Annotated in this window: 53 protein-coding genes and 1 tRNA gene (2 of these 54 only partly in view); 34 read left to right on the forward strand and 20 right to left on the reverse strand. The window is 64.8% G+C overall.

The window, feature by feature from the left end; genetic code table 11:
• Positions 1–546 carry the 5' portion of a DUF169 domain-containing protein gene (locus BR24_RS12580; protein ID WP_496541831.1) on the reverse strand. The gene continues 288 nt to the left of window position 1, outside the view, so 546 of the gene's 834 nt are visible here — the first part of the coding sequence; it begins with the start codon at positions 544–546; its stop codon lies off the left edge, out of view.
• A gap of 75 nt (positions 547–621) precedes the next feature.
• Positions 622–1545, reverse strand: coding sequence for a LysR family transcriptional regulator (locus BR24_RS12585; protein ID WP_496541832.1), 924 nt, complete (start codon positions 1543–1545; stop codon positions 622–624).
• A gap of 85 nt (positions 1546–1630) precedes the next feature.
• On the opposite strand from BR24_RS12585, the gene BR24_RS12590 reads away from it, so the two are divergent.
• Positions 1631–2059, forward strand: coding sequence for a PACE efflux transporter (locus BR24_RS12590; RefSeq protein WP_496541833.1), 429 nt, complete (start codon positions 1631–1633; stop codon positions 2057–2059).
• Here the strand turns inward: BR24_RS12590 and BR24_RS12595 are convergent.
• Positions 2056–2850, reverse strand: a complete 795-nt coding sequence (locus tag BR24_RS12595; protein WP_496541834.1) for a ZIP family metal transporter — start codon at positions 2848–2850, stop codon at positions 2056–2058. The genes BR24_RS12590 and BR24_RS12595 overlap by 4 nt on opposite strands.
• 157 nt (positions 2851–3007) lie before the next feature.
• Here BR24_RS12595 and BR24_RS12600 point away from each other — a divergent pair, with 157 nt between their 5' ends.
• Complete coding sequence (locus tag BR24_RS12600) at positions 3008–4645, forward strand: SpoIIE family protein phosphatase (protein WP_496541835.1); 1638 nt, start codon at positions 3008–3010, stop codon at positions 4643–4645.
• On the opposite strand, the gene BR24_RS12605 is transcribed toward BR24_RS12600, so the two are convergent.
• Positions 4591–5352: a ParA family protein gene (locus BR24_RS12605; protein ID WP_496541836.1), complete on the reverse strand. Its 762-nt coding sequence runs from the start codon at positions 5350–5352 to the stop codon at positions 4591–4593. The two genes, BR24_RS12600 and BR24_RS12605, sit on opposite strands and share 55 nt — an antisense overlap.
• 282 nt (positions 5353–5634) lie before the next feature.
• Between BR24_RS12605 and BR24_RS12610 the strand changes: the two genes are divergently transcribed.
• The 3 genes from BR24_RS12610 (at position 5635) to BR24_RS12620 (ending at position 8413) form a co-directional block, all read left to right on the forward strand.
• Positions 5635–5925, forward strand: a complete 291-nt coding sequence (locus tag BR24_RS12610) for a hypothetical protein (RefSeq protein WP_496541837.1) — start codon at positions 5635–5637, stop codon at positions 5923–5925.
• A gap of 4 nt (positions 5926–5929) precedes the next feature.
• Entirely contained in the window at positions 5930–6583 is a 654-nt protein-coding gene (locus BR24_RS12615; protein ID WP_496541838.1) for a 16S rRNA (guanine(527)-N(7))-methyltransferase RsmG, read from the forward strand.
• Between the two features lie 474 nt (positions 6584–7057).
• Entirely contained in the window at positions 7058–8413 is a 1356-nt protein-coding gene (locus tag BR24_RS12620; RefSeq protein ID WP_496542008.1) for an alanine/glycine:cation symporter family protein, read from the forward strand.
• A gap of 336 nt (positions 8414–8749) precedes the next feature.
• Here BR24_RS12620 and BR24_RS12625 read toward each other — a convergent pair whose 3' ends face one another.
• Complete coding sequence (locus BR24_RS12625) at positions 8750–10249, reverse strand: diguanylate cyclase (protein ID WP_496541839.1); 1500 nt, start codon at positions 10247–10249, stop codon at positions 8750–8752.
• Between the two features lie 222 nt (positions 10250–10471).
• Between BR24_RS12625 and BR24_RS12630 the strand changes: the two genes are divergently transcribed.
• Genes BR24_RS12630 through BR24_RS12645 form a run of 4 tightly spaced genes read left to right on the forward strand, consistent with a single transcriptional unit; the run spans position 10472 to position 14941 of the window.
• Complete coding sequence (locus BR24_RS12630; RefSeq protein WP_496541840.1) at positions 10472–12088, forward strand: glycosyltransferase family 4 protein; 1617 nt, start codon at positions 10472–10474, stop codon at positions 12086–12088.
• Positions 12088–13194, forward strand: a complete 1107-nt coding sequence (locus BR24_RS12635; RefSeq protein ID WP_496541841.1) for a glycosyltransferase family 4 protein — start codon at positions 12088–12090, stop codon at positions 13192–13194. Before BR24_RS12630 ends, BR24_RS12635 begins: the two co-directional genes overlap by 1 nt.
• Complete coding sequence (locus BR24_RS12640; RefSeq protein ID WP_496541842.1) at positions 13191–13784, forward strand: histidine phosphatase family protein; 594 nt, start codon at positions 13191–13193, stop codon at positions 13782–13784. Before BR24_RS12635 ends, BR24_RS12640 begins: the two co-directional genes overlap by 4 nt.
• Positions 13784–14941: a glycosyltransferase family protein gene (locus BR24_RS12645; RefSeq protein ID WP_496541843.1), complete on the forward strand. Its 1158-nt coding sequence runs from the start codon at positions 13784–13786 to the stop codon at positions 14939–14941. Before BR24_RS12640 ends, BR24_RS12645 begins: the two co-directional genes overlap by 1 nt.
• A 66-nt stretch (positions 14942–15007) precedes the next feature.
• On the opposite strand, the gene BR24_RS12650 is transcribed toward BR24_RS12645, so the two are convergent.
• On the reverse strand, positions 15008–17122 hold the full coding sequence (locus tag BR24_RS12650) for a methyl-accepting chemotaxis protein (RefSeq protein ID WP_496541844.1): 2115 nt from the start codon (positions 17120–17122) through the stop codon (positions 15008–15010).
• Between the two features lie 204 nt (positions 17123–17326).
• Here BR24_RS12650 and BR24_RS12655 point away from each other — a divergent pair, with 204 nt between their 5' ends.
• From BR24_RS12655 to BR24_RS12675, 5 genes are all read left to right on the forward strand, one after another.
• The gene (locus tag BR24_RS12655) at positions 17327–17746 is read left to right on the forward strand and encodes a 4Fe-4S binding protein (protein ID WP_496541845.1); all 420 of its coding nucleotides are present in this window, start codon (positions 17327–17329) and stop codon (positions 17744–17746) included.
• Positions 17743–19497 (forward strand): aldehyde ferredoxin oxidoreductase N-terminal domain-containing protein, encoded by a 1755-nt coding sequence (locus tag BR24_RS12660; RefSeq protein ID WP_496541846.1) that lies wholly within the window; start codon positions 17743–17745, stop codon positions 19495–19497. Before BR24_RS12655 ends, BR24_RS12660 begins: the two co-directional genes overlap by 4 nt.
• Positions 19498–19593: 96 nt before the next feature.
• Positions 19594–19669, forward strand: a tRNA-Phe gene (locus BR24_RS12665).
• A 143-nt stretch (positions 19670–19812) separates the two neighbouring features.
• Positions 19813–20211 (forward strand): hypothetical protein, encoded by a 399-nt coding sequence (locus BR24_RS12670; protein WP_496541847.1) that lies wholly within the window; start codon positions 19813–19815, stop codon positions 20209–20211.
• Positions 20212–20335: 124 nt separating this feature from the next.
• The gene (locus tag BR24_RS12675; RefSeq protein ID WP_496541848.1) at positions 20336–21463 is read left to right on the forward strand and encodes a glycosyltransferase family 2 protein; all 1128 of its coding nucleotides are present in this window, start codon (positions 20336–20338) and stop codon (positions 21461–21463) included.
• 64 nt (positions 21464–21527) lie between these two features.
• Here BR24_RS12675 and era read toward each other — a convergent pair whose 3' ends face one another.
• Positions 21528–22445, reverse strand: a complete 918-nt coding sequence (gene era, locus BR24_RS12680; RefSeq protein ID WP_496541849.1) for a GTPase Era — start codon at positions 22443–22445, stop codon at positions 21528–21530.
• A gap of 115 nt (positions 22446–22560) precedes the next feature.
• On the opposite strand from era, the gene BR24_RS12685 reads away from it, so the two are divergent.
• On the forward strand, positions 22561–23505 hold the full coding sequence (locus BR24_RS12685; RefSeq protein WP_496541850.1) for a phosphotransferase: 945 nt from the start codon (positions 22561–22563) through the stop codon (positions 23503–23505).
• 50 nt (positions 23506–23555) lie between these two features.
• On the opposite strand, the gene BR24_RS12690 is transcribed toward BR24_RS12685, so the two are convergent.
• Positions 23556–23708 (reverse strand): transport-associated protein, encoded by a 153-nt coding sequence (locus tag BR24_RS12690; RefSeq protein WP_496541851.1) that lies wholly within the window; start codon positions 23706–23708, stop codon positions 23556–23558.
• A complete protein-coding gene (locus BR24_RS12695) occupies positions 23709–24545 on the reverse strand; it encodes a substrate-binding periplasmic protein (protein ID WP_496541852.1) in 837 nt (278 codons plus the stop codon).
• 164 nt (positions 24546–24709) lie between these two features.
• On the opposite strand from BR24_RS12695, the gene BR24_RS12700 reads away from it, so the two are divergent.
• The 5 genes from BR24_RS12700 to BR24_RS12720 are packed head-to-tail and all read left to right on the forward strand — an operon-like array spanning position 24710 to position 29098.
• Positions 24710–25417 (forward strand): Hpt domain-containing response regulator, encoded by a 708-nt coding sequence (locus BR24_RS12700; protein ID WP_496541853.1) that lies wholly within the window; start codon positions 24710–24712, stop codon positions 25415–25417.
• A 42-nt stretch (positions 25418–25459) separates the two neighbouring features.
• Positions 25460–25993, forward strand: a complete 534-nt coding sequence (locus BR24_RS12705; RefSeq protein WP_496541854.1) for an aminodeoxychorismate/anthranilate synthase component II — start codon at positions 25460–25462, stop codon at positions 25991–25993.
• Positions 25965–27239 (forward strand): anthranilate synthase component I family protein, encoded by a 1275-nt coding sequence (locus BR24_RS12710; RefSeq protein ID WP_496541855.1) that lies wholly within the window; start codon positions 25965–25967, stop codon positions 27237–27239. Before BR24_RS12705 ends, BR24_RS12710 begins: the two co-directional genes overlap by 29 nt.
• Positions 27236–27994, forward strand: a complete 759-nt coding sequence (locus tag BR24_RS12715; protein WP_496541856.1) for an aminotransferase class IV — start codon at positions 27236–27238, stop codon at positions 27992–27994. The genes BR24_RS12710 and BR24_RS12715 overlap by 4 nt, the downstream gene beginning before the upstream one ends.
• 48 nt (positions 27995–28042) lie before the next feature.
• Positions 28043–29098 carry a glycosyltransferase family 9 protein gene (locus tag BR24_RS12720; RefSeq protein ID WP_496541857.1) on the forward strand — a complete coding sequence of 352 codons (1056 nt, stop codon included), beginning with the start codon at positions 28043–28045 and terminating at the stop codon, positions 29096–29098.
• 4 nt (positions 29099–29102) lie between these two features.
• Here the strand turns inward: BR24_RS12720 and BR24_RS12725 are convergent, their stop codons facing one another.
• On the reverse strand, positions 29103–31778 hold the full coding sequence (locus tag BR24_RS12725; protein ID WP_496541858.1) for a cobyric acid synthase: 2676 nt from the start codon (positions 31776–31778) through the stop codon (positions 29103–29105).
• A gap of 157 nt (positions 31779–31935) precedes the next feature.
• On the opposite strand from BR24_RS12725, the gene BR24_RS12730 reads away from it, so the two are divergent.
• Complete coding sequence (locus tag BR24_RS12730; protein ID WP_496541859.1) at positions 31936–33492, forward strand: DUF3369 domain-containing protein; 1557 nt, start codon at positions 31936–31938, stop codon at positions 33490–33492.
• On the opposite strand, the gene BR24_RS12735 is transcribed toward BR24_RS12730, so the two are convergent.
• Both BR24_RS12735 and BR24_RS12740 read right to left on the reverse strand, forming a co-directional pair.
• On the reverse strand, positions 33489–34844 hold the full coding sequence (locus tag BR24_RS12735) for a protein kinase domain-containing protein (RefSeq protein ID WP_496541860.1): 1356 nt from the start codon (positions 34842–34844) through the stop codon (positions 33489–33491). The two genes, BR24_RS12730 and BR24_RS12735, sit on opposite strands and share 4 nt — an antisense overlap.
• Positions 34845–34971: 127 nt before the next feature.
• The gene (locus BR24_RS12740) at positions 34972–35397 is read right to left on the reverse strand and encodes a DnaJ family domain-containing protein (RefSeq protein WP_496541861.1); all 426 of its coding nucleotides are present in this window, start codon (positions 35395–35397) and stop codon (positions 34972–34974) included.
• A gap of 37 nt (positions 35398–35434) precedes the next feature.
• Here BR24_RS12740 and BR24_RS12745 point away from each other — a divergent pair, with 37 nt between their 5' ends.
• The 3 genes from BR24_RS12745 (at position 35435) to BR24_RS12755 (ending at position 37934) form a co-directional block, all read left to right on the forward strand.
• A complete protein-coding gene (locus tag BR24_RS12745; protein WP_496541862.1) occupies positions 35435–36787 on the forward strand; it encodes an NlpC/P60 family N-terminal domain-containing protein in 1353 nt (450 codons plus the stop codon).
• On the forward strand, positions 36784–37080 hold the full coding sequence (locus BR24_RS12750; RefSeq protein ID WP_496541863.1) for a hypothetical protein: 297 nt from the start codon (positions 36784–36786) through the stop codon (positions 37078–37080). The genes BR24_RS12745 and BR24_RS12750 overlap by 4 nt, the downstream gene beginning before the upstream one ends.
• 128 nt (positions 37081–37208) lie before the next feature.
• A complete protein-coding gene (locus BR24_RS12755; RefSeq protein WP_496541864.1) occupies positions 37209–37934 on the forward strand; it encodes a hypothetical protein in 726 nt (241 codons plus the stop codon).
• Here the strand turns inward: BR24_RS12755 and BR24_RS12760 are convergent.
• Positions 37913–38140 (reverse strand): DNA-binding protein, encoded by a 228-nt coding sequence (locus BR24_RS12760; RefSeq protein ID WP_496541865.1) that lies wholly within the window; start codon positions 38138–38140, stop codon positions 37913–37915. The two genes, BR24_RS12755 and BR24_RS12760, sit on opposite strands and share 22 nt — an antisense overlap.
• Entirely contained in the window at positions 38137–38559 is a 423-nt protein-coding gene (locus BR24_RS12765) for a DUF5675 family protein (RefSeq protein WP_496541866.1), read from the reverse strand. Before BR24_RS12765 ends, BR24_RS12760 begins: the two co-directional genes overlap by 4 nt.
• Before the next feature lie 137 nt (positions 38560–38696).
• Between BR24_RS12765 and BR24_RS12770 the strand changes: the two genes are divergently transcribed.
• The 5 genes from BR24_RS12770 to BR24_RS12790 all read left to right on the forward strand — a co-directional run bounded on the left by BR24_RS12770 (position 38697) and on the right by BR24_RS12790 (position 42315).
• A complete protein-coding gene (locus tag BR24_RS12770; RefSeq protein WP_496541867.1) occupies positions 38697–39413 on the forward strand; it encodes a S24 family peptidase in 717 nt (238 codons plus the stop codon).
• A gap of 15 nt (positions 39414–39428) precedes the next feature.
• Positions 39429–39815, forward strand: a complete 387-nt coding sequence (locus tag BR24_RS12775) for a hypothetical protein (protein ID WP_496541868.1) — start codon at positions 39429–39431, stop codon at positions 39813–39815.
• A 294-nt stretch (positions 39816–40109) separates the two neighbouring features.
• Positions 40110–40292 carry a hypothetical protein gene (locus BR24_RS12780; RefSeq protein WP_496541869.1) on the forward strand — a complete coding sequence of 61 codons (183 nt, stop codon included), beginning with the start codon at positions 40110–40112 and terminating at the stop codon, positions 40290–40292.
• 165 nt (positions 40293–40457) lie between these two features.
• Positions 40458–41717 (forward strand): EAL and HDOD domain-containing protein, encoded by a 1260-nt coding sequence (locus tag BR24_RS12785; protein WP_496541870.1) that lies wholly within the window; start codon positions 40458–40460, stop codon positions 41715–41717.
• A gap of 7 nt (positions 41718–41724) precedes the next feature.
• A complete protein-coding gene (locus tag BR24_RS12790; RefSeq protein WP_496541871.1) occupies positions 41725–42315 on the forward strand; it encodes a hypothetical protein in 591 nt (196 codons plus the stop codon).
• On the opposite strand, the gene BR24_RS12795 is transcribed toward BR24_RS12790, so the two are convergent.
• Positions 42312–43181 carry a radical SAM protein gene (locus BR24_RS12795; protein ID WP_496541872.1) on the reverse strand — a complete coding sequence of 290 codons (870 nt, stop codon included), beginning with the start codon at positions 43179–43181 and terminating at the stop codon, positions 42312–42314. The two genes, BR24_RS12790 and BR24_RS12795, sit on opposite strands and share 4 nt — an antisense overlap.
• A 118-nt stretch (positions 43182–43299) precedes the next feature.
• Between BR24_RS12795 and BR24_RS12800 the strand changes: the two genes are divergently transcribed.
• Together BR24_RS12800 and BR24_RS12805 are read left to right on the forward strand one after the other, a co-directional pair.
• Positions 43300–45726, forward strand: coding sequence for a PAS domain-containing hybrid sensor histidine kinase/response regulator (locus BR24_RS12800; protein WP_496541873.1), 2427 nt, complete (start codon positions 43300–43302; stop codon positions 45724–45726).
• Positions 45723–46100, forward strand: coding sequence for a response regulator (locus BR24_RS12805; RefSeq protein ID WP_496541874.1), 378 nt, complete (start codon positions 45723–45725; stop codon positions 46098–46100). Before BR24_RS12800 ends, BR24_RS12805 begins: the two co-directional genes overlap by 4 nt.
• 1 nt (position 46101) lies before the next feature.
• Here BR24_RS12805 and BR24_RS12810 read toward each other — a convergent pair whose 3' ends face one another.
• Positions 46102–46779 (reverse strand): CBS and ACT domain-containing protein, encoded by a 678-nt coding sequence (locus BR24_RS12810; RefSeq protein WP_496541875.1) that lies wholly within the window; start codon positions 46777–46779, stop codon positions 46102–46104.
• A gap of 89 nt (positions 46780–46868) precedes the next feature.
• Positions 46869–50159 carry an ATP-binding protein gene (locus BR24_RS12815; RefSeq protein ID WP_496541876.1) on the reverse strand — a complete coding sequence of 1097 codons (3291 nt, stop codon included), beginning with the start codon at positions 50157–50159 and terminating at the stop codon, positions 46869–46871.
• 148 nt (positions 50160–50307) lie between these two features.
• Between BR24_RS12815 and BR24_RS12820 the strand changes: the two genes are divergently transcribed.
• The 3 genes from BR24_RS12820 (at position 50308) to BR24_RS12830 (ending at position 55690) form a co-directional block, all read left to right on the forward strand.
• Complete coding sequence (locus BR24_RS12820; RefSeq protein WP_496541877.1) at positions 50308–51798, forward strand: hypothetical protein; 1491 nt, start codon at positions 50308–50310, stop codon at positions 51796–51798.
• A 69-nt stretch (positions 51799–51867) separates the two neighbouring features.
• Positions 51868–55023 (forward strand): PAS domain S-box protein, encoded by a 3156-nt coding sequence (locus BR24_RS12825; RefSeq protein WP_496541878.1) that lies wholly within the window; start codon positions 51868–51870, stop codon positions 55021–55023.
• 4 nt (positions 55024–55027) lie between these two features.
• Entirely contained in the window at positions 55028–55690 is a 663-nt protein-coding gene (locus tag BR24_RS12830; RefSeq protein ID WP_496541879.1) for a response regulator, read from the forward strand.
• A 14-nt stretch (positions 55691–55704) separates the two neighbouring features.
• Here BR24_RS12830 and BR24_RS12835 read toward each other — a convergent pair whose 3' ends face one another.
• From BR24_RS12835 to BR24_RS12845, 3 genes are all read right to left on the reverse strand, one after another.
• Complete coding sequence (locus BR24_RS12835) at positions 55705–56139, reverse strand: arsenate reductase ArsC (RefSeq protein ID WP_496541880.1); 435 nt, start codon at positions 56137–56139, stop codon at positions 55705–55707.
• Positions 56140–56263: 124 nt separating this feature from the next.
• On the reverse strand, positions 56264–56629 hold the full coding sequence (locus BR24_RS12840) for an Hsp20/alpha crystallin family protein (protein WP_496541881.1): 366 nt from the start codon (positions 56627–56629) through the stop codon (positions 56264–56266).
• 11 nt (positions 56630–56640) lie between these two features.
• Positions 56641–56791, reverse strand: the 3' end of a protein-coding gene (locus BR24_RS12845) for an Hsp20/alpha crystallin family protein (protein ID WP_496541882.1). Its footprint extends 260 nt past the window's final position; 151 of the gene's 411 nt are visible here — the last part of the coding sequence; the start codon falls outside the window, past its right edge; the stop codon is at positions 56641–56643.

Raw genomic sequence — 56791 nt, forward strand, 5'->3', positions numbered from 1 at the left:
GTAGGCGGCCAACTGATGCAGACCGGAGAGCGGCTCCGGGCGGGTGAAAAACGCCACCACGAGCGGCGTCTCGTCTTCCCCGAACTGCGAAAGCGGCTTGTAGACCAGATACGGCTCCGGCGCGGAGACCGGGTCCAGCTCGTCGAAGATGCGCCGCGTGGTCTCGGGTGAGGCGCAGTAATGCTCGCCCTCCATGTGGCCGGGGATGCCGGTTGAGACGTACCGGACGATCATGTCCAGCTGCGGCTTGTTGAATCCCTGCCAGAAGGCCGAACCGGGGCAGCCGAAGCGCCGGGCGCTGAACCACGCCGCCGTGTTTTTCCTTCTTGCCCGCCAGATGTTGCCCACGGCGCAGGAGAAGTTTCCGAAGACCTCGCCCCAGTCCACTTCCCCGCGCTGCTCCATTTCGAGCGTGGGCATATCCATGGGCTTGGGCGAGAACCCCTCCTCCGGCCTGCGGTCGGTGAAGAAGATGCCCATGGGCTCTTCCTCGAGCTCCAGAACGTCCATGAACTCCGGCAGTCGATCCAGCACTTCCTGTTTCATTTCCTTCCCTCGGTTTTTCGGTTGCAGCTGCAACCCGGCTACCATGCCGGGAGCTCTGCGGCAAGAACTCCACAACTATTCCGGCATCATGAACATTGGCGGGAACGGGATGCGGCGCAGGTCCTCCAGCCGCACGGACGCCAGATTACGTACCAGCCAGTCCGCGGCCGGGCCAAAGGTCGGTTCCGCGCGGGTCGCCAGATGAAGAGGCATCCGGCGCGTGCCGCCCGGGACCTCGAGCAGTCGCAGCCGGCCCGCCGCAAGGTCCTGTTCCACCATGAAGCGGGGCAGCACCGCCCAGCCGTGTCCCTCGCAGGCGTATTGGTGGACCACATAATAGGAATTGCTGGCCCAGCGCAGGATGCCGTGCGCGTCCGAGGGAATCCGCCCGGACCCGGAACTGCCCGAGAGCACAAGCTGGCGGTGCGACTCCAGATCCGCGCGGCTCACATCTCCGCGGGCCGCCAAGGGATGCTCCGGGGAGCAGCAGTGCACGAACTCCATGTCCATGATGCGCGTCAGGCTCAGGCCTTCCGGCTCACCGTCCAGAAACACGGTGGCCCCTATGTCCGCGCGGCCGGAGCGGATCATGCGCTCCGCCTCCTGCGGCGAGGCGAACAGGATGTCCAGCTCCACGTCCGGAAACCGGCGCTCGAAATCCTTGAGCAGCGCGAACACGAACGGCAGCGGCACCAGTTCGTCCTCCACGAAGGTCAGGCGTGCTTCCGTCTCACCGGCATGGGCCGCGGCGCGGCGGTCCAGCTCCTCGCTGCGACGCAAGAGCAGGCGCGCCTCCTTGAGCAGCCCTTCCCCCTGCGGCGTAAGCACCGGGAAGCGTCCCTCGCGGTCGAACAGGTCCACGCCCCAGTCTATTTCCAGATTCATGACAGACTGGCTCACCGAGGATTGGGCGCGCCCCAATCGCCGCGCCGCACCCGAGAAGGAGCCCTCCTCGGCAGCCGCCACGAACGCCCGAAGTTGGTCGATGGTATGTCGCATGGCTGTACAGTATCGTCAAAAACGATGGATGTTAACTTGAATCTGGCGATTTCATGGATATGTTGCCGCGCAGGAGATTCACGAGATGAGAAACACCTTCGACCGCATCCGCCACACGCTCGGTTTTGAGATCACGGGCATGATCATGTCCGTGCCCCTTTTCGCACACCTCATGGACCGCAGCCTCGACAAGACCGGCGTCCTTGCCGTGGGCATGTCCCTGACGGCCATGATCTGGAACTACGGCTACAATCTTGCTTTCGACCATCTGATGGTGCGGATGGGACGACGCGTGGACGATCGGCCCCCGAAGCTGCGCATGATGCACGCCCTCGGCTTCGAGACGAGCTTCCTGTGCGTGACGGTGCCCGCCGTGGCGTGGTGGCTGGAGATGAGTTTCCTGCAGGCCCTGATAATGGATATCGGCATGGCCGGCTTCTACACGGTGCACGCCTACATCTACAACTGGGCCTACGACCGCGTCTTCCCCATGCCCGTCACCGAGCACGACTAGCCGCCCGGGTGGTGCGCCTCGCCCATGGCCACACGCACCAGCGCGGTGATGAAAAAACCGAAAAGCATGGCCACGAACGCCGGGTGGCCGCGGCACTCGCGCACCAGCGGGTTGCGCGTCAGGCCGTGCATGGTGCTCATGTAGAGAAACACCCCGGCGGCCGCCGAGAACACTGCCGCGCGGATCGCCAGCGCTTCCGGCCCGCTCAGGTCCGGCGCGATTGCGCTGCCCACGACGATTCCCGCCGGCGTCGCCAGCGCGAACACCGCATACAGCGCCTTGGCGCTGCCCCGCGAGAGCGAACTGCGCAGCATCCGCACGGCGAGGGCGAACCCGGCCGACCCCTTGTGCGCCAGTATGGCTATCAGGATAACCACGGCGCGGTAAGTGCCGCTCATGCCCAGCGCGGTCCCCAGCAGAAACGCCGGGACCGCGATCATGGCCGTCATGATCAGCGGTATAGCCGGCCCCGTGCGGCTGCCGTCGCCTCCGGCGCGGCGGTCCAGTTCCTCTTCCCTGTGCTCCATGAACAACAGGGCCAGAAAGACGCATCCGGCCAGAAACGGTCCGGCGGGCATGGGTGCGTGCGGCGCGACCCTGCCCCAGAGGTGCACCGCGCTCGGCAGCATCATGAGCAGCGACAGGGCCAGAAACACCCCGGCGGCAAAAGACTGCCCGAGGGGAAACGCCCCTTTGGTCCCGGCCTTGCCGGGCCGTGAGAACGGCGGCCAGCCTCCGGCCACGGTGACCAGCAGAATCGCGGCTATGGAAAACAGGTCGAATCCCGTCATGAGGAACCTCCGCGTTCCCCATACCGCAACTGCACGGAAAATGAAACATTTCCCCGGAAACGCCCTGTTCGTGAAGCCGCGGCCCCTGTCCGCGCCCCTGCTCAAACCGCTTGTTCCCCAGCCATGATTGCCGCTATGGTGCCGTCAAGGAGTACCCATGAGCGAGACCAAAGACCGGATCGCGGCGCTGGAACGGGAAAACGATATCCTCCGCCGCCGCCTGAACGAGGGCGAGAACGCGTGCATCCGCCTCGTGGAGGAGCGCAAGGCCGCGGAGGAACGCCTCGGGCTGGCCCGCGCCATTGTGGAAAACAGTCCGGTGATGCTCTTTCGCCGCCGTGCCGGAGACGACCCGGCTCTCGAATACGTCTCCGACAACGTGCGGGCGCTGGGCTACGAGCCCGATGAGCTGCTCTCCGGGAAGGTGACCTTCGAGGATATCGTCCACCCGGACGACGCGGAGCGGGTCGGGGAGGAAATCCGCAGACACACGGACGACGGCAGCGACGTCTACACGCAGGAATACCGGGTGCTGACACGCTCCGGTCAGGAGCGGTGGATCACCGACCGCACCGTGGTGGTGCGCGACGAGGACGGCCGCGCGCTCTACCATCAGGGAATCCTCAGCGACATCACGCGCCGCAGGCAGGCGGAGGAGGAGCTGCGGCGCAATGAGGAGAAGCTCCAGCGAATCCTGAACACCGCGGCGGAAGGGTTCCTGCTCATGGACCTCGACATGCGCATCATCGACGCCAACAGCGCCCTGCTTTCCATGTTGGGCCATTCCCTCGACCAGGTCCGGGGCAAAACGCCCCTGCAGTTCGCCAGCCCGCACTTCAAGCGGTTTCTGCTCGCCAACTGGGAGGAGCTGACCGCCATGGAGCACCGCCGCTTCGAGGGCAGCTGCCTGCACCGCGACGGGCATCACGTCCCCGTGCTCGTGCAGGGCAACATCCTGCGCGACGAGAACGGAGAACCCGAAGGTCACGTGGCGTTCGTGGCGAATATTTCCGAACAGAAGAAGGCCCTGCGGCTGGCGGAAGAAGTCCAGAAATCACTGATGCCCGACAGCCCGCCCCGCGTTCCGGGGCTCGACGTGGCCGGACGCACGCTTTCCAGTGCGGAGGTCGGCGGCGATTACTACGACTTCATCCCCGCGGAGGACGGGCTGAACGTGGTGGTGGGGGACATCTCGGGGCACGGGGTGGACGCGGCGTTGCTCATGACCTCGGCCCGCGCCCTGCTGCGGATGCGGGCGTCTTCACCGGGATCGCCGAAGCGGCTGGTGACGGAAATGAACCGCCAGCTGTCGGCCGACCTCGACGGCACCGGCAGGTTTCTGACCCTGTTTCTCGTGCGGTTCTCTCCGGAAGGGGACCGGGCCGAATGGGTCCGGGCAGGACATGACCCCGCCCTCGTCTACTGCCCGCGCTGCGAGGCGTTCACCGAGCTCGGCGGCTCCGGCCTGCCGCTGGGCATCGACGGCGACACCCGCTTCGAGCAGAACGACACCGAACTGCTCCGCGGCCAGATTATCGCCATCGGCACCGACGGGATATGGGAAACCACCTCCTCCTCCGGCGAAATGTTCGGCAAGGCCCGCTTTCGCGACGTCATCCGCGACCACGCCGAACTCGGCGCGCGGGAGATCGTGGACGCCGTGTTCAAGGCCGTGCTTCACTTCACCGGAGGCACGCGGCTGCGCGACGACGTGACGCTGGTGGTCGTCAAGAACGGCGATCAGGACGAAGACAGCCCCAGCTTGCCCCTGAGCTCCCTCCAGAGCACGCCGTAGGCGAAGGCGGAGTCGGATTTCGGCGCGTAGTCCGTCACCGGACGCTGCTCCAGCGGCATGCGCTCGATGTCCGAGCGCGCCGGAATCGAGGACTCGCAGAAGAGCTCCGGCTGCGCAGCCACGCCCTTGAGCACTGTGGTGCGGTGCAGGCTCTTGCGCCGGTCCACGAGATTGTAGAAGGCCACGACCCGCGAGGTGGCGTACTTGCTCTCCTGCATGTGGCTCACCACCTGCTCGAAGGCCCGGCGGGAGTATTCCGTGGGCAGAAGCGGCATGACCGTGTAGTCGGCCACGCTGAAGATGCTCTCCGACAGCACGGAGATGCTCGGCGGGCAGTCGAGAAAGATGTGATCGTAGTCCGCGCCGATGTGTTCCAGCACCTTGCGCAGCCGCTTGGACGCCTTCTTGCCGTCGCCGAGCATCACGTCCATGTGGCGGAAACCGAACATGGCGGGCAGCACATCGAGGTTCGGCCAATCGGTATGCAGAATCTGTCCTTCCAGCTCCTCGGAGTGTTTGAGCAGCTTTTTCGCCTTGTGCGGGGTTTCGGTCTCGCAGACGCCGAGGCCGCACCCGGCGGCTCCCTGCGGATCGAGATCCCACACGAGGATGCGGTATCCGTCCCGGGCCGCGAGGTGCGCGAGGTTGACGCAGGAGGAGGTCTTGCCGACCCCTCCCTTGAGGTTGAAGAATGCCAGTACAGCCATGGATCGCTCCGTGTTTTGCGGTTGTCCAAAGGGCCTGCGCTCTCCCTGTCCCCGTCCGTGGCCCCCTGCATCCGCCCCAACAGTTTCGCGGCGCGCATGCGGACCATTATGCTCCGGCTTGTCGAACGGTTACGAGTCCACCCCTTACACCATCGCGCCGCATCATGCATCATGAAACAGCCTTGCGGCCCTCGGCAAGGTTGCCCTTTGGCCCTCAGGCATGTAATGAGGCGGCTGTTCGCCCTGGGCGAACCAATTTCGGACCATTCAAGGAGTGATACCGTGGCGAGCACCGTAGAGGACATCACCATCAACTATACCGAGGACGATCTGCAGGTCGTCAAGGAACTGGACAAGGAAATCCTTTCCAAGGGCGCATGGACCACCATCCTGTTCCGTTATCAGGAATGGAACCGCGCCAAGGGCGAATACGGACCGGAGAAGTACTCCATCCGCCGCTACCAGAAGGTGGACGGCACCTACCGCCCCAAATCCAAGTTCAACATCTCCTCCGTGGCGCAGGCGAAGAAGATCATCGCCGCCCTGTCCACCTGGGTGGAGAACGCCGAGTAGCACCATGGCGGCCCCCGAAGCGCGCGACGTGGCGCGACAGGCCCGCGAGCTCGGGTTCGACCTCGACCCCGCAGCCGCCGAGCCGCTGGCAGCCTACCTCGGCCTGCTTGAACGCTGGAACCGGCGCACCAACCTTGTCGGAAAACATGGCTGGCGCAGCGTCCTGACGCACCTTGCGGTCGACAGCCTGCACCTCGGGCCGTTTCTGGACACGCTTGCCCTGCCCGACGCCCCGCTGACCCTCGATCTGGGAGCGGGAGCCGGGCTTCCGGGCCTGCCCCTGCGCTGCGTCTGGCGCAAGGGGGACTACCATCTCGTGGAACCGCGCGAAAAACGCGCCGGGTTCATGCGTTCCGCGCTGGCGCGCATGAAGCTCCCCCGCACCTCGGTCTTTCAGGGCCGGGCCGAGGACGTCTTCGAGGCCCTGCTCCCCGAACGAAAGGCCGACCTGATTCTCAGCCGCGCCTTCATGCCGTGGCGCGAGCTTCTGGACTTCGCCGCGCCCATGCTCTCCCCGCAGGGCGTCATCGTCATCCTCGCCAACGAGCCCCCTTCATCCCCCCCTCCCGCCAAATGGCGGCCATGCGCGGAGCTGGCCTACCCGGTTCAGGGCACCCAGCGACTTTTCCTTGCCTACACCCGCGCAGTCCACGCGTGACATTCCTTTCGTGATTCCAGCGGAACGCTTCGTTTTCCATACCTGCGAAACGGGAAATCCAAAGCATCGGAAAACGGCGCTCCCTCAAAACTTTTCATACGGAAAAGAAACTTTTTAAATCCACCTGCAACACGCAATTTCTGTGTGTTTAATTGAAAAATGCGCCATTCCTGGCGCATTTTTTATGTGGAATTTTTGCCAAACCCGATATACCACACTCGACGATGGTTGCGGTCGAAGTCGCGCGTCAAAAATGTGACTGCGCCGACTTCAAACAAATTTATTCAGTCATTCAAGACCTGTATAACGCACAGGCCGACTGTTCGGAGGAATCGAATCCAAGGGGGGTGCGTGGTTCAAAAAAGGGGATGGGGAATTTCGAAATAAGCAATTTATCGTTGGAAAAATGTGAATTGCGAAACGCTCGACAGAATCGTTGCCGAGCAAACAACAATGGGATTTACTGTGCAACAGATCGAAAGCTTCATCAGTTTCATCAGCGGCTACGTGTGGGGCTGGCCCATGCTCCTGCTTCTCGTGGGCACCGGCGTCTGGCTGACCATTCTTCTTCGCGGCCTTCAGTTTCGCGAACTGTGGTATTCCCTGTACCTCGCGCTGGTAAAGCGTGAGGAAAAAAGCGCCACCAAAGGCGACATTTCCAACTTTCAGGCACTCATGACCGCGCTGTCCGCCACCGTGGGGACCGGCAACATCGCGGGCGTGGCCACCGCCATCGCCATCGGCGGCCCGGGAGCCCTCTTCTGGATGTGGGTGACCGGCCTCGTGGGCATGGCCACCAAGTACGGCGAGGCCGTGCTGGCGGTCAAATACCGCACCACCGACGCCAACGGCGAAATGGCCGGCGGCCCCATGTACTACATCGAGCGCGGGCTCGGCATGAAGTGGCTCGGCGTGGCGTTCGCCGTGTTCGCCTCCGTGGCCGCCTTCGGCATCGGCAACATGGTTCAGTCCAACTCCGTGGCGGACGCCGTGCACGCGACCTTCAACATCCCGCACATCTGGGTGGGCGTGACGCTCGCCGTGCTGACCGCGCTGGTCATTCTCGGCGGCATCAAGAGCATCGGCCGCGTCACCGGCGTGCTCATCCCGTTCATGATTCTGTTCTACCTCGGCGGCGCGCTCGTCATCGTGGCACTGAATCTCGACAAGGTCCCGGGCGCCTTCGCGCTGATCTTTAACCACGCCTTCAATCCCACCGCCGCAGGCGGCGGATTCGCGGGCGCCACCATCATGATGACCATGCGCTTCGGCATCGCGCGCGGGGTGTTCTCCAACGAATCCGGTCTGGGCTCCGCGCCCATCGCCGCTGCCGCGGCCAAGACCAAGCACCCGGTCGATCAGGCTCTGGTCTCCATGACCCAGACCTTCATCGACACCATCGTGGTCTGCACGCTCACCGGCCTGATTCTGGTGATGTTCAACTGGAACTCCGGCCTCAACGGCGCCGAGATGACCGCCGCGGCCTTTGAGATGGGCTTTGCGGGCGGCCAGTACATCGTCACCCTCGGTCTGATCCTCTTCGCCTACTCCACCATCCTCGGCTGGAGCTACTACGGCGAAAAGTCCATCGAGTACCTGTTCGGCACCTCGGTCATCATGCCGTACCGCATGCTGTTCATCGCGGCGGTGCTGCTCGGCTCCACCCTGAAGGTCTCCTTCGTGTGGACGCTGGCCGACTGCTTCAACGGCCTCATGGCCGTGCCCAACCTCATCGGCCTGCTGTGCCTCTCGCCGGTCATCGCCCGCGAGACCAAGGAGTACCTCTCCAACCGTCAGGCCGCCCGCGAGGGCTGCAAGGCCTGCCGCTAGCCGGCACCGCCTTCTTCGACAGCAAAAGGGCCGCTCCTCACGGGGCGGCCCTTCTTTCTGTCCACATCATGGATAACCAGTCCACCGACGCGCGTCGAGCCCCGTCGGGAGCATACAATGCGCCACGCCACCGGATCACGCGGCGCACAGCCCCGCGCCCGCGCCATCCCCGTCCGACATCCGGCGAACACACCCCCTGCGTGCAATACGCTTCGCAACGAGCGCTCATCCCCCTGCCCGCATCCTGTCGCCCCGGCACGGCATATTCCGTTTGATCCAAACAAAAAAGGAGCCGCACGAATGCGGCTCCCTTGATTCTCATTGTATGGCGCCCGGCTACTGGGTGGGGCAGGACTGCACCATGGGCTCGGGACGGGAGATCACGGTCATGTTGCGACCGTTGCGCTTGGCCTCGTACAGGGCCTGGTCCGCCTTGAGCACGAGGTCTCCGTCGCGGTCCAGCGACCCGGCCTCAACCGAAGCCACGCCGATGCTCGCGGTGACGCGGAACTTCTCGCCGTCCTGCATGAAGACTTCGCTTTCGATGCGGGAGCGGATGCGCTCCGCCAGCTGGCAGGCGTCCTTTTCGGAGGTGTGCGGCAGCAGCACGGAGAACTCCTCCCCGCCGTATCTGGCGGCAAGGTCGGTGGAGCGCAGTGACTCCTGAAGGATTCGCCCCACGCGCCTGAGCACTTCGTCGCCGGCCTGATGGCCGTAGCTGTCGTTGATGCTCTTGAAATGATCGAGGTCCACCATGAGCAGGGCCAGATTGTGCCCGTAACGCTGGCGGCGCTTCAGCTCGTGTACCAGCCGCTCGTCGAAGGTGCGGCGGTTGTAGATGTGCGTCAGGCCGTCGCGGTCCGCGCGCAGCTTCACTTCCTTGAAGAGCAGGGCGTTGCGCAGCGCCAGCCCGAGGTGGTTCACCGCGGACTTGAAGGTCTCTATCTGGTCCTTGCCGAGCGAGACGCGGTCTTCGCACAGCAGCACCAGCGCGCCGAAATGATCCTGACCGGCCTTGAGCGGCATCACGTGCACATTGCCGTCCGCGGGCGAACGGTCGGAGCCGGGACGCGGGGTCCCGTTCACCCGGGAGATCTCGTAGCCGGTGACGGCTCCGCCGCCCATGGTGGTGGCGGTCTCCAGCAGGTTGTCCACCCACGCGTTTTCATTGTCCGGAGACATGCGGTTGCCGAGGAACAGCTGGACATCACTGTTTTCGGTCCCCTCGGGGTGCTGCCAGAACACGGCGTGCAGCTGACGCACCGGCAGGAGCATATTCAGGTAATCCCATGCGTTGTGCAGAATGACATTGGGGTCGAGCGATTCCGAGGCGCTTGCCAGCACCCGGTTGAGGAACATGAGCTGATCGGTCTTGCGGGCCAGCAGCTCGCGCTCGAGCATGATTTCTTCGGACATGCGGTAGATGTCCGAGTACATGCTGGAGACTTCCTTGGCGCGGAAGACCGCGTCCTGCACCTTTGCGCGGGTCAGCGGGGTCCGGACGACGGTGAGGAATCCCTGCTCCAGCACCTCTTCCATTTCGAGGCCCTCGTCGGCCTCCTCCTGAATGAGGATGCGCTGGGATTCGAGGGAGCGATAGTCATCGCGCCTGTCCTCGGGGATGTCTTCCCACACGCGGCGCGGTATCCATGCTGCGGACGGCTTTTCGTTCATGGTCATCTCCTGCCCTTCGGGAATGTCTCCGTCCGGAAAGTTGCGGATATGAAATCCGGGGCCGACCGCCTTGGAAATCTGGCGGTGCTCGTCCTCGGACAGGCCGAAGCCCCACATAAGTTCGGGCCTCTTGCCCCGCTTCAATGTCCTTTTCGGTCTCATCGGTACAGCCCCCTGGGTGTCGAAATCACGACGCTTGGAACATTCTCTGCCCGACCCATGCAAACCGAGGGCCAAAAACGACTCGCGCTCGTTAAGCCTACGCCAACGATCCGCAATTGAAGCACTATTTTTTATGGGGCGTCTCCCCTTGTCGTGCCGGGCGGCAGTTACTTCCTACCCGCCCGTGTTGACAAAGGCCGTGAAGTCGGGTCTTTGAAGACCATGACGGAACGCAGCAAACACGTATGGGGAACGCTTGACCCCTTCTTCGAACCCGGAGCGGTGCTCGGCAGGAAAGTCGCGAACGAGCGCTTTCTGGAGGCCCTGCTGAACGCCGACCCCTTCGGCGGCTATCATTTCTTCATACAGGGAGGCCCTGCCCGCCGGGCGCTTCGCAACGAGCTCAGGCGGCGCTTCCCGGCGCTCGAGGAGAAGGTCCTCGTGACGGGTCGCAGGGAGCTGCCCGCATATATGGCGCAGACGACCTATCACTGCTTCCACCAGTCAGACTGCATCACCAGCCAGACCCGCCTGCAATGGCTCAGGAACGACCACTCCCCGGACATCTTTCCGGTCACCGGGCCGATTCACTCCCTGAGCTACCAGCACTACCCGGAGCGCTTCCTTTCGCACCTCTCCCCGGCCACCACCGCGCGCGACGCCATCGTGTGCACCTCGCGCAGCGGACGCGAGGCCGTGTCGCGGCTGTTCGGGATGCTCCGGGACGGCTACGGACTGGACGAGCGGGCCTTTCCCGAGCCGGACCTGCCGCGCATCCCGCTCGGAGTGGACGTGGCCTCCTTCGTGCCGAGGCAGCACGTTGACGGAGGCCCGTGCCGCTTTCTGGTCTTCGGGCGCATCTCCCATTACTCCAAGATGGACCTGATCCCCCTGCTGCGCGCCTTCCAGCGCATCTTCGCCGACGGCATCGCCCGCGACGCGGTGGAGCTGGTGCTCGCGGGCTGGACCGAAGACGAGGACGACTTTCTGCCCACCCTGAAGGAGCTGGCCCGCAACATCGGGCTGGATCTGACCGTGGTGGAGCGGCCGGACGAAGAGCAGAAGACGGCCCTGTTCGCCGAAGCGGACGCGTTCATCTCCATCGCGGACAACCCGCAGGAGACTTTCGGACTCACCGTCATCGAAGCGGCGGCCTCGGGCATTCCGGCCGTGGTTTCGGACTATGACGGCTACCGCGATCTGGTGAAGGACGGCGTTACCGGCCTCCGGATTCCGGTCACCGGTCCGGCCGCGACCCCGCAGGTGGACGCCATGGCGCCCCTGAGCTTCGACAGCGCCTACCATCTGGCGCTGGCGCAGGAGACCGCCGTGGACACCCCGAAGCTCGCCGAGGCGCTGGGGAGACTGGTCCGCGACCCGGCGCTGCGCCGGGGCATGGGCCACGCCGCCCGCAAACGCGCCGAGGCCGTGTACGACTGGCCCCGGATCATGGAGCAGTATCTGGAAATGTGGGACGAGCTGCGCTCGCGTCCCGTGGACGTGAAGGCCGTGCGCCAGACCGTCCCCCCCGCAAGGCTGCGCTACGGCGAGACGTTTTCCCACTACGCGACCCGCTCGCTGGATGACGACATGCTCCTCGTCACCGGCCGCACCGGACACGCCGTGTACCGCAAGCAGGAGTTCGTCCTGCCATACGCCGGGGTGGAGCGGCTCGTGGACCCCGAGCACGCCCGGCAGCTCGCCTTCCATGCGAGAAAGCCCGTCTCCTGCGGCGAGCTGGCACGCAAGCTCATGTTCAGCGCCGATGCCACGCGGGAGACCGCCGACTACGCCATCCTCTGGGCCCTGAAGCACGACATTCTGGAGCGCGCCGACTGATGCGCGTCGCCTTCTGCACCCCGTTCAAGCCGCTGGACAATCCTCGCCCGTCCGGCGATGTGGCAATCCCTCTGGACCTCATCCGCGCCCTGAAAGGGTTCGGCCACGAGGTGACCGTGCTGCCGCACTTTCCCTGCAAGGAGATATGGAAGGACCGCGAGCGCATGGACCGCCTGCCTGAGGCGCTCGACGCGACGGCCCGCGCCGCGTCCGGTTCCGACTGCGTGCTGACCTACGGAAGCTACTACAAGGTTCCCGACGCCATCGGGCCGCGCACCGCCCTGCGGCTGGGGCTGCCCTACTACCTCTTTCAGGGCAGCTACGCCGAAGGTCGCGCCCACGACCCGGAGACATGGCCGGGGTTCATGCTCAACCAGCTCGCCATGCTCTCGGCGGAGTACGTCTTCTGCAACTCCCCGGACCTGCTGGACGGCTGCGCCAAGCTGCTGCCCCCTGAACGCTACGGCCCCGTCCGGCCCGGCTTCGACGCCGCATCCTTCACCCGCGACGAGGCCGCCCGGCAGCGCCTGCGCGAACGCTGGAGCGTCGGCGACGCCGTGGTGGTCGGCTGCGCGGCCATGATGCGCAGGGGCGTCAAGGCGCAGGGCGTGCGCTGGTTGATCCGGGCCTGCGCCGAGCTGCTTTCGCGGGGGCGGAACATTTTTCTGAGCGTGGCCGGTGGCGGCCCGGAGCACGAGAGCTGCCGCGCGATGGCCCGGGAGATGCTCGGCGGACGCGCCGTTTTCCTCGGCACCATGGAACGCTCCGAGCTGCCCGGCTTCCTCGGCGCGCTGGACGTCTTCGCCTTCCCGGGCATCCGCGAGAGCATCGGCATGGTCTACATGGAGGCACAGGCCTGCGGCACGCCCTGCGTGGCTACGGACGACCTCGGCGCGCCCTACGTCATACGGGACGAACAGACCGGGCTGATCACCGAAACAGATGAAATGGCCTTCACGCTGGCGCTGGACCGGCTCGTGACGGACGAGGCCCTCAGGCGCAGGCTCGCCGCCGAAGCGCCCGAACTGGTCCGGCAGCGACACGACGCTTCCGTGGCATACCGCGAGGTGGAGCGCGTGCTCATGCAGGGGGATCGGCAATCGTGACCACCTTTCTGCTCATGCGCCACGGCCTGACCGACTGGAATCTGCGCAGCCGGATTCAGGGCCAGACCGACACCCCCCTTGGGGAGCAGGGCCGCGACCAGTGCCGCTCGTGGAAACAGACCCTCGACGGCATGGACCTCGACCGCGTTCTCACCAGCCCGCTGGCCCGAGCCGTCGAGACGGCCCGACGCTGCACCAAAGGCAGGAATCTGCCGCACACGACGGATCCGGGGCTCATGGAAATGCACTGGGGCCACTGGACCGGCCGGAGCAAGGAGGACATGCGCGCCGACCGAGAGGCCGTCCGCGAACAGGAGCGCCGGGGCTTCGACTTCCGTCCACCCGGCGGGGAGTCGCGCCGGGAGCTGCTTCAGCGAGCCCTTGCCGCACTGAAAGACTTTTCCGAAGCCCATCCCGACCGGCGGGTGCTGGTGGTCACCCACAACGGCGTATTGGGCGCGCTTGCCAGACACATGGCGGGAATGGAATACTTGCCGGGCGAGGAGTCGCCCCTGCTGCCTTACCGGCTGCACCGCATCGAATGGCGACAGGACGGCCCGCACCCCCTGCAACTGAACATGGAGCTTTGATGCGTCTGGCATTCTACACCCAGCACGTGCTCGGAATGGGCCACCTGTTTCGCAGCCTCGAAATCGTCCGAGCGCTCAGGGGACACGAGGTGACCATGATCACCGGCGGCGCCGAGGCGGACCTGCCGCTGCCCGCGCACGCCGTCCGGCATCAGCTGCCGGGGCTGATGATGGACGCCGACTTCGACCGCTTCATTCCGGTGGAGCCGGGATCGGACGTGGACGAGGTGCTGGACAGACGGCGGGAGGACCTGCTGGCCTTCCTGCGTCACTGGCGGCCCGACGTGTTTCTGGTGGAGCTGTTCCCCTTTGGTCGCAAGAAATTCGGCACCGAACTGATACCGGCCCTAGAAGCGGCGCGGGCCGGGCAGTTCGGCATCTGCCGCACAGCGTGCAGCGTGCGCGACATTCTGGTGGAGAAGAAGGATCAGGCCAAGTTCGAGAACCGGGTCCTCGACATCCTCAACCCGCTGTTCGACACCCTGCTCGTTCACGCGGATCCCGCACTGGTGCGGCTTGAGGAGACGTTTTCCGCCTTCGACCGCATCGAGATTCCGGTCCACCACACCGGCTACGTCACCCCCCGACCGGACCCGCAGCACGGGCTGGAGATTCGCCGCGCCCTCGGCCTGTGCCGCACGCCGCTCATCACCGTCAGCGCAGGCAGCGGCAGCGTTGGCGGCGAACTGCTGCTCGCCTCGGCCCGGGCCTCCGCCCTGCTCGCAGATAACAAAAAACACCGGATGCAGGTTTTCACCGGCCCTTACATGGATGAAACCATCCGCGCGCAACTGGACGACCTCGCGGACCGCATCCCGCACCTGCGGGTGGAGACCTTTGCCGAGGATTTCCCTGCGTGGCTCTGCGCATCCGACCTGTCCGTGAGCATGGCGGGCTACAACACCACCATGAACCTGCTGGCAGCCAACCGCTACGGGCTGGTGCTGCCCTTCGACCAGAACCGCGAACAGCGAATGCGCGCGGAGCGGCTCCAGCGCATGGACGCCCTCAGGGTGCTCGAACCGGAGGACCTCGCCCCGAAGACACTGGCCGAGCACATGCGCGCCGCGCTGGAACGCCCGCCGGGCAGCCACGCCGTGGCTCTCGACGGCGCGGAGGCCAGCGCCCGGATTCTTACGGAGCTCGCCCGCTCCTGAGCGGTCTTCCTCGCAAAAAACCCCGGCCCGCAACGCGGACCGGGGCTTTTCAATATCGGGTGCCTTCTAGAAGCGTTCGAACTCGTCATCGCCCAGCGCGAGGTCGAACCCGCCGGAGTCGCCCTTGCCTTCTGAGGACTTTTCATTGCGCCCGGAACCGCCCTTGGGCCTGGGACTCTTGGGGCCGCGATTCTTGGGACCGCCACCCGAAGGCTTCTTCTCTTCGCCCTGAGGCAGCTTGCGTGCAGAGCTCTTGAGCGCCTTGGCTGACTGCTTTGCCGACTTGGCCGGCTTTTGCGGCTCTCGGGCCGGCCGCACCGGACCGCTGTCCGACTCCCCGTGGAAGTTGACCTTGAAGAAGGAGATGATGTGCTGCAGGCCCTGCGCCTGATCCGCGAGCTCGGTGGAGGTGGAGGCCATCTCCTCGGACGCCGCGGCGTTCTGCTGCACCACCTGATCGAGCTGCTGGAGCGCATCGTTGATCTGCGAGGCGCCCATGGTCTGCTCATCGCTGGCGGTGGATATCTCCTGAATCAGCTCGGCCGTGCGCTTGATGTTGGGCACGATGCTCTCCAGCATTTCACCGGCCTGTTCGGCCACTTCCACGCTGCTGGAAGACAGCTCGCTGATCTCGGAAGCCGCCACGCCGGAACGTTCCGCCAGCTTGCGGACCTCTGCCGCGACAACGGCGAAGCCCTTGCCGTGCTCTCCGGCGCGGGCCGCCTCGATGGCCGCGTTCAGCGCCAGCAGGTTGGTCTGCCGCGCGATCTCCTCGATGATGGTGATCTTTTCCGCGATCTGGCGCATGGCTCCCACGGTCTCGTTCACGGCCTTGCCGCCCTTTTCCGCGTCGGTGGAGGCGCGCCCGGAGATCTCTTCGGTCTGGCTCGCATTGTCCGAGGTGCCCTTGATGTTGGAGGTCATCTCCTCCATGGAGGACGAGACCTCTTCCAGCGACGAGGCCTGTTCCGTGGCGCCCTGCGACAGGTTCTGCGATGTGGCGGCCAGCTCCTCGCTGCCTGCGGCCACCTTGGAGCTGCCGTCCATGACCCGGCCCACGACGTCGGTCAGCCGTTCGCTCATGGTGTTGAGCGCGGCCTGAATCTCGCCGATTTCGTCGCCGCGGTTCTGGTCCAGCCGGTCCGTGTAGTCGCCTTCCGCAGCCTTGCCGAGGAAGCCCACCACCTCGTGCAGGGGCCTGATGAGTACGCGCTGCATGTACAGCCAGATGCCGATCACGACCACCACCAGACAGATCACGATGGAGATGCACAGCTCCGTGAGCGTCTGGTAGACGGGGGCCACTATTTCGGAAGTCTTCACCAGCCCGATGAACTTCCAGCCGGACTGCGCAGAGGTGCGCACCACGGCGGTATAGCTCTCGTCGTTCACGGAAACTTCCGTCGTTCCGGAATCCAGCCGGTAGCATGTGTCGTACCCCGTCTCCGGAAGGTCGTTCACGTTCTTGAAATTATTGTCCGGATCGCTGGGGTCCGCGATGACCACGCCGTCGTCCTGCACCAGCACGAGATACCCGCTCTTGCCGATGGAGACTTCCTTGACCATGGAGGTCAGGCTGGCGAGGGAGATGTCCATGGCGGCAACGCCCTTGACTTCACCGCCGAAGCGCACGGCCTTGCCGGTGCTGATCATGGTCTCGCCGGTGGTGGAAGTGTACGCGGGGGAGACCACGGCGTCATTCGGCTCGGAGGCCGCCTTCTTGTACCACGGTCGCACCCTCGGATCGTAGCCGCCCGGGAGCGACGTGTCGGACCCCATGATGAACGCCCCGCTGCTGGTGCCCACGTACACGTCCACATAGTTGTCATGGCTTTCCGCAATCAGCGCATAGAACTGTGCCAGTTCCCGTCCGAGCGGGTCGTTGTCCCACACGTCGGCCTTCACGCTGTCCGCGCTCACGTCAAGATAGTTGGTGCGGATCTCGTCGGCCTGTTTGAGCCTCGGGTCCATGGCGATCATGTTGGTGTTGAGTTTCGCTTCCCTCAGGAAAAGCGAGAGCGTCCTGTCCACCTCCACGAGCTTGCCGGAGGTGTTCCTGACGAAGCCGTCCATGGATTCGTTGTAGATGTTCACGGCCACAATGACGAAAATCGCGGAGCTCACCAGCGCAAGGGAAAGAACGAAACCCGCGATGATCTTCATTTTGATCGACATTTTCATGCAGCGCCCCCTCCATGTTGTACGTTTCACCTTCCCATTATCATATTCGACAGCTTTGTTTGAATTATTTAATTTCCCCGCAAAACTCGCACCTTCCGGCCTGCTTCGGAGAAAAGCGCATTGACAGCGGCGCACAGGGCTTCTAGTCATTATAGTTGGAAACGCACCTGTCCGGTGCAATACACGATTTCAGGAGTCGGTTCGATGAAGATTTTGAAAGCCGCCCGCATGGAGCGCTGCATTGGCTGTCATTCATGCTCGCTGGCCTGCGCCCGTCTGGTGCACAAGACCCTGTCGTGGAACAAGGCGGGCATCCGCATCGCCTCGGCCGGGGGCCTGTCCACCGGTTTCGAAGCCCGCGTCTGCCTTGCCTGCAATCCCGCCCCCTGCGTCGAGGTCTGCCCCACCGGGGCCTTCTCGCAACGAAAAGGCGGGGGCGTCCTCCAGAAGCGAAAGCTCTGCATCCGCTGCGGCAAGTGTGCCGAGGCGTGCCCCGTGGACGCCATTTTCCTCGACCATCTGGTCAACCCGTATGTCTGCATTCACTGCGGCAGGTGCGTGAGCTTCTGCCCGCACGCCTGCCTTGAAATGGCCGAGGTCGAAACCCGGGAGGCCGACGAATGATACGCAACCATTTCCGAGCCATGGTGGTGAACCTCTCCACCGGCAAGACCCGCATAGAAGAGCTGGACGGTCGCGAACAGTACGTCGGCGGCGGCGGACTGGCCGCGATGCTGTTCCAGAAATACGGCCACATGGACAAGCCGTGGGACGCCCCTGAGCAACCGCTGATTTTCGCCATCGGCCCGCTCACGGGCTATTTCCCGCTCATGAGCAAGACCGTGTGCTCGTTCAAGTCGCCTTACCACGACCAATATACCGAGACCCACGCCGGAGGCCGCTCCGCGCTCTCCATGCGCTTCGGCGACATGGACGCGCTGGTGGTCATCGGGCAGGCAAAGCGCCTCTCGGCGCTGGCCGTGGGCGCGCGCCGCGTCGAAGTCCGCGACGCCCACTTCCTCAGCGGCATGGACGCCCTGGCCTGCGGCCGCGCCGTGCGCCGCATGTTCCCCGGCTCCGGCCGCCGCAGCATCCTGCGCATCGGCCCCGCGGGCGAGAACAAGTGCGCCTACGCCTGCATCAACGTGGACACCTACCGCCACTTCGGACGCATGGGCGGCGGCGCGGTCATGGGCGCCAAGAATCTCAAGGCCATCTGCATTCTCGGTGACCGCGGCTTCGAGCTGCCGGACAACAAGGCCTATCCCAAGCTGTTCAAGGAGATTCACGACAAGCTCACCGAGACCAACATCATGGTCAAGTACCACGGTGTGGGAACCGCCATTAACGTCAAGCCCCTGAATGAACTGAAGAGTCTGCCGTGGCGCAACCTTCAGGCCACCACCGACCCCGGCGCCGACTCCATCTCGGGCGAATCGTTTGCGGACGAGACCCTGCTGCGCAACGCGGCCTGCGCGGGCTGTCCCGTGGGCTGCATCCACGTGGGCTTCGTGCGCGACAAGTTCCAGGTGGACAACCAGTACATGTACCGGCAGGTGGGGTACGACTACGAACCCATCTTCGCCGTGGGCTCCATGCTGCACGTGCTCGATCCTTTCGACGCGCTGCGCATCATGGACACCGTGGAAAAGGCCGGGCTGGATGTCATGAGCGCCGGTGTCGCGCTGGCGTGGGCCACCGAGGCCACGGAGAAAGGCATCATCTCCGAGAAGGAGACCGAGGTGCCCCTGTCCTTTGGCGATACCGACGCCTACATGCGCGCCGTGGAGCTGCTGGGCGACGCGTCCAACGAGTTCTACTCTGTGCTGGCAAAGGGCACGCTCAAGGCGGCCAAGGCGTACGGCGGCGAGGACTTCGCCTGCGTGCTGGGTCAGGAGATGGCCGGGTACGCCACCGGCGAGGTGTTCTTCACCGCGCAGTCGCTCGGCTTCCGCCATGCGCACCTGGACACCGGGGGCTACTCCTTCGACCAGAAGCACGAGGAAAAGGACGTTCAGAAGGCCGTGAACTTCCTCATCGAGGACGAGAAGCAGCGTGTCTACCTCTGCGCCATGGTGGCCTGCCTGTTCTCGCGCGGGGTCTACTCCGACGAGCTGCTGGCCAAGGCGCTCGAATCGGTAGGGTACGACAACCTCGCCTCCGACATGGACGCCGCATCCGAGCGCATCCAGCACATCCGCTGGCAGACGCGCTTCCAGACCGGCTACAAGCCTGAGGAAGTAACGATCCCCAAGCGTTACCTCGAGGTGGAGACATGGAAGGGCAAGGTGGACCCGGAGTATCTGGACGCCCTGAAGAAGGAATACGCGGCGCGTCTCACGGCCATCGGCACCCGCAAGGAGGAGGACGAGTAGCGCACCCCCGGAAAAACCACGTTGGCAGCGGGAATTTTTTGCAGAAAACCCTTGCCAACGCTTTCCGGTTTCGCTAAACATGCTTTCCGCAACGACGCCACGATAGCTCAGTTGGTAGAGCAGGGGACTGAAAATCCCCGTGTCCGCAGTTCAATTCTGTGTCGTGGCACCAGCAAGAACAGGCCCTTACGAAGATTCTTCGTAAGGGCTTTTTCTATTGCTATCCAACTCACCTACGCACTCCTTGTTTGGTCATGCCGCATCGAGTAAAAGACTTGTTACGGGGGGCTTATGACTGGGCTATTTTCCTCATTTTTGGGTATAATCGCAGGCGTGTTTACATACGCTTTGATTCAGATTTGGGTTGAACCCATAATACGTTTCAACAATGCCCGTTTTCAAATTGATTATGATCTTATGTTCTATGCTAACAAACGCGGGTTTTTAAACTTCCCCTATCCCTCAGAAAAAGTGCGGCAGGATCATCAGGAAGAAATCAAAGAGGCAAAAAAAGCACATCGAAAAAATGCTCATTCCATACGCGTTTCGTACAGCCACCTGCCCCGACTGTACCAAGCATATTTATCCTACAAGAACATCTATCCCAAAGAAGCCTCTAAAGAGCTTGTAGGATTCTCAAACACCTACGAGCAAACAGCTGAAAGCATCGGTCGAGAAAACAGAGTAAAACGATTACTTCGTCTGGATGCGTAGCCGAACCTCTCGCACAGGAGCGCCATCCCGGCTCTCCAACCACCTTGCCCTCCCCTCCTCCTGCTGATAAACAATGCCCGCGACCATTGCTCCGAACGCATCCACGAACCCGAGGCATCGCCACGTGAAATCCGGTCTCAGCATCATCGTCCCTGCCTATAATATGGAAAACTGGCTTCCGGTGGCCCTCGAGTCCTGTCTGGACCAGAGCGATCCGGAATTCGAGGTCATCGTGGTCAACGACGGCTCGCCCGACACTTCCGGGGAGATCGCCGACCGCTACGCCGCCTCTGACGACCGGGTGAAGGTCATCCATCAGGAAAACGCCGGGGCGGGCGCATCGCGAGAGGCCGGACAGGCCGCAGCCAACCGCAAGTATCTGCATTTTCTGGATGCCGATGACCTGCTGGACCGCCACGCCGTGCGTGACATGGTGGGCACCGCCGAACGTGACGGCGTTGAAATGGTCTGCGGCAATGCCGTCGTCTTTTCGGACACAACCTCCAATACCCGCGCATATTTCCCGCACCCGGCGGCGGCGCGCAGGAGCTTCGCTGACAGCCCGCGCTATTGGAAGAGCAAGGTCGCCTGGCGCTGGATCATCGGCACCGAGTTTGCCCGCAGCAACGAACTGAGCCACCCGCCCTTCAAGATGGGGCAGGACGTGCTGTTCATGTTCGACGCCCTGACGCGGGTCGACGCGTTTTCGCAGTGTCCCTCACAGTTCTACTTCTTCCGGCAGGACCACAAGAAGGTCAACATGACCCTCGACACGCTGCTGAACCACCAGATTCCGCACTACGCCGAGGCAAAGCGCATCCTCATGCAGGCCGACATGCCCGGCCCGCTCGTCAAATATCTCAACGAGAACTTCTTCCGGGACATCAAGAACGCCATGCCCCGACTTCGCGACGCCGAACCCCACTGGCGCGAAACACTGCTGAACCATTCGTTCGCCGTTTTCGACGGGCTCGACCCCGCACTCTTCGACGGGCGGGTGCCCGAGGGTGCCAAGGTACATCCACAGGCGACCCCGCTGTTCAGGGCACTCTGCGCCGGAGATCGGGAAGCGGTCGATGCGGAACTGGACAGCTGGATCGGCGGACGCGGCAAAAAGAAGGACGTGAACAAGGACAGCGGCTTCCACGCCCTGCGCAGGCGCATCAAATCCGCGCTGCGCCCCATGTCCCTGAAGACGCGGCACCGCCTGAACACGCTTGCCAAGCGCGCCGACAAACGGCTCGGCAGATAATCGACACAAAAAACGCCCGCCGGCTTCCCGACGGGCGTTTCTTCTTTCACGATTGCGGGGGGGGTTACTCGCCCAGACCCAGACCGCGCAGGAATCCGGTGTCTTCGGTCCAGTTGTCGCGGACCTTGACCCAGAGTTCGAGGTGCACCTTCATCTCGAGCATTTCTTCCAGCTCCTCGCGGGCGGCAGTGCCGATCTTCTTGAGCGTGGCGCCCTGCTTGCCGATGATCATGCCCTTGTGGTTCTTCTTGGTGGTGTAAATGGCCGCATGGATGGTCACCAGACCGCGCTCCGCGTCCTCATCCCACTGCTCGATCTCAACCGCCGTTCCGTAGGGCAGCTCCTGATGCAACGAGTAGAAGACCTTCTCGCGGACGACCTCCGATGCCATGAACCGAAGCGGCACCGTGGATATCTGGTCTTCCGGGAACATGGGCGGGCCTTCGGGCAGATGCTTCAGCACGCCGTCCAGCAGCTCCGGCGCGCCGTCGCCCTTGAGGGCGGAGACCGGATAGACCTCCGCGTCAGGGAACATCTCGGCGATCTTCTGCATCACCGGCAGGATTTCCGCCTTGTCCTTGAGCTTGTCCGCCTTGTTCACGGCCACCAGCACAGGCAGGCCGGAGCTTTTCACCGGCTTGACCAGCGGCTCGATCTCCTTGTCCATGAGATGCGGCTTGGCCGCATACAGGGCCGCGTCCAGCATGACCACCACGCAGTCGCAGGACGAGAGCGCGGACCATGCCGAGTCCAGCAGAAAGCGGTTCATTTTGCCGCGCAGGCGGTGGATACCCGGGGTATCCAGAAAGACCACCTGCGAGTCGTCGTCCGTCAGGATGCCGCTGATGCGGTTGCGCGTGGTCTGCGGGCGCGGAGACACGATGGCCACCTTCTGCCCGAGGTACTGGTTCATGAGCGTGCTCTTGCCCGCGTTGGGCGGACCGAGCAGCGCAACCATGCCGAATTTGTAACTGTCGCTCATGCTTCCTCCGAAGCCGTTGTCGTCGTTTGGGTCGTACCTATATCCGTATGCGGCCCGGGCATCAACCGCAAGCCTTTCTCTTTTCGCGCCCACGCTTTGCTGGTATAATGCGTTGATGCACGAAAAACTCGCCCTGTGGGGCCTGCACTGCGCCCGCCCCAGACACGACCTGCCCCTGCCCGGAAGTCCGGAACGCTGCGTCAAGCGCGTGGCGGTCGAGGACACCGAAAACGCCGCCTGGATGCTTGAACGGCTGCACCCCGCACAGCCCGCCCGGCGCGAACGCATCGGCGGACTGCTGGCACACCTCGCGGCCAAGGGACTGCCCGTCCCCGCCTACCGCCCGGCGCCCGGAGGCGGATTCACCGCGGCGGCCGACGGCTTCCACTGGCAGCTCTCACCTTTCGTCCCCGGCGATCCGCTGCCGCAGCCGGACTACGTGGACCACCCCGAGCGAGGCCGCGCCCTCGGCACGTTTCTGGCCGACCTGTCCGATGCGGTGGAGGACTTCGAGCCGTTCGCCCCGGAGCCGGACATCCCCTTCCCCGCCTACATCCGGGACCTGCTGGAGACGCTGCGCACGCGAAAGCCGGGCCTGTACCCGCCGCTGCTAGAAATCCGGGAGCTGCTGGCCCCGAGCCTCGAAACATGGAACGACCTGCCGTTCGAGGTCTGTCACGGGGATTTCCATCCGCTCAACGTCATCTGGCAGGATCGCGGCGTGGCAGCCGTTGTGGACTGGGAGTTTTCGGGGCTGCGGCCCTGCCTGTACGACGTGGCCAACTGCATGGGCTGCGCGGGCATCGAGGATCCGGACGCGCTGGGCAACGGGCTGGTCCCCGCCCTGCTGCGCACCCTGCGCGACCGCGGGCGGCTGCCCGCCCCTTCCTTTGAGGCTCTGCCCCGGATGATCACCGCGCTTCGCTTTGCGTGGATGTCGGAGTGGCTGCGCCGCGACGACGCGGAGATGATCCAGCTGGAGCTGCGCTACATGCGGCTTCTGGCGGACAACCTCGACTCGCTGCGGGCCATGTTCAGGAAGATACTGGAATTGAAATAGAAAAGGCCCGCGAACACTGTCCGCGGGCCTGCTCGCCCGGAAGCGGCGAACTATTCGAAAAGTTCCTTGGCCTTGTCCGTGGCGGTGTCCACGGCCTCGTCGAGCTTCTTTCCGGCCTTTTCCGCGGGGCCTTCCTCATGACACGCCACAAGGGGCATGGCCAGAGCGGCAACCATCAGCAGGACAACTATTTTCCTGAGCATCTATTCCTCCGTTTCGACCTGATCGGGAAGGGCCTCGGCGAGCGCCATCCCCCCTTCGGTCATGTACTGTTTGCGTATCCTCTCGTATTCACTGATACCGTCTTCGCCGGGAATCTTCATCGCTGTAAGCGCCTTCTGCATCCGTTCGACCAGCGCCGGGTCGGTCTCCGGACTGAACGCGTAGTAGAGCGGATATTCGCTCAACACGTAAACCATTTCGTAGTCGCCGGGGGTCAGGCCCATGGATTCGGCGATGCGCGGCGCGGATGCGGCGGACTGGGTCACGATATCCACTCGCCCCTCTTCAAGCATTCGGAACTGCTGCTCGTTGTCCACCAGTTCGACCATGTTCGGCGGATCAATGCCGAACATGTCCTCAAGCAGGGAGGCGGGAGCGCTGTCGCGTATCACGCCGATACGCCGGCTCAACAGGTCGGTCCGGGCGCGGATGCGGAGGGAGTCGCTCTTTCTGGCGACAAGCCCCAGCCGCAGCTGTCCGAGCGGGCCCACCCAGCGGTAGCGGTGCTCGCGCTCAGGCGTGCGCACAAGGCTGAACACGAGGTCCCCCTGCCCGCTCGCCACATCGTCGAGAGCACGCGCCCAGCTGATGGAGCGGATCATGCGCGGCTTCACCGGGCATCCAACCCGACTGCTCATGCGGCGGAGCAGCTCCACGGCCATGCCGTCGAACACGCCAGCATCATTTACGTAATTGAACGGCTGAAGGTCACCGGAGTACGCCTTGAACGGTCGATCACACCCTACCTCCTCCGCTTCGGCGGGGGCGGCGGCTGTCAGAACCAGCAAGAGCAGAAATCCGAAGGCAAAGCGGCACATACCGTATCGATAGCGCAGCGGGCCCGTGTTTGACAAGAACTCCGGCGGCCTACGCCCGCGCTCTTTCCGAGATTGTCAGCACCGGGCCTTGATGCTACTCTGCATGCGGTTCGGAACGCGGCAGGAGACCGGCTGCAAAGCCATTCTTCAGGGGGGAAACAGGGTTGAACGACAAAAGGCACCAGAGCGGCTGCATGACGCGCATCCTGCTGGCCGAGGACAACCCGGCCAATCACGACCTTGCGCATCTGTACCTTTCGGACACCGGCATAGAGCTGGTGACCGCGCCGGACGGTCGCAAGGCGCTTGAGCTGTTCCGGCACGGCTTCTTTCAGGCCATCTTCATGGATCTGGAGATGCCCGTCATGGACGGACTGGAGGCCATTCGCCGCATCCGCCGGGAGGAGCGCGAGAAAAACCTCGCGCGCACCCCTGTCCTCGCCCTCTCCGCACACGAAGACGAGCAGTACCGCACCCGCTGCATGGACGCAGGCGCGGACGACTACATCCTCAAGCCCATCCGCAGGACCACGTTTCAGGACGCGCTGGAAAAACATCTGGTGCCTTCGTCCGCCATGGCGGCGCGCGAGCTGGTGCCGGAGGTGTTCAGCGGCATCATGGACCGCTTCGTGAGCCAGTGCGCGGACGACCTCGACTCCATGCACCGCCACCTCGCGCAGGAGGACTTCCGCGGCGTCCGGTCCGTGGCCCACAAGATCGCCGGGGCCGCATCCGGGTTCGGCATGAAAGGGCTCGTGGAGCTGTGCAACCGCATCCGCAGCGCGGCCATGGAGCAGGACTGCAGCGGCACCCACCAGGTGGTGAGGCAGGCCCGCAGCTACCTGGACAACGTGTCCATCGATTTCCACTGATCCCGCCTTTACCCCCGCACCGGGGTCGGCTATGCATGGCCCGTGCGCATCCTGCTGATCGACAACAACGACTCCTTCACGCGGAACCTTGAACATCTGCTCGTCGCGGCCCGTCCGGGCGCGACCGTGCAAGTGCTGCCGTATTCCAGTCTGCCGCACATCCCGCAGGCCGACCTCACCGTCATCTCACCCGGTCCCGGCGCCCCGTGCGACTATCCCGGCTACGAATCGCTGCTCGATTCGGATGTTCCCGTGCTGGGCGTCTGCCTCGGCATGCAGGTCATCAACGCGCATTTCGGCGGCGAGACCGCCCGGCACCCGCACCGCGTGCACGGCAAGACCGGCGTCATCCACTGGCGCGGCAGGGACTGGACCGTGGCCCGCTACCATTCGCTGCGCTGCTCCCGCGTTGCCGACGAGCTGCGCGTGGAGGCCGAACTGTCCGACGGAACGCCCATGATCCTGCGCCATGAGAGCCGCCCGCTCCTCGGCCTGCAGTTTCACCCGGAATCCTTCATGACCACCCACGGCACGGAGCTCGCCGCCCATGCGCTGCACGCGATCCTTTCCGCTTGACTCCGCCGCGTTCGACGCCCTCGCCGCGCACCTGCTGCGGGAGCGCGGAGCGGACATGCTGGCCTCGCCGCCGGGCTGGAAAGGCGAGTCGCGTTCGCTGATCGGCATCGACCCCACAGCCGAACTGCTCGTGCGGCCGGACACCGCCGCGCGGGAGATTAAGGATTTCGCCTTCGCGGAACCGGGGCCGGTGCTGGGTTTTCTGAGCTACACATACGGGCTGGGGCTTCGTGAGGTGACGAGCGCGAAAGAGACGGATTTTCCTGCGGGCCACCTAAAACGGTATGCGGTCATCGTCACCCACGACCACGCAACGCAACGCATGAGCGTATCCGGCCCGGACGAAGACGCGATCCGTGGACTTGAAGTGGCAGCGCTAAGAGCGACCCCGCAAACGTTTCCCCGTCCCGCCGGGCTTTCCGGTCCGGTTCGGGCCTCCCTGAGTCGCAAGGCGTACATGGACGGGGTGAGCCGGACGCTGGAACACATCCGCGACGGCTGGACCTATCAGCTCAACCTGTCCCTCAAGCTCTCGCGCCACTGTCCGGACCTCGACCCGCTGGCGCTCTTCCTGTATCTGCGCGACCGGCACCCGGCGCCGTTTTACGGCTGGTTCACCTCCGGGCCGCTGCGGGTGCTCTCTGCATCCCCGGAGCGCTTCCTCAAGGTGGACGACGGCCATGTCCTGTCGCAGCCCATCAAGGGCACCATGCGCGCCGACGCCCCCGACCCGGAGCTGGTGCGACGGCTGACCGCCTCGCCAAAGGAGGACGCGGAGCTCTCCATGATCGTGGACCTGATCCGCAACGACATCTCCGGGGACTGCGAGTACGGCTCGGTGCGCGTGCCGCAGCACAAGGCGGTCTTTCACGTGGACCGGCTGCTGCAGATGCACTCGGACGTGACCGGAACCCTGCGGAGCGACCGCGACTGCGTGGATCTGCTGCTGAACGCCTTCCCCGGCGGCTCCATCACGGGCTGTCCCAAGCAGAGCTCCATGCGCATCATCGACGAGCTGGAGCCGCACGGCCGGGACGTCTACTGCGGCAGCCTGCTGGCGATTCACGGCCCGCGCGACATGGACTCGTCCATCGCCATCCGCACGGCGGTCTTCGACACCCGAAGCGGCGTGCTCGACACCTGGGCGGGCAGCGGCATCGTGGTGGACTCCGATCCGGAAAGCGAATACCTCGAAACCATGGCCAAGGCCGAAAAATTCCTGTTTCCAGACGAGGAGCCGCAATGATCCACTACCGCAAGGGCCGATGGCACGAAGGCCCGATCCCCATGGACCCCACCGGCGAGGCATTCCGGTTCGGGGCCGGTTTCTTCGAGACCCTGCTCTACAACGGCGAACGCATCATGCACCCCGGCCTGCACCGGCAGCGGCTCAGGCGCAGTCTGGACGTGTTCGAGGTGGCGTGCGAGCTGCCCGACATGGAGGCGCTCGGAACGGAGGCGGTCAGACGCAACGATCTGGAAGGGCGTGAGGCGCGGGTCAACGTATTCTGCCCCGTGGAGCACGGACGGAGCGAGCCGGTGATCATGGCCGCGCCGTTCGACCGGCCCGAAGGCCCCCTGAGGCTGCGCATCCACCCCGATCCGGTGCTCAACCCGCTGGCCGACCACAAGTGCATGAACTATTTCTTTCTGTTGAGCGCCTACAGGAGCGCGGCGGCGCAGGGCTTTCATGACGCGGCGCTGGCAACGCCGGGCGGCGAGCTGCTGGAATCCTGCTTTGCCGCGCTGGTCTTCCGCCGCGGCAACGCCCTGATCACCCCCGGCGGGCCGAACCGCCTGCCGTCCACCGCGCTGGAGGCCGTCCGCAGGGAGGCCGAGATATGGCCCGAATTCGTCAGCACGGACCTGCGGGACTTCGACGCCTGCTACACCCTCAACTCGCTCGGCGGAGTGATGCCCGTCTCGCAGCTCGGAGAGAAGCGGTTCGATCCGGACTTCGAGACCTGCGAAAACCTTTCGCCGCTGGTCACCGGAATATAACCGGCCCGCCTTGCCGTATCGGGCGATGCAGGGTACACCCTTGACGTTATGAGCGATATTCAGAAAATCGGTGTCTGGCAGACCGCCTTCCTCGGCGACGCGGTATTGACCCTGCCCCTTATCACGGCCCTGAAGCAGCAGTATCCCGACGCGGAGATACACTTCTTCGTGCGCAAGGGCTTCGGCGAGCTGTTCTCGGCCCAGCCGGAACTGGCGGGTGTGCACGAGTTCGACAAGCGCGGCGAACACAAGACCCTGTCCGACGCCCGGCGCTACGGCAAGAACATCAAGGCCATGGGGCTGGACCTCTGGATATCCACGCACACCAGCTTCCGCAGCGCGGTGGTTGCCCGCGCCACGGGCATCAAGCGCCGCATCGGCTACAAATCGCCGTGGTTCAACCGACTGGCCTACCACAAGACCGTGGACCGCCGCTTCGACGAACTGGAGGAGATCGAGCGCCTGCACCAGCTGCTCAAGCCGCTGGGCATCGAACCGCCCGCACCGGACGCGCAGATGGTGCTGCCCGAGCTGGCCCGGGGCGTGGCCGACGCCGTGCTGGCAATGCAGCCCGCCGACGCGCCGCTGCTCGGCATCCACCCCGGCTCCACATGGCCCACCAAGTGCTGGCCCATCGAGTATTACGCCACCATCGCCCGCGCCGCGGCATCCGCCGGGTGCGCCGTGCTGATCTTCGCCGGACCGGGCGAGGAGGAGTCCGCCGCCAAGGTCCGCGAATACGCCGGTCGCGGAGTGCACTCCCTGCGCATCACCGACATGGGCGGCAAGCTCAAGCTGCCCGAGCTGGCCGCGATCATCGACCGGCTCGACGCCTACCTCACCAACGACTCCGGCCCCATGCATCTGGCCTGGATGCAGAAGACCCCCACCGTAGCCGTGTTCGGCCCCACCGTGAGAGAGCTGGGATTCTTTCCGCGCGGGGAGCACTCCGTGGTGCTGGAGGCCGACCTCGACTGCCGCCCCTGCGGCCTGCACGGCCACAAGACCTGCCCCGAAGGCCACCACGACTGCATGAAGCAGGTCACGCCGGAGGCGGCATGGCGCGCGCTTGCGCCCATGCTCGGATTCCAGACCGTGGACTGATCCTCTAGAGTTTGTGGAAGAGACTGCCCTGCTTGCAGTGCGCGCCGAATCCGAGGGCGTCGTAGAGCTTGCCCATGTCCAGTGATTCGCGCACCACGCTGGCCAGATGATCGAGCGCGGCCTCAAGGTCGAAGGTGGTCTGCGGATGCTCCAGCGGCAGAAGCCCCTTGGCGATACGCAGCCTGTCGATGAACCAGCGGCGGAACTCGTCCGAGTCGAACAGCCCGTGCAGATAAGTACCCCAGACCAGACCGTCATCCGAGCCAAAGCCCAGCGGCCTGCCGTCCGCATCCTTCACCGCCACGCGCAGCTCCTGCGAGAGCGGCACCGTGGTGCCGTGATGAATCTCGTAACCGAAGACGCGCTCGCCGCTGCGGCAGTGGACGCCATGGGTGCGCCGGAGCGTCTTGTCCCGCGCAAGCTCCGTGCGGACCGGAAGCAGGCCGAACGCCTCCTGCCGGATGGCCTCGGACTCCAGCCCGTAGGGGTCGTCGATCTGCAGGCCGAGCATCTGGAATCCGCCGCAGATGCCCACGATCCGCGTCTTTCCTGCGGCCGCGAGTGAGCGTATCGCCGCGCCCATGCCCGCGCCGCGCAGCGCCTTCATGTCCGGAACCGTTGACTTGCTGCCCGGGATGATCACCGCATCCGGCTCCCCCAGCTCCAGCGCGCTCGAGACCACGCGAATCCGCACGTCCGGCTCGGCGTAGAGGGGGTCGATGTCGTTGAAGTTCGAAATGCGCGGCAGGTCCACCACCGCGATGTCCACGCACTGGTCGTCCGGAAACCGGTGCTCCTCCGACGGACGGAAGCCGTCCTTGAAGGAGACCGAGTCCTCTTCGGGCAGGCCGAGCCCGTGAATGTAGGGCACCGTGCCCAGCACCGGCTTGCCGGTATGCTCGAAGGTGAAGCCGAGCGCCGGTTCCAGCAGGGTCGGGTCGCCCCGGAAGCGGTTGATGACGTAGCCCGAAACCAGCTCCCGCTCCCACGGGTCCAGCAGGTTCATGGTTCCCACCAGCGAGGCGAACACCCCGCCGCGGTCGATGTCGCCGGTGAGCAGCACGCTGGCGTCCGCATAGCGGGCCATGTTCATGTTCACGATGTCGTGGTGCTTCAGGTTGATCTCGGCGGGGCTGCCCGCGCCCTCCAGCACCATGATGTCCGACTCGTTGGCGAGCGAATCATAGGCGGCCTTGACCGCGTCCCACGCCCTCGGCTTGTAGCGCACGTACTCGCGCACGTTCATGTTGCCTACGGGGCGTCCCATGACGATGACCTGCGAGCCCGTGTCCGAGCCGGGCTTGAGCAGCACCGGATTCATGCGCACGTCGGGGCGCAGCCGCGCGGCGGCCGCCTGCGTCACCTGCGCACGGCCCATCTCGCACCCTTCGTCGGTCACGAAGGAGTTGAGCGACATGTTCTGCGCCTTGAAGGGCGAGACGCGGTACCCGTCCTGAAGAAATATGCGGCACAGGGCAGCGGCGAGCACGCTCTTTCCGGCGTTGGAGCCGGTGCCCTGCAGCATGATGGCCGGGGTGCGCTTCTTGCGCTTGACCACGGGCGGTCGCTCCACGCCGCAGGCACGCTTCATGGCCCGAATGAGCCGTTCGTTCTCCTCTTCGGTGCGCACGGCGACCCGGAACCAGCGGTCGTCGAGGCCGTGGAAATTGCCGCAGAGCCGAATGGCCACGCGGTCCTGCAACAGCTTTTCCTGAAGCGGTTTCGCGTCCCCGCCGATGCGCTCCAGCTTGCACAGCAGGAAGTTGGCCTCGGACGGATAGACGGTCAACCCCGGCACCTCGCGCAGACCGGCCACCAGATTCTCGCGCAGGATGCGGGTCTCCCGGCGGGTGCGCTCGGCGTAGTCCGCGTCGCGCAGGCAGCGCGCGCCCACCCGTTGGGCCAGCGTGTTCACGGACCACGGCGGCAGGAGCCGGCGCATGCGCAGGATGGTCTCGGGATGCCCAAAGGCCAGCCCGAGACGCAGCCCCGGGATGGCGTAAAATTTGGTCAGGGACAGGATGGTGGTCACGTTGTCGGGCCGGTCCTTGATCAGCCGGTCCGGCTCGCCGGGCATGAACTCGGCAAAGGACTCGTCCACCACGAAGCGGCAGTGCGGAAACATCTCGGCCACTTCGCGCAGGTCGTCGGCGCTGAAGTCCAGCCCCGTGGGGTTGTTGGGACGGCACAGGAACACCAGCGCGGGCTCGGTCATGTGCGAGGCCAGCTTGGAGAAATCCAGCCGGAAGCCGTCATCAGGGGACATGGCCACCTCGGTGACGGGCAGCCGCGCCAGCCGGGAGACGCGGCGGTAATCAACATAGGCCGGGGACGGGATCACGGCTTTTCGCACCCCGCCGATGCAGGCCACGGCCTGAATCAGCTCCGAGGCGCCGTTGCCCGCCAGCACCTGCGTGGGCCAGACCTTGTAAAGCTCGCAGGCGGCCATCACCAGATCCGTGCAGTCCGGGTCGGGATAGGACGGGACCTCGCGCAGGGCGCGGCCCACTTCGTACCCCAGCCACGGCGGCGGTCCCACAGGGTTCAGGCTGGCGGAAAAATCGAGAATCTCCGAGGGGTCGCACCCCGCGGTCTCGGCCAGCTTCTGGAGGTTGCCCCCATGCGACTCATGCTGATCTTCAAGTAGCTCCGGCAGGCCGGAGAGTGTGGTCTGCTTCAAAACGCCCCCGACGGATGCATCTAGACAATGTTGTGACTTTGTGCGTTGTACGATGAATGAACGGCTTGGACAAGCCTCAATAGTCCCGCCCGGAGCGTCCAAAAGTATAATTACGAATCCCCTGTTTTCTGGTAGGGGGTTAGGAAAGAGGTCGACGATGAACGATAGAGGAACAGATTCCGACGAGCTCATATTCGCCGAGGAGGACGACCCGAGGCAGGAGACGGTCGAGGACAGCCGTCCGTGGCCGGTGCTCGTGGTGGACGACGACGAGTTCGTCCATCAGGTCACCTCGCTGGTGCTCAAGGAATACCACTTTCAGGGGCGCACGCTGGAGCTGATCTCCGCCCATTCCGGCGAAGAGGCCAAGCGGATTCTCACCTCCCGCGACGACATCGCCCTGATCCTGCTCGACGTGGTCATGGAGGAGAACGACTCCGGCCTCGGCGTGGCCCGCTGGATACGCGAGGACCTCGGCAACCACTTCGTGCGCATCATCCTGCGCACCGGCCAGCCCGGTCACGCGCCCGAGACCGAGGTCATCAACCGCTTCGACATCAACGACTACAAGGAAAAGGCCGAGCTCACCACGCAGAAGCTCTTCACCGCGGTGACCACGGCGCTTCGCTCCTACGCCGACATCACCGCCATCGAGCGCAACCGGCGCGGGCTGGAGGTGGTCATCCGCGCCTCGGCGGACCTGTTCCGGCAACGCTCCCTGAGCCGCTTCGCCAGCGGCGTGCTCTCCCAGCTGGTGGCCGCCCTGCGCCAGAGCGGGGACTCTGTCATGCTCAGGGCCTCGGCGCTGGCGGTTTCCAAGGCCGGACCGCGCCTGCGGGTCATCGCCTCCACCGGCCAGTACGAGGGGCTGGAGGGGCAGGAGATAGAGACCCTGAGCGACCCCAAGGCATCCACCGCCGTACGGGAAGCCCTGCACCGGCGCGAGACCGTCTTTCACGACACCGAATACGCGGGCTACTTCCGCACCTCCCGCGGCTCGGAAAACGTCATTTATCTGTGCGGTGACCACCCGTTCGGAGAGATGGACCGCAACCTCATCCGCCTCTTCGCCGCCAACATCGCGGTGGCCTTCGACAATCTGGACCTGAACAACGAGATCGCCGAGACGCAGCGGGAGCTGATGTTCATCCTCGGCGACGTGGTGGAGACCCGCTCCAAGGAGACAGCCAACCACGTTCGCCGCGTGGCGGCCTACACCGCCGAGCTGGCCGGAATGATCGGGGTGGACGAAGAGCGGACCGACCTCATGCGGCAGGCCTCGCCCATGCACGACCTCGGCAAGATAGGCATCCCCGACGCCATCCTGCTCAAGCCCGCGCGGCTCACCCCGGACGAGTTCGAGATAATCAAGTCCCACACCACCATCGGGCACCAGATTCTTTCAGGCTCGGATCGCACGCTGACGAGGAAGGCTGCGGAAATCGCCCTGACCCACCACGAACGCTGGGACGGTCTGGGGTACCCGCAGGGACTGGCCGGGGAAGACATTCCCCTGAGCGGGCGCATCACGGCCATCGCCGACGTCTTCGACGCCCTGATCTGCAAGCGCGTCTACAAGGAGCCGTGGCCGGTGGAGCGCGTGGAAGCCTACTTCCGCGACCAGCGCGGCAAACATTTCGATCCGAAACTCACGGACCTGCTGCTGGAGAACATGCACATATTCATCGACATCCAACAGCGAATGCCCGACTAGCCTGCAACGGCCCGCGCGTGCAGAAAGCAGGTGCGGTCGGCGTGTCCCACGAATCCCATCCGCGCGTCCGCATACCATGAGGCGGTGAACGATTTCCCGTCCGCGCTCCACAGTCTGGAGCGGCCCGGATCAAACACGGTTTCCAGACAGAACGCCCCCGGCTCGGTGCTGCCGGTGAAAACCGTGGTCAACTCGTCCACCGTGGGCAGCCGCCAGTCCGTGCGCCCGGCGAACGCTTCCTGATTCAGCCATTCCACATGGGCCGTCGCGTCCTCGTACTCCACGGGATACCGCGTGCCCGCCTTCTCCCAGAGCAGTCCGGAACCGGTGTCCTCCACCACGTCGCCCTTATCCGCAAAGCGGCCGTACCCGTAGGTCGCCGGACGCCAAAGCTCGTCGAGCCCGAATGTCTCGCGCGCTTCGGCAGGACGCACCTTGCGCGGCTCGCTACGCGGTTTTTCTCCTGCGTGATGCCGAGGAACCTGATCCGGGTCGAAATAGGAGCAGACCTCGTCGCGGCGCTCTGCCCACGCTGCGGCCAGCTCGTCCAGCGCGGCGAGCATGGCCTCGGCGTCGGCAAAGCGCTTGGTGCGGTCATGCGCCAGCGCGGACGCGAAAAATTCGTCCCACCCCTGATCCAGATCGGGATGACTGTGGCTGATCCGCGTAGTGCGGTCGCCCTCGTTGGGCAGCAGCCCGGTGAGCATACGGAAAAGCGTCACACCCACGGAGAACAGGTCGGCGCGGGCGTCGGCCTGTTCCGGATCGTCCTCCTGCTCGGGCGCGGTGTAGTAGGGCGAGCCAACCACCATGCCCTTGTGGCGCGTGAGCGCTTCGCCGCGCAGCTTGCTCAGGCCGAAGTCGATAAGCCGCACTTCATCGCGACCCTCGGGACCTTCGGCGAGCATGACGTTGAACGGCTTCACGTCGCGGTGCACGATCCCCGCATAGTGCAGGCGGTCCAGCCCCATGAGCATCTGCCGCGCGATGGAGAGCGAGGCCTCCACGCCCAGCCTGCGCGACGGAGCCTCCACCTCGTAGGTCTCGCCCATGAGCAGGCCGAGGTTGTTGCAGTAGTACTCCATGGCAAAATGCGGCGGGACCGTCTCGTCGCCCTCGGAAACGTCGAAGATGCCCGTGACGTTGGGATGCCGGATGCGGGCCATGGTCACCGCCTCGCGCAGGAACGCGCGCCGAATGTTGTCCATGCCCATGATGTCTTCGAGAATCTCCGTGGGACGGCAGACCTTGAGCGCCACCATCCGCCCCGTCACCGGCATGGCGGCCTTGTAGACCGCGCCCATGCCGCCCCTGCCGAGCAGACCGCGTATTTCGTATTTTCCTACATGCATACCGGAAAGTACGAAATCGAGCCGCCATCGTCCAGAGCCGCTTTTGGGTTCCCTTCCCGCCGACACGAAAAAAGGCCCGCGGCGTCATGCCGGCGGACCTGCGGATCTTGCGGGGCGGTGCGTCCGTTCAGTCCTTGACGCTGACGCGACCCACCACCTGCGGATAATAGCCCTCGTCCAGCCGCACGGGGCGGCCGCCGATGCGCTCCATGCGCATGGTCAGCACCTCCAGCTTCTGCATCTGGCGATACCGTTCGGACTCGTCCTCAAGATGTTCCAGCAGGTCGTGCACCCTGTTGATCTCCTTGCGCAGGGCGCGCTCGTCGTCGATGTAGCCGCTGGTCTTGAGCATCCGGTAGGCAAGGCGCACGTCGGGCGGCATGTCCGCGGCCTCGTCCTTGGGCAGGGGCCTGCCCGCACCTTCGAGGTTGTCGAACTTGCCCTCCCTGATGGCCCTCTTGATGCGGTCTTCCGCGATGATCTCCGACAGGAACATGTGTCGACCCTGCTCCGGCTCGCTCACCCTGTCAAGCCGCTCTCCCGCTCTCGTCACGCTTGACAGAGCGGCCCGGAACCGTTCACATGCCAGAATGATGAACCTTCGCCTGCCCGCCTTGCCGGCCGCGCTTCTCGCGCTTCTTCTCGCACTTTGCGGTCTGGCCGCCTGCGCTCCGAAAACCGGAGAACCGGTCCGCGATCTGGCGGTGATGCCGCAGGACGCGGGCGCGTACCACGCTCTCCCGGCCGACAGGGAACTGCTCTCCCCGCCGCAACAGGCGACGCTGTATGCCGACTTTCTGCGCAGGCACTTCGAGCCGTGGGAGCGCGACGAGGCCGCAACGCCTGAGGAATGGGCCTTCTGGGCGCTGGACAGCTTCCGCCCGGGCAGGGTGTACGGCGAAAACACCCTCGCGCGCGACGCCGCGTGGTTCAAGCGGATGAAGCGGCTTTCGCAACCGGCGCAGTATCCCTCCATGGCGCGCCCCGCGGTGACGCTTCGCGCAACCTCCATGCGTGCGCTGCCCACGCGGGAGCCGGTGTTCAAGGACTTCGACCTTGCGGGCGAGGGCTTCCCCTTCGACTACAACCAAAACTCGATGGTCCCGGCGGGGACGCCCGTACAGGCGGTGCACGAGAGCGCGGACGGCCGGTTTCTGCTGGTGGAATGTCGCTTCGCCTTCGGCTGGGTGCCGACAAATGATATTGCGTTCGCGGGCCGTGACTTCATGCGGCGGTTCAGGACGCAGGCCATGGCCGCCTTTGTTCGCGACAGGGTTTCGGTGCGCGACGCTTCGGGCATCTATCGTTTCACCGCCGGAGTCGGCACGGTGCTGCCGCTTGAACGCTTTGCCGACGACGAGGAGCTCATGGCTCTTGTGCCCATCCGGATGCCCGGCGGATTCGCCTCGGCAGTGCCCGCCCCGCTGCCCGAAGGGAGCGCCGTGCCCCAGCCTCTCTCCACCACGCCGGAAAATTTCGCCATGATAGGCAACGCCATGGCCGGGCGTCCGTACGGATGGGGCGGCCTGTACGAAAACCGCGACTGCTCCGCGCTGACCATGGACTTCATGACGCCTTTCGGCATATTTCTGCCGCGCAACTCCGGCAGTCAGGCCTCGCACGGCGACTTCTCCCCGCTGGAACACATGACCCCGGGCCGCAAGAAGGCGTTCATCGCCAATGCCGCCGTGCCGTTCCTGACGCTGGTGCGCAGCCCCGGTCATATCATGCTCTACATCGGCAACTTCGAGGGCGAACCCGCCGTGCTGCACGCCACATGGGGCGTGAAGACCAACCGCTTCGGCAGGGAAGGACGGCTCGTCATCGGCAGGGCCGTAATCACCACCCTCTCGCCCGGGGCAGAGCGGCGCGACGTCCCCAGACCGCTCATCGAATCGGTACGCGGCATAACCTTTCTGGCTCCAAGGGAGATTCGTCCATGATGCGCACCGCCGGATTCATGCTCTTCACCGCCTGCCTGCTCGCCCCGCTTCCCGCGCTCGCCGACGAGGTCATTCCCCTTGGCAAAGGGACCTCCTGCGCGGTGCATGAAGTCGACTACGCGGTGCGGACCGTGGACTGCATCGAAGACGGCATCCGTCAGGCGCGTTGGATCTGTTCGCTGGAAGGGGAAACGGTTTGCCGACTCGAAGGCGACCGGACAGTGAGCCGGTCCTTTCTCGACCCGTTCGACGGGCACCTGTGCCGCGAGCTCTGCGGAGCCGGAGCGCCCTGAGCGCCGGAGCGTCGGGATTCCGCCGCCCGCGGGCCGCGCAGCACGCTCCACCGCCCCGCCACCGTCCGCAAGCCTTTGCGCTGCCGCACGTTTCCGACATCTGGTACGCGCGATGCTAGCTCAACTGCATGAGAATACGCACATGGGTATCGCTTTTCCTGCTCGCGGCCGCCACGTCCCTGTCGGGCTGTCTGGCCGTCAACATGGCGCTCGGCGCGGGCGGCCTGCTGCTCGGCGGTCCGGTACAGTACGCGGGCATGGCCTATTCCGTTGGAGAGTATACGTATCAATACGGCGTGAACGGGAAAACCCCGGTGGCAGTCATGGGCGAGAAGCTGGCGTTTCTCTCGCCGGACCGGCAGGCTGCGGATTCGCAGAAGGTCCGCCGGGTAACGCCTAAAAAGATTTCGCCTCCGGTGCTCCCGGCTTCGGACACGGTTCGCGCCGCCGCAGAGCCCGAGCCATTTGAGAAAGCGTCTGTGTCCGCCGCCGACGCCGTCGGTCCGGCGATCTCGTCGGCAGGCCGCGCCACGGTGTCCCGGTCCGACCCTGCCCGCACTGAGAGAAAAACGTCCCGCCCGGACTTTCCCCTTACCGACTCCGCGAAGGCTCTGCAGGCGTCGACCCCCGTCCGGTCAACATCTGCCGCTGCGACCCTCGCCGAAAAGCATGTCGCCCCGGTCATCGCGGCCTCGAACCTGACCCGTCTGCAGCGCGTGGAGCTCCGGTTCCGCGAGCTTGACCGCGACGACTCCGGACGCCTCCTGCGACTGCTCCTGCCGGAACGCAGCTCCGGCATCAACGGGGGCTGGCAGATTCGCCATGCGCTGAATCAGCAGCCAGTGTCCCGGTAGCCACTGTCGCCCCGTCCGCCGAGGCTCTGGTCGCGCTGGTACTGCGCCCACTCCAGAAGGTCCTCCGGGAGCGCCTTCCAGACGCCGCGCCCGGCCCGCTTCCACGCGGGAAGACCGACCTCGCGCACCAGGTACGCCATTTCCTTGGGGTTCTCGCCGACGGCCTTGCAGATCTCCTTGGCGCCCCGCAAACAGATGGGATTCATGCCGCCTCCGAAAGCTCGTTGACGTCCTCTACCTGCAGCCGGAATTCATCCGTGCCTTCCATCATGGCCAGAAACTCGTCCATGGCGTCATCGGACGCCAGCACGCCCCGCACGCTGCCCAGCGCACCAAAGCGGCGGCCCAGCAGGATGCATCCGGCAGTGTGTTCAGCCACGTTGCCCCGGTGAAACAGGATGTCTTCCCGGCCCGGGACCCGCTGCACCTCGAAGGTTCTTCCGTGCCGCGGGGAGAGCACCCTGCCGCATTTGTAGGTCCCGGCGGGGATGCAGGATATGAAGGGCCTGTTGCCCGCGGCCGGCGGTTCGAGGCAGACGCAGAAGGCCCTGCCCGCCACGCTCAACACGCCGAACGTTCCGTCTGCCGAGCTCTCGATTCTCACTATGCGTACAAGCGATTTCATATTGTACCTCCTGCGGCGATTAATTAGTCATTCGGCTATAATCTGTCAAGCCAATTTTGCCAAAAGGCTTTAGACAACTGCCAAAATGTGTGTATAGTGCATGGAAAATATTTGGAAACCCCGACAAGGAGTGAGGTATGGGTTTCACGGACCAGATCCGTCAGGCGCTCACCAGCAGGGTAGGCAGGGGCAAGCGGTTCGCCAACAACAAGCGGATGGCGGACGATCTCGAGATCGATCCTTCACAGCTTAACCGGTTCCTTAAGCGGGAGCGCGGGCTGACGGCGGACTCCATAGGCAAGATACTCGACAAACTCGGGGCACGCATCGTCTTCCCGGACGAACCCAGAGACGAGCCCATGGAGGTTCGGCTCTCGGGGGAGGAGACGGGCCTCTCCTCCGGGGACTACATTGCGGTGCCCATCACCAGACCAGAGCTCGCGGCCCGGCCGGGCCTGATCCCCGAAGATGCCGTCGAGGGCTGGATTCTGGCCTGGCGGCATCACGAATCCATCCGCTTCCGCAGCAACCTCGCCGCGCTGCGCATCCCGCAGGGCGACCACTCCCTCGCGCCGCTGCTGAGTCCCGGCGACGTGGTCCTCGTGGACCGCAACGACCGGGACCCGAACCCCACCGGCAGGATCATGCTGGTGAACTCCCCGGACGGCGCGGCCTCGGTGCGTCGCGTCAACGCGAGAAATACGGGACAAGGCCTTCAGCTTGTGTTCTACTCGGAAAACTCCCGGGAGTTTCCGCCGGAGACCCATATGCTGGAAAGCGAATACGAAGGCGACATAACCCGGGCGATCGGCGGCGGCATCATAACCGCCATGGCCGACATGACCCGCAAGTAGACAAGGAGACACCTCATGCCCAGACTCATCTATGCCGTACCCTGTCATGACATCATCATCGACAGGCAGAGCAACGACACCACCTTCATCCGCAGCATCGAGCACGCCGCCCCGAAGGAGCTGCCCGCGGTGCTGCCCGGATTCCACATCGGCACGCTCTGGGAGCCCGAAGGAGCGGAGCAGTTCTCCGTTTCCCTGCAGATGACCGACCCGGACGGGGAGACCACCATTCTCGGCACGCAGGAGGTTCAGCCCGGCCAGACAGTGCTGCACAAGATGACCTTCCAGCTCCCCGGCCTCGAAGTCAAAAAGGCGGGACGGCACGGCATCGGCGTCTGCATGCTGGAAAACGGCAGCTGGACCACCCTCGCCGAGCTTCCGCTCTACGTTGTTCAGTCCTGATTCGATACGAATCGGCGATATCGTCTTTGCCGATACCGACCTCGGCCGCCGCGAAGGGGTTTTCCACACCCTTTTTCGGCGCGCCGAGTCTCTTTTTAAACAACTACGGCGAGTTGCCCAGCGCTGCGTTTCGTTCGCAACAGGATAGTATACGCGAGAGGCAAAAGGCACCGCAAACAGGCGAATCTATAGGACAATTTACAAAAACACATAGACACGAAACCCTGTTTCCAATATACAATACCACTCCTGCTATATTTATTCGTTCAACCTTTTTTCCACGGAGGACAATCCATGCTGGAAGTGGTATTCATACTCCCCGACGAGGAGGGCAGGCTTCCCCGGCGGAAAGACCTGCTGGATGCCGGGGTCGCAGTCTCCTCGGCCGTTGCGCCTGCCGAAACCGCCCGACGCTCCAGCCATTCGGAGCAGCGGCCCCGGAAGACCGCCACAGAGCCGGAAAAGACTCCTGCATGAGAAGCAAACACCACGAGAACAAGTTTTGTCCGTTCACGAAAAATGCTTTCGGACACTTGCTCACGATCACGATATGTCAGAGGGCAAAACACTTTCCTTACGTTGACGAGTCATAACCATCAGTGCATATTCTACAAAAATGAATATCCACCCGGAGCAAGTGCCGTGAGTTCCACCGAGACCTACCAGAACATCTTTATCGCCCGTCAGCCCGTTTTCACCGAGAAGATGAAAATCTGGGGCCACCTTCTGCTTTTCCGCAACAGCATCGAGGCCACCTCGGCGGATATCTCCGACTGCTCGGAGGCGACGCTGGAGGTGCTCTCCAACCTCCCTCTCTGCTCCAGTGAAGAAACCGTGCGGGACAAAGTGCTCATCCACTTCACCCCCGAGATTCTCGAGCGCGGCATCACCCACGTGCTGCAGCCGGGTTCGGCGGTGGTCATAATGGAGCGCGACCCGTACCCGCAGGACGGCCTGCTGGACATGCTGGAGACGCTGCGCGCGGAAGGCCACCTCGTGGCGGTGGACAACTACGACCCCTGCGTGGCCTGCCCGCTCGACACCGTGGCCGACATGGCCATCGTCGACGTCAACGGAAAGGACCAGGCCCGGCTTACCGAGATCGCCGCGAGCGCCCGTCACATGGGTATCGGCCAGCTCCTGGCCAAACGAGTGGAGACGCCCGAGGCCATGACGCAGGCCCGGGAAGCGGGATTCAACCTCTTTCACGGCTACTTCTTCAAGCAGCCCGAGACCGTCGCCGGACGCAAGATCACTTCCAGCGAGATCACGCGGCTCAAGCTGTTCGACCTCATCGAAAAGGAAGAGCCGGATTTCGACGCCCTCACGGACGCCATCGAAGCGGACGTCGCCATCAGCTACCGGCTGCTGGCCTTTCTGAACTCCGCCAACTTCAGCTTCACCACCACCATCAAGTCCATCAAGCAGGCCGTGGTGCTCACCGGGTGGCGCCCCATCCGGAACTGGGTGCGGCTGGTCATCCTCACGGACATGAACACCACGGAGCGCGGGCGCGAGCTGGCGTACATCTCCGCCCACAGGGCCAAACTCTTCGAGACCGCGGCGCTCGGCGGCGGACACGACGAGGTCTCCGACAAGCTGTTCATGCTGGGCCTGTTCTCCCTGCTGGACGCGCTGCTGGACATCCCCATGAAGGAAGCCCTCAAGCACCTGCCCATCGACGCCGAGGTCAAGGAAGCCCTCGGCGGCACCCCCAACAGGCTGACGCCGTGGCTCGAACTCGCCTCGTCCATCGAGAACTCGAACTGGGACGAGGTCGGACGCATCGCTCGGTCCATCGACCTGCAGCCCGGCACCGTGGCCATCAGCTACCAGCACGCCTTCACCTGGGCCGACACGTTCTTCGGCGGCACATGCGCGGGCAAGGAAAAGGCCCAGTAGGCCCGCCATGGCTCGCAGGGTACGGGCAGCGCTTCTTCTCGCTCTGACTTGCCTGCCCCTGCTGTGCGTGAACGCGGCCGCCGACGACTCCCCGATCGCACCGGGAAGCTCCTTCGACATTCGGATACGGACCTTCGTCCAGAACGAATACGGGGGGCTCAAGGAGGTGGAGGCGCCGGTGGTGCGGCTGGAGAAAGCCGCCATCGCCGACGTTGCCGCCCGCGACTACCGCTACGCGCCCGGAGGATCATCGGATTTCGTGGTCAACGTGCGGTTGGCCTGCCTGCATCCCCGGCTAGCGCAGGAGGCGGCCGCGAAAAGCGACCTGCGCTATCCGCTGCCGGCCAACGAGGGCGGCCTGCCGCTCTTTCCCAGCCGCATCTTCGTCTGGTCCAAGGCGCTGGAGTCCATCCCGCGCTCCCAGTGCTCGGGCGTTCTGGAGCTGGCAGTGGGACGCCGCGAGGGTTCGTCGGTGCGCAGCATCATGAGCCGCAGCGGCTCACTCGCCTGCGGCAGGGACGTGGACTGTGCGTTCGAGAAATGTCGGGACGACCTTGAAGAGACGCTCCTGGAAGCCCTTTCGGGCATCTTCCGCTAAAGCCCTCGGGACCACTCCGGGCGCAGGGCTTCGCGCCCTTCCAGAGCCCGCGCCAGCGATGCCAGCACACGCTCCCGGTCCGAAGGCATCCTTGCCCTGAACGGCGCGTGGTTCGAGGCGTGGTTTGCCAGAAGCAGCCCGCGAAAGCCCTCCATCTCCTCCACCATGGCGTGAAGCTCCCGCAGCATGCCCCGCGCGTCCGGCATCCGGAACCGCCCGGCGCGGATGTCCTCGTCCAGCGGCGTGCCCGGAATCGGCATGAGGGTCAGAGCCGCGGCCTGATGCGGGCGCATTTCGCACAGCGCCCTGCCCGTCTCCCGGGCGTGGCGCTCCCACATCCCGGTTCCGCCCAGCCCGTTGAGCACGGTGACGTTGAGCTTCAGGCCGGCGTCCACCGCCTTCTGTCCGGCGGCCACGATCTCGGTCACGGTGCTGCCCTTGTTCATGCGCTCCAGCACTGGTTCGCTGCCTGACTCAAGCCCCATGTAGACCATGCGCAGCCCGGCATCGCGGAGCTCTCGCAGGTCCTGCGGCGACTTGCCGCGAAGGTTGCGGGCGGAGGCGTACATCGCCACCCGCCTCACCTGCGGCAGGAGCTCCCGGACAGCTGCCAACAGCTCCATGAGCCGATGTGTCGGCAGCGCCAGCACGTCGCCGTCACAGAAGAAGAGCCTTTTGTGCCGGGGCATGTTGCGCGACGCCCAGCGCAGGTCCTCCAGCACAGCCTCGAACGGGCGCACGGAAAACGGTTTGTCCCTGTACGCGCCGCAGAAGGCGCATCTGCCGTGGGAGCACCCCAGCGTGGCCTGAATCAGGATGCTGTCGCCCTCGGACGGCGGCCGGATCACGGTTCCCTGATGTTCCATGCCCCGAGTATGCCCGCCGCCGCGGCGAAAGACAATCGCCGAGCCATCTCTCATTGACGCTCGTGGCTCGATTGCATAAGAATTTCAGGATGGACAATCTTTTCCGCAGAGGTTCGATGTGAATACCCAGCAGCACCCGCCTGCCTCATACGTCTCGCTGGACACGGCGACCCACGCGCTTCTCACGGCGTGCCCCGAACCCGCCATGATCCTCGGCGGACAGGGATCCATCCTTGCCGCCAATCAGCAGGCCGCGCAGATGTTCAACTTCGCCGAGCCCGAAGAGCTGCTGCGTCACAACCTGTACGAGCTGCTGCCCGAAGAGCTCATCACCAACCGCAAGGAGCGCGTGCGCGAGGCAGCAAGGCAGGGACGCCAGTCGCGTTTCGAGGAGGACATCAACGGGCGGTCCTACGTCCACACCGTGGTCCCCATCGGCGAGGACACCCGCGGAAACCTGCGGGTAGCCATCTGCTCGCGGGACATGACCACCATCCGCCAGACCGACGAGGACCTGCGGCGCGAGCAGCAGCGGCAGATATTCTTCATGGAATCCCTGCCGGGACTCGTGTTCCACCTGTACCCCGACGACACCATCCGCTACGCGAACCGCTATTTCCGCAAGCTCTTCGGCAGCCCCAAGGGGCTGACGTGCCGAAACCTCATCCGCTGCGACAACGAGGAAGACGACGAGAGCTGCGGATTCTGCCCCCCGCGGGAGGCCATGGCCCACGACAGGTCGGTGGAAAAGGACTGGACCGCGCCCAACGGCCAGACCTTCCACATCCAGTACAGCCCCATGACGGACAGCTCCGGCCAGCGCATGGTCATGGGGCTAGGCATCGACATCACGGCCCGCAAGGAGGCCGAGGACGCCCTGCGCGAGGCTCGCGACAAGCTGGAGGAGCGCGTCCTCGAGCGCACCGAGCAGTTGGAGAAGGCCAACCAGCAGCTGCGGGCCAAGAGCATCAACCTGGTCAAGGCCAAGAAGAAGGCCGACGACGCGGCCAATGCCAAGTCCAAGTTCCTCGCCAACATGAGCCACGAAGTGCGCACGCCGCTCAACGCCATCATCGGCATGACCGAACTGGCGCTCAAGGCCGAGGACTCGGCGACCCGCCGAGAATATCTGGAGAACGTGCTGGAGGCGGGGACCTCCCTGCTCACGGTCATCAACGACATCCTCGACTTTTCCAAGATCGAGGCTCAGAAGCTCTCCCTCGAGTCCGTGGACTTCAGCCCGCGCAAGGTGGCCGCCGGGGCCGTGGAGATGCAGAAGCCCGCGGCAAAGGAGAAAGACCTCGCCCTGAGCCTCGCCGTGGACGAGGATGTCCCCGAGCGGCTGCGCGGGGACCCGTCGCGCCTGCGGCAGATACTGGTGAATCTCATCGGCAACGCGGTGAAGTTCACGCCCAAGGGCAGCATCTCAGTGCGAGTGCGCGCCGAGGAGATTAATCCGGACGAATCCGCAACCCTGCGCTTCGTCGTGGAGGACACCGGCATCGGCATCCCCGAGAACAAACGGCACGCCATCTTCGAGAGTTTTCTGCAGGCCGACGACTCCATCACCCGCAAGCACGGAGGGACCGGCCTCGGGCTGGCCATCAGCAGGCTGTTGGTGGACCTGATGCACGGCAGCTTCCACGTGGAGAGCGAAGAGGGCAGGGGCAGCGCCTTCAGCTTCACGGCCAAGTTCCTGCCGTCCATAGGCGAAGACGAGGAGCCCGACGACGGCCCGCTGCCGGAACTGCCGAGACTGAGCATCCTGCTGGCGGACGACAACCGCCTGAACCGCCAGCTTGCGGCCACGGTGCTGCGGGAGAACGGTCACGACGTGACGCCGGTGGAGAACGGGCAGGAGGTGCTGGACCTGCTGCGCGCGGCGCGCTTCGACCTCGTGCTCATGGACGTGCAGATGCCCATCATGGACGGCGTCAGCGCCACCCGGGCCATCCGGACGCTCGGCAGCGGCGTGCTCAATCCGCAGATACCGGTCATCGCCCTCACCGCTCACGCCCTCAAGGGCGACCGGCAGCGCTTCCTCGACGCGGGCATGGACGGATATGTGTCGAAGCCCATCCGGGTCAGGGAGCTCCTGCGCTGCATCGCAAACACCTATTTCAATACAGGCGGCGCGCAGGAGAGCGGGGAAAAACTGCACGAAAAGCCCCAGCAGCACGCCTTCGACCGCGAAAGCGCCCTGCAACTGCTCGACGGGCGAATCGACCTGCTGTCCATGATGGACGACATTTTTCTGCGCGACGTGCCCGAAGACCTCGCCCGGCTGGAAAACGCCATGCGCGACGGAGACGCGGCCGGAGCCAAGGGATACGCCCACTCCATCAAGAGCGCCGCGCGCACCGTCGGAGCCGTCTCCGCAGGCTCCGTGGCCGAACAGATGGAGTACCAGTGCGGCAAGGGCGAGATGGCGGCCGCGGGCGAATCCCTTGAAATCCTGCGCGAGGAGCTGGCCACGGCCATGCGCGAGATCACCGCCGCCAAGAACGACAACGACGAGCAAACCTCGGAGGATGAATCCGCATGAAGACGATATTGGTCGTAGACGACGCCCCCATGATCCGGGAACTCATTCAGAACGTGCTCGAAGCGGAAGGATACAATGTCGTGCTGGCGGCCGACGGCGAGGAAGCCGTGAACGCCTACAATGAGCACGAGATAGACCTGAGCATCATCGACATCTTTCTGCCCAAGAAGGGCGGCCTTCAGGTCATGGGGGAGATGGTGAGCATGGAACGCCCCCCGAAGTTCATAGCCATATCGGGGGGCGAGGCGTTCAATCCGGAGGCCATCGTCGAGCTCGCCAAGGTTTACGACGTGGTGGACACGTTCACCAAGCCCATCAACACCAGAAAACTCGTGGAGACCGTCCGCCGAACGCTGGAAGAGGACGAGAGCTGAGTCAGCTGAAGTCCACGGTCACGCCTTCGTTGACGTAGTAGAGCACCTTGAACTTGAGCTGTAGCTTGTCCACGAGCGTCTCCGCGGAACAGTCGCCCATGTCGGCCACGCGCACGTAGGCGTTGCGGAATCCGGGCTCCGCGGTGTCGTAGGAGGTGAACACGCTGGTGAACTGGATGCCGGCCCTGCGCAGCTCGTTGAGCAGCTCCGCCAGCGGGCCGGGCTTGGCCTCCAGCCGGAACGCGAACTGCGCGCCACCCCGGACCGAGCCTGTGGCGGCGCTGAGAAAGCGCATGACGTCCGCCTGCGTGATGATCCCCACCAGCCTGCCGTCGTCCACCACCGGTATCCCGCCGATCCTGTGGCGCACGATCTGCTCGGCAACGGAGTCCATGCAGGACGTTGAGGACACCGTGATGGGCTCCAGCGTCATGATGTCCGAGGCCCGCAGCGAGGCGAGGCCGCCGCCCGTCACCTCGGCATTGTCGCAGGGCAGGAACTTGGACGGCATGGCGTCGCGCACGTCGCGGTCCGACACGATCCCCACCAGCATCCCGTCCCGGTCCACAACAGGGAACTGACGGATGTTCTTGCGATGCAGAATCTCGGCCGCATCAAGCACCGTCGAATCCAAACCCAGCGTCAGCACGTTTTTCGTCATCCATTCTCTGACCAGCATAGATCCTCCTGCCCGACAATTCTCGGATTCGTCTTTATCGTATTCGCATACCGGAAAAAAAGCAAAACAATACGCATCGGCCCAGCCGCCTAGAGCGTTTTCCTGTGCTCCGACACCGCCACCACGATCTCGGCGAACTCCCCGAGGAGGTCCGAGACGCGGGAATACGCCTCGCGAACTGACTCTTCCGGGGCGTCCGCCTCCTCCAGGTCCATGACGAACAGCTCCAGCTGCCGCGCCCGTTCCATGGTTTTCAGCGCATGAACATGGCTCACGAGGTTGGCGATCGCATGCAGGGTGGCGGCGCAGGTGCGTGCGTCGCGCTCCTGCATGGCCCTGCGCAGCTCCGCGCTCTTCAGGTCCGCCTCGCGCAGGAAGATGTCCAGAATCTCCCTGAGCAGGTCCTCGTTGCCCTGAAAGCGCCGCTCAAGGGTCTCCACGTCGAGCCCGAACGCTTCCGGAGCAGAGCCGCCGAGCGTTCCTGTCGCCGCCACCGGGTCCCGCCGCCTCGCCGGGGGGGCCACGCCCGGGGGCGGCGTGCACGAGATGTTCGCCGCTGGGCCGCGCCTGCGCCGGGCGGCGTTGCGGGCAATGGCCGCAGAGAGCTTCTCCATGTCCACGGGCTTGGTGACGTAGTCGTTCATTCCCGCCTCCAGTATCCTGTCCCTGTCCCCCTTCATGGCGTAGGCGGTCAGGGCGATGATGGGGATCGCGGGGTCGTAGCGCCTGCCGTCGGAGTTCCTGATGACGCGGGTGGCCTCCATGCCGTCCATCTCCGGCATCTGGATGTCCATGAGCACGAGGTCGAAAGGGTCCCCGGAGCGCCTGAGCGCCTCCAGCGCCTGACGTCCGTCGCCCGCCACCTCAACCTCGTGACCGAACATGGTCAAAAAGTGCGTCAGGAACTTCTGGTTGAGCGGGTTGTCCTCCACCAGCAGCAGCCTGAGGTTGAACGCGCCGGAAACCGCGTCATGCCGGGAGTCGTCCTGGGCCGCCTCCTGTGCGGCCTCGTCCAGCAGCACGTCGAAACGGAACTCCGCGCCGCGCCCGGGTTCGCTCGTCACCGATATGCCGCCCCGCATCATCTCCACGAGCTCCCGGCAGATGGCGAGCCCCAGCCCCGTGCCCTGATGCCGCTTTCCGGAGGACGCGTCGGCCTGCGTGAAGCTCTCGAAAATGCTCTCCTGCTGCTCTTCGGAGATGCCCGGTCCGGTGTCCTCCACCCGGAACAGCAGCCGCGTCGCCGAATCAGGTCCGGGCCGCGCCTCCACGCTTATCTCCACGTGCCCCTTGTCGGTGAACTTCACGGCGTTGCTCAACAGGTTCCGGACGACTTGCCCGAGCCGCTCCCTGTCGCCGCGCAGCCGGGCGGGCACCGAGTCGCCCACGTGCAGGGTCAGCTCAACCCCCTTGGCGGCGGCCTCGGCCTCGTGCGGGTTGACCACGCGGCTCAGGGTTCTGCGCACGTCGAAATCCTCGGGGGAAAGGCGCATCTTGTCGGCCTCTATCTTGGAGAGGTCGAGCACGTCGTTGATGATGTTGAGAAGCGACCGGGCCGCGTCGCGGATCATGTCCAGATTCTGCCGCTGCTCCGGCTTGAGGCCCGTGGTGATGGTCATCTCGGTCAGCCCCATGATGCCGCTGATGGGGGTGCGGATCTCGTGGCTCATGTTGGCGAGGAACCGGCTCTTGGCCTTGCTGGCCTCTTCGGCGACCACCTTGGCCTCCTCGGCCGCCGTGTTCGCCGCCATCAGCTCCTGCTCCATCCGGCCGCGCACCACCGCGCTGCCGAAGATGTCCGCGGCCATGTGCAGGGCGTCCGTCTCCACGGAGAGCCACTCCCGGTCCTCCTTTCTGGCCACGAGGCCGAGGAATCCCCATAGGCCGTCGGCGGTCAGAACGGGTACGGCCACGACGGACCGGATCCCGAGCTGTTCGAAGAACTCCCGCTCCTGGCCGGGCATGTCGCCGACGCTGCCGACCACGGCCCGGCCCTTGCTCAGTCGTTCACGCCAACGCGAAAAACGCGGCTCGAAGGGAACCTCCTGCAACTCGGGCAACGACGCGAGGCTGGTCAGTCCGGGCGCGGACCACTCGTGGATCAGCGAAGAGACCATGCGGCCCTCGCGGTCTTCATGGTTGCGCATGACATACGCCGTATCCGCCTTGGCGGAGCGCCCCATGTGCCGGATGATCCCTGCTATCTCCTCCTCCCAGCCCTTCTCCCGCAGAAAGCGGCTGGCGGCCTCGCTCACGCCCTGCAGGATGGAGTCGCGCTTTTCCAGCGCCTGCTCGAAGCGCTTCTGGGAGGTGATGTCGCGGGCAATGCCGAAAGCGCGGGCGACCTTGCCCGATGCGTTCAGCTCCACGCGGCGGTGCACCTGCAGAAAGCGCAGCTCGCCGCCCGCGGTGTGGACGCGATACTCGAAATCCAGCGGCCAGCCGTCCATGACGGCCCGGTTGGCCTGATCGAAAATGTCCCTGTCCTCAGGGTGCACGAAGCGGCGCATGCCGTCGAACCCGCCCGCGAGATCGGAGGCGTCGCACTCAAGAATGCGCTGCAGCCCCTCCGACCAGAGGACTTCGCGGTCCGGCCCCATCTCCCAGCTGCCGATGCGGGCCACCATCTGCGCCTCAAGAAGCTGTGCGCGGCTGCGCTCCAGTCCGGCCTCGGCCCGATACGTCTCGGAGTTGTCCAGCAGCACGCCCCGAAGCCCGGCGGGCCTGTCGCCCTGCGCGTAACGGGGCTCGGCGTGAAGCCGCAGATATTTCGTGCGCCCGTCGGCGAGGTTGACCTTGAAGCAGACGTCCAGCAGCCGCCCGCGACGGAGCCCCTGCCGTATGCCGGACTCCATCGACGGCAGATCGTCGGGGTCCATCATGCGCCTGAGCACCGCGCCGGGGCTGGGGGTGGCGGGGTCAAGCCCAAGCATGGCGCAGGCACGGGGACAGAACCGCTCCCGCCCCGAGGCCGCGTCGTAATCCCACGAACCGAAAGGCGCGATGCGGTCCATGAGCCGGGCGGTACGCTCCTCCTCCGCCCGGTCCCTTTCGCGATCCCATGCGCGCTCGGCCCGCCACGCCGCTCGCAGCAGCCCTTCAGAGCCGTCTTCCCCGAGACAGGCGTCGTGCGCGCCGCGCCGCATGGCCTCGCGCGCGCGGTCCCAGTCGCCGGCAAGGGCGACGCACGGTCCGCGGGCGGCGGCTTCGGACAGGGCGGAGGCTCCCGCATCCACGAGCAGACAGCCTCCCCGGGCTTCCGCTTCCGCAACAGAGGAGGGCTCGCCAAGCACCTCCTGGCCCGCGCCGCGGACAAGCTCCCGTGCGCGGGAGAGGAATTCGGGGCCTCCCAAAAGATAAAACCCTGCGGCCACGGTCATGCCCTCCCCTGCCGGGAGGCGGATATGGGATTCGACTGCATCATGGGGCAAATCCTATCAGCAGTTTCCGCGCCGGGCAATTTCCATGTTCCGGGCGCCTTGCGCATTCCCCTACACAGGAGTACCTTTTTCCCGTGGGGGACCCTTCATGAGATTCGCCCGTGCCGCCAGCCTCTTCCTTTCCCTGCTGCTTCACGCCGCAGCGGTCTTCCTGCTGATCGCCGGAACGCGCTTCCCTCATGCGGCGGAGGAGACGCTCAGGGTCGACCTGACCCGGCTGGAGCCGTCCCCAGCGTCGCCGAACGCTCCGAGCCCGCCCGAAACTGCCGAACCGGAAACGCCCCGGAACGAGTCGCCCCCACCCCCTGCCGAACCGACGACGCCTTCCCCGGCTGCCGCGCCTGTCGACGAGGCTCAGGCGGAAGCCTCCATCCCCGCGCCGCCTCAGCCGTTCGAGACCATCCCGGACCGGCCGCTGCCCGCTGATGCGGAGAGCGAGCCTCCCGCTCCCGAACCGCCCCCGCGCCCCGGTGCGGCCCCCGACCCTCCCGACGCTACGGAACCCGCGCCCGAGTTCGATGCGCAGGGGCGGCGGGTCATCCGGGTCGGATCACCGGACGGTCTGGCTCATCGCGGACACGAGGGGCGCTTCGGCGGCTCGCTCATGGGCGCGGTCTACTCGCACTCCAGCCGCGAGTACGCCGGCAGCTTCGTGACGCCCGGGGGGCGGCACGTCACCGTCATCGACGCCCGCGAAACCGAATACGGGCGGTTCCTGCTCTACGATTCCGCCGCAGGCACGCTGCGCCGCCTCAAGAAATTCAACAAGTACATCTACACCATCGGCCCGTCCCTCACCGAGGACGAGCCGGTGACCGGCAGCGTGACCTTCCTCGCCCGAGACGACCGGATCGAGCGCTTCATCTACATGCCCGACGACGACACCAAGGCCCTGTTTCCCGGCAAAATCCATTTCGAGGAACAGGAACTGAGTGTTCCCTGCCACGGCGTGCGGCTTCGTGCCGCCCTTGTATTGCCCGACGGCGAAACGGGACCGCTCGCCGTGCTGGTCCATGACGGCGGCTGCATGCCTCTGGAAGCCTCCACCGCCGCGGCGCGCGCCCTCGCTGCCGGGGGGATCGCGGCAGCGGCGTTCGTGCCCCGCGGCTGCGTCGGCGGGGGGGAGCCCATTCCGGACGGCCTGACCGAAGACGCCCACCGCACGCTCGCGTACCTGCGAAGGAAACACCCCGCCCGCTGTGACTGCGCGGGATACGTCGCGATAGACGGTGCCGCGCGCGCCGCAGTGGACGCCGCGACCATACGCGAGGCCGCCTTCGTCGCCGTGGTCTTCACCGAAGCGAGGGCGCCTGAAGCTCTCCCGGACGCGGCCGCCCTCCGAAAACTGGACGTTCCTTCGCTCTGGATTTTTCCCCAGCGCGGAAACGGCTACGGCCCGCTATGGGAGACCCTTCACCGTCTGCGGCAGGGAGGACTGCCGATCACCGTCCGCAAGTCCCCGCGTGACAACGCGATTCCGCTGGGCAGCTCGGAGGAGTCCGGCTCGTGGGTGCTGCCGTTCGGCGCGGCGGACGCCTCCGTGGCGGCGAAATGGATTGCCCGGATTTCGGCGCAATAGCAAATATCGGTCTTCCAGTGCGGGCCGGTTTGAGGTATGGCTTGCGTGGGACGGAAAAGAGGACACCCAGTGACGAAGCAAGCCATGACTGCGGACTCTGCGCCGGACAGCCTGCTCAGGAGCGTGGTGGAGACATCGCGCGCACCCATGGCCATCCGGTCGCTTGATCTTCGGCCGATATTCGTGAACCAGGCATTTCGCGACTTCTATTGCGAGTCGCGGAAGTCGCGGTGCGCCAAGGTGCCCGAAGACCGGCTCCCGCCCCAGACCCGCACCCTGTTTCACGAGGCCATCCGCCCGGCCATCCTGCGCGGGGACAGCTGGGAGGGCGAATACCTCGTGCGCACCGGCAAGACGGCCAAGCGGCACGTCTGGGCGCGCTTCGATCCTCTGCGCGACTCCCTCGGCCGCATCTCCTTCGCCTGGTCCAGCATGTTCGACGCCTCGGACCACGTCCGCACCAGCCAGCGGCTGCACACCAGCGAGCGCTTCCTGCGGCTGCAGGCCGAGAGCGACGCGGACCTGCTCTTCCGCATCAGCCTGCCCGAAGGCCGCATCGAACATCTCAGCGAGAGCTGCGAGGCGCTCACCGGCCGCCCGGTCGCAGACTTCAAGGACACGCCGTCACTGCTCCACGAAGTGGTCCCCGAGGGCGACCTGCCCGCGCTGGAACGCGACTGGCGCGACATTCGCCGCGGCATGCGCCGCCCGGTATACCTGTTTCCCCTGCACCACAAGGACGGCTCTCTCCGCTGGATCGAGGCCCGCATAGGCTTTGTCCGCGACGAATCCGGCACCGCCGTCGCCATGGAGGGCGTGGCCACAGACGTCACCGCCCGCAGGCACACCCAGATGGCCGTTGAGCAGTCCACCGAGAGCCTGCGCTTTCTCGCGGACAACATGGCCGACGCCCTGTGGTGCGCCGACGCCGAAGGCCGGATCATCTACGCCAGCCCGGCCTCGGAGCGGATTCTCGGGCTGCACCCGTCCGGACTTGCAGGAAAACCGCTGCAAAGCATCTTCGCCGACGAGTACGACGAGCTGCTCTCCACATGGCTGGAGAGCTGCCGCGACTCGGGCACCGACCCGCAGACCGTCGAGCTTCCCTACGACCACCCGCACATGGGCAGGCGCTGGATCAGCATCCACGGCACCGGCGCGGTGCGGCGCAACGACGAGACCATGCTGCTGGGCCTTGCCCGGGACGTCACCCGCAGGCGGCATGTGCTGGACCACCTGTACGAGAGCGAAAGCCGCTACCATTCCCTTTTTGAAGAGAGCCCCATTTCCCTCTGGGAGGAGGACTGCTCCGAGGTCAAGAGCATCTTCGACGAACTGGCAGCGGACGGCGTGCGCGACATCGCCGGCTTTCTGCGCGAGCGGCCCGAAAAACTTCGAGAGGTCCTCGCAAACGTCCGGATTCTGGACGTAAACCGAGCCACGCTGGAGCTCATGGAGGCCCCCGACAAGAAGGCGCTTCTCGGCAATGTGAACGATCTCGTCCCCGACGAGGCGCTGGGTCCGCTTGCCGAAGCGGCGGAGTGCATTGCCGGCGGCGAGACCCATTTCTCCCGCGAAGTGCCGCTGCGCACCCTCTCCGGCAATCTCCGCTGGACGCTGATGCAGGTCTGCATTCCGAAGGAGTTCTCCGCGAACATGGAACGGGTTCTGGCGTCATTCCACGACCTCACCCCGCGCCATGAAGCCGAACGAGCCCTTCAGGAGAGCGAGCGGCGCTACCGCACGCTGGTGGACAACTCCAGCGAAGGGGTCGCGGTCTCACAGGACGACAGCCTCCTGTTCGCCAACAACGCCTTCAGGCGCATCTGGGGGCTTGAAGAGCTGCCGGACTCGTCGAGCCGGGTTCTGGAAAGCGTCCACCCCGAGGACCGCGCGGGCCTCGAGAGCTGGCTGGAGTCCAGCGAGGCGCCCGACAGCTATCCCGAAGTCTTCAGGATTTTTGCGGCCGAGCGCGAGCTGCGCTGGGTGACGCTGGCAAGAAAGGAGCTGGGCTGGCAGGGGCGGCCCGCGCTCATGTACATCCTTTCGGACGTCACCGGCCACAAGATTCTGGAGCGGGAGCTGCTGCTGGCGCACGGGGAGATGGAGGACCGCGTCACTGCGCGGACCGCTGAGCTGCACAGCGTGAACGAACGGCTCAAGGCGGAGATGGCCGAGCGCGCCGAAACACAGGAGCTGCTCGACGAGAGCCGCCTGTCTTTCAAGGCCCTGCTGGACGCCTCGCCAGACTTCACCTGCCTGCTGGACGAGGAGTTCACGGTGCTCGCCAGCAACGCCATTTCCACCCACCTTTTCGGGCTGACGCCGGACGAGCTCAAACATCGCCGCCTGACCGACATCCTTCCCCGCGAGGCCGGGGCACGCCTTGCGCGCACCGCCAAGACCGTCATGCGCTCCGGCGAGGCCGCCCTCTACGAGGAAACCCACGAGGGGCGCACCTTTGAAAACAGTCTCTACCCGGTGCGCAACGAGTCCGGGGAGCTGCGGCGCATGGCCTTCTACTCTCGCGACATCACCGAACGCCATAGCGCCCGGGAGCAGATCCGTTCGCTGACCAAGCGGCTCTTCACCGCGCAGGAGTCTGAGCGCAGAAGAATTTCGCGCGAGCTGCACGATCAGGTGGCGCAGGATCTTTCCTCGGCCCTCATGGCCATCGAGACGCTGGAGTCCGCCGACCCGCAGGCCGCCCCGAAGATCGGCGGCATGCAGGCCTCGGAGGTGCTCCGCAACAGCGTGTCCAGCGTCCGCGAGATCGCCTACGGCCTGCACCCTTCCGGCCTGCGCCAGCTCGGGCTTCAGTCCGCGGTGCAGCGCCTGTGCGACGACTTCTCCAGCCGTAACGCCGTCCGGGTGGACTGCTCCTTCAGCGGCCTGGACCGCATGGACTTCGAGCTGGAAGCGTCCACGGCAATATACCGCATCATTCAGGAATCACTGGACAACATAGCACGGCACGCTGAGGCCGAAAGCGCCGTTGTACGCATCGTCGCGGCGCACCCCGACGTAATCATCCGCATCGAGGATCAGGGCAAGGGGTTCGACTGCCCGGATTCCTCGGGCGAAGGCCTTGCGGACTGCTGCATCGGCCTTCGCAGCATTCAGGAACGAAGCCGCCTGCTGGGGGGCGAAACCACCATCCATTCACGGCCGGGCGCCGGTACGAGGGTCGTGGTGAAGCTGCCCGGCGCGGCCTGCAAGAGGTAACGCAATGAAACTCATGATCGTCGACGACCATCCGCTCTTCAGGGAGGGACTCAAAACCATCATCGACCGCTCGAACAAGTATTCGGTGGTGGCCGAGGCCGGAAACGGCAAGGAAGGTTTGGAGAAGGTGCGGGAGCACACGCCGGAGATCGCGCTGGTGGACATTTCCATGCCCAGCATGAACGGCATCCAGTTCATCCGCGAGGCTGCCAAGGATTATGAGGACATGAAGTTCATCATCATCAGCATGTACTCCGAAGCGGACTACATCGTGGAAGCCTTCACCGCCGGCGCTTCCGGCTACATGGTCAAGGAGTCCGCCGCCTCCCAGCTGCTGCGATGTCTGGACGAGGTGAGCCAGGGGGAAATGTTTCTGGACAGCAGCCTCTCGCGCGAAGTCGTCTTCCGGCTGCTCAACAACAAGAACGACCGCAACGCGGGCAAGGACCCATACTCCTCGCTCACCTCTCGGGAGCAGGAGGTGCTGCGCCTGTTGGCAGAGGGGTTCTCCACCCGGGAGATCGCCCAGCAGCTCTACATCAGCCCCAAGACCGTTGAGAACCACCGCGCCAACCTCATGAAAAAGCTGAAGCTGAACAGCCCGGTGGAGCTCATCCGCTACGCGGCCCGCATCGGGCTCATCGATCTGGAGTCCTGGGCCACGTAAACGGCGTCCACGGATCAGTCCCGGGCGGCGTCCATGCGGATGATGAAGTCCTTGATCCGGTCCTTGATGGCGTCGCGGATGTCGCGCAGTTCCTGCCTTGCGCGCTCGCCTTCACCCTCGATCCGCTCCGGATCCGGAAACGGCCAGTGCTCGCGGTAGGTAACGCCGGGGAAAACCGGGCATTGCGACTCGTCCTGATCGTCGCAGACGGTGACCACCGCGCTGTACAGGCGCCCCTCGCGGTAGAAGTCGAACACGCTGTCCGCTTTCCTGTCCGAGATGTCGATGCCGTCCTCCCGCATGACCTCGACCACCTGCGGCAACAGGGCCGTCGGCTCGAATCCGGCGCTCTCGGCCTTGTATCGACCTTCGGAGAGTTCGTTCATGTAGGCTTCGGCCATCTGGCTCCGGCCGCTGTTGTGCACGCATATGAAGAGTATCCTGTCCACGCTCGGTCTCCTTTTTTACACGATCATACACACAATCTGTTACAATTTCGTTTCCAGCCGAAAAAGCCCCGCCGTCGGATGACAGCGGGGGCTTTCAAGGGAATGGGAAGGAGAGGGGCCGTGGCTAGCCCTCGGTTATCTCAATGCGGCGGGGCTTGAAGCTCTCCGCTCTGGGCAAATGAATTTCAAGCACGCCGTTGCTGAGGTTGGCCTGAATACCCTCGCGGTCCACGATGTCGGAAAGGGAAACGGTCTGGCGAAACTCGCCGCCGCCGAACTGCATCTCGGCATACCGCTCGCCTTCGCCCGACACGGTTTTGCGGCCGCTGACCGAAAGCTCGTCCTCTTCGAGGTCGATGCACAGGCTTTCCTTGGACACGCCGGGCAGGTCCATGAAGATGTAGAACCCGTCCTCGCGCTCCAGGATATCCGTGGCCGGACGATATACGGGCATTTTGCGCTCTTCGTTCTTCATAACGGTATCGTTCATGGCGTCCTCCTTTACTCGGCACCGATCTCGATGCGCTTGGGCCGGGTCTCCGCAGCCTTGGGAAGCACCACGGAAAGCACGCCGTCCTTCATGGTTGCGCGAACGTTGTCCCGGTCCACCGGCACGTTCAGGTTGACCACCCTGTGGAAAACTCCCGCCGGA

The sequence above is a fragment of the Pseudodesulfovibrio halophilus DSM 5663 genome (assembly GCF_059568665.1).

Excerpts from the sequence above, each read along its gene's own strand:
- BR24_RS12735 (WP_496541860.1), bottom strand. The coding sequence starts at position 34,844 with ATGCATGTAGGAAAATACGAAATACGCGGTCTGCTCGGCAGGGGCGGC.
- BR24_RS12630 (WP_496541840.1), top strand. The coding sequence starts at position 10,472 with ATGACGGAACGCAGCAAACACGTATGGGGAACGCTTGACCCCTTCTTC.
- BR24_RS12655 (WP_496541845.1), top strand. The coding sequence starts at position 17,327 with ATGAAGATTTTGAAAGCCGCCCGCATGGAGCGCTGCATTGGCTGTCAT.
- BR24_RS12600 (WP_496541835.1), top strand. The coding sequence starts at position 3,008 with ATGAGCGAGACCAAAGACCGGATCGCGGCGCTGGAACGGGAAAACGAT.
- BR24_RS12590 (WP_496541833.1), top strand. The coding sequence starts at position 1,631 with ATGAGAAACACCTTCGACCGCATCCGCCACACGCTCGGTTTTGAGATC.
- BR24_RS12760 (WP_496541865.1), bottom strand. The coding sequence starts at position 38,140 with ATGAATCCCATCTGTTTGCGGGGCGCCAAGGAGATCTGCAAGGCCGTC.
- BR24_RS12815 (WP_496541876.1), bottom strand. The coding sequence starts at position 50,159 with ATGACCGTGGCCGCAGGGTTTTATCTTTTGGGAGGCCCCGAATTCCTC.
- BR24_RS12770 (WP_496541867.1), top strand. The coding sequence starts at position 38,697 with ATGGGTTTCACGGACCAGATCCGTCAGGCGCTCACCAGCAGGGTAGGC.
- BR24_RS12615 (WP_496541838.1), top strand. The coding sequence starts at position 5,930 with ATGGCGGCCCCCGAAGCGCGCGACGTGGCGCGACAGGCCCGCGAGCTC.
- BR24_RS12625 (WP_496541839.1), bottom strand. The coding sequence starts at position 10,249 with ATGAGACCGAAAAGGACATTGAAGCGGGGCAAGAGGCCCGAACTTATG.
- BR24_RS12780 (WP_496541869.1), top strand. The coding sequence starts at position 40,110 with ATGCTGGAAGTGGTATTCATACTCCCCGACGAGGAGGGCAGGCTTCCC.
- BR24_RS12685 (WP_496541850.1), top strand. The coding sequence starts at position 22,561 with ATGCACGAAAAACTCGCCCTGTGGGGCCTGCACTGCGCCCGCCCCAGA.
- BR24_RS12810 (WP_496541875.1), bottom strand. The coding sequence starts at position 46,779 with ATGCTGGTCAGAGAATGGATGACGAAAAACGTGCTGACGCTGGGTTTG.
- BR24_RS12585 (WP_496541832.1), bottom strand. The coding sequence starts at position 1,545 with ATGCGACATACCATCGACCAACTTCGGGCGTTCGTGGCGGCTGCCGAG.
- era (WP_496541849.1), bottom strand. The coding sequence starts at position 22,445 with ATGAGCGACAGTTACAAATTCGGCATGGTTGCGCTGCTCGGTCCGCCC.
- BR24_RS12745 (WP_496541862.1), top strand. The coding sequence starts at position 35,435 with ATGATGAACCTTCGCCTGCCCGCCTTGCCGGCCGCGCTTCTCGCGCTT.
- BR24_RS12720 (WP_496541857.1), top strand. The coding sequence starts at position 28,043 with ATGAGCGATATTCAGAAAATCGGTGTCTGGCAGACCGCCTTCCTCGGC.
- BR24_RS12595 (WP_496541834.1), bottom strand. The coding sequence starts at position 2,850 with ATGACGGGATTCGACCTGTTTTCCATAGCCGCGATTCTGCTGGTCACC.
- BR24_RS12790 (WP_496541871.1), top strand. The coding sequence starts at position 41,725 with ATGGCTCGCAGGGTACGGGCAGCGCTTCTTCTCGCTCTGACTTGCCTG.
- BR24_RS12755 (WP_496541864.1), top strand. The coding sequence starts at position 37,209 with ATGAGAATACGCACATGGGTATCGCTTTTCCTGCTCGCGGCCGCCACG.
- BR24_RS12765 (WP_496541866.1), bottom strand. The coding sequence starts at position 38,559 with ATGAAATCGCTTGTACGCATAGTGAGAATCGAGAGCTCGGCAGACGGA.
- BR24_RS12650 (WP_496541844.1), bottom strand. The coding sequence starts at position 17,122 with ATGAAAATGTCGATCAAAATGAAGATCATCGCGGGTTTCGTTCTTTCC.
- BR24_RS12715 (WP_496541856.1), top strand. The coding sequence starts at position 27,236 with ATGATCCACTACCGCAAGGGCCGATGGCACGAAGGCCCGATCCCCATG.
- BR24_RS12775 (WP_496541868.1), top strand. The coding sequence starts at position 39,429 with ATGCCCAGACTCATCTATGCCGTACCCTGTCATGACATCATCATCGAC.
- BR24_RS12660 (WP_496541846.1), top strand. The coding sequence starts at position 17,743 with ATGATACGCAACCATTTCCGAGCCATGGTGGTGAACCTCTCCACCGGC.
- BR24_RS12635 (WP_496541841.1), top strand. The coding sequence starts at position 12,088 with ATGCGCGTCGCCTTCTGCACCCCGTTCAAGCCGCTGGACAATCCTCGC.
- BR24_RS12695 (WP_496541852.1), bottom strand. The coding sequence starts at position 24,545 with ATGTGCCGCTTTGCCTTCGGATTTCTGCTCTTGCTGGTTCTGACAGCC.
- BR24_RS12690 (WP_496541851.1), bottom strand. The coding sequence starts at position 23,708 with ATGCTCAGGAAAATAGTTGTCCTGCTGATGGTTGCCGCTCTGGCCATG.
- BR24_RS12605 (WP_496541836.1), bottom strand. The coding sequence starts at position 5,352 with ATGGCTGTACTGGCATTCTTCAACCTCAAGGGAGGGGTCGGCAAGACC.
- BR24_RS12840 (WP_496541881.1), bottom strand. The coding sequence starts at position 56,629 with ATGAACGATACCGTTATGAAGAACGAAGAGCGCAAAATGCCCGTATAT.
- BR24_RS12795 (WP_496541872.1), bottom strand. The coding sequence starts at position 43,181 with ATGGAACATCAGGGAACCGTGATCCGGCCGCCGTCCGAGGGCGACAGC.
- BR24_RS12710 (WP_496541855.1), top strand. The coding sequence starts at position 25,965 with ATGCGCTGCACGCGATCCTTTCCGCTTGACTCCGCCGCGTTCGACGCC.
- BR24_RS12820 (WP_496541877.1), top strand. The coding sequence starts at position 50,308 with ATGAGATTCGCCCGTGCCGCCAGCCTCTTCCTTTCCCTGCTGCTTCAC.
- BR24_RS12805 (WP_496541874.1), top strand. The coding sequence starts at position 45,723 with ATGAAGACGATATTGGTCGTAGACGACGCCCCCATGATCCGGGAACTC.
- BR24_RS12750 (WP_496541863.1), top strand. The coding sequence starts at position 36,784 with ATGATGCGCACCGCCGGATTCATGCTCTTCACCGCCTGCCTGCTCGCC.
- BR24_RS12830 (WP_496541879.1), top strand. The coding sequence starts at position 55,028 with ATGAAACTCATGATCGTCGACGACCATCCGCTCTTCAGGGAGGGACTC.
- BR24_RS12730 (WP_496541859.1), top strand. The coding sequence starts at position 31,936 with ATGAACGATAGAGGAACAGATTCCGACGAGCTCATATTCGCCGAGGAG.
- BR24_RS12645 (WP_496541843.1), top strand. The coding sequence starts at position 13,784 with ATGCGTCTGGCATTCTACACCCAGCACGTGCTCGGAATGGGCCACCTG.